The following is a 57,671-nucleotide window of genomic DNA, read 5'->3' as shown; positions in this document are numbered from 1 at the left end:
CAAGGCGAAACAGGTCGATCCCGGCGAACTGGGCCATAGGCTCCTCCGCATAGGGCACATCGTCGTGCTGGCCCTACGGTGCAGTGCGGCATATCATATCCGATCAGACGGTGACTGTCTACACGTCTGGTCGAGATCGTGGGTCGTGGATCGTGGGTGGAGGGTCGTCGATTGTGGGTGGAGGGTCGTCGATTGTGGGTGGAGGGTCGTCGATTGTGGGTGGAGGGTCGTATCAGTGAAAGCACGCGACTTTCAATTGTCATCCTGAGCGCAGCGAAGGATCTCACCCGCTGACCGTCAACGCTCACCCATCTGCTGATGCTCGACGTTTGCGTCAGCGGTCAGCAATGAGTCTGTCATCCTGAACGAGCGAGCTTGCGAGCGACGTGAAGGGTCTCCCAACCTTGACGGTCAGCGGGTGAGATCCTTCGCTGCGCTCAGGATGACATGGGGAGTTGCGTTTTTACTCCATCGCAGCGGCGCGCGTCAGCCAGTATGCTCCCACGACCCACGACCCACGACCCACGACCCACGACCCACGACCCAACAGAGGAGGATGCATGCGACCGAACTCTGCGAAGCGGAAACTTCAGGCCGGACTGCCGATCCTCGGCGCGAGCGTGAGCTGCTGCAGCCCGCTGGTGGCCGAGACGATGGGCCACATGGGATACGATTGGCTGCTGCTCGATTTGCAGCATGGCGAGAACAACCTCGGCAATATCGGCTCGCTGCTGACCGCCGTCAGCGCCACCCCGACGATCCCCTGGGTCCGCGTCGTTTCCAACGATGGCCCCTTGATCCAGCGGGTGCTCGACCTGGGGGCGTACGGCGTGGTCGTGCCGCTGATCAACAACGCCCGCGAGGCCGAGGCTGCCGTCCGGGCGATGCGCTACCCGCCCAGGGGCGACCGCTCGTGGGGACCGATTCGCGGCTCGCTGTACGGCGGCTCGGACTACTTTGCCGAGGCTGAGCGCGAGCTGATGCTGGTGGTGATGATCGAGACGGCTGAGGGCATCCAGAACGCCGCCGAGATCCTGGCCGTGGACGGCGTCGACGGCTGCCTGATCGGCACGAACGACTTTTCGCTGTCGTTCGGGCTGTCGCCGCGCCCGGTGCCGGACGCCGCGCCGATGGATCCGCGCGTCGAAGAGGCGGCCACGCAGGTGCTTCAGGCCGCGCAACGCCACGGGAAGGGGCCGGGCCTGTTCACGACCGATGCCGGCATGGCCGGCGAGCGGGTACGCCAGGGCTTCCGGATCATCTCGATGTTGGGTGACGTGGGAGGCATGCGCGCCGGCTGTGGCGCGAACCTTGCGCAGGTGCGGGCCGTCGCTGACACGATTGCCGCATCCTGATGCCCGATCGGAGGCAGGCAGGCAGTCAGCCTGCCTGATCCTCCGATGCCCCTTGCCGCGGCCGGCGAGTGCCTCGGCGACCGTCACGTGAGCACCCTCAGGTACGGCCTGTGACGTTCTCGAGTGGCTGTGTTGATGGCAGCCAGAGGATGAATGTGGCGCCTTGACCCTCTCCGGCGCTCTCAGCCCACAGCTTTCCGGCGTGACGATCGGCGATCTGGCGGCAGATGTACAGGCCGAGCCCAAGACCCGGAATGTTCTCGGTCGTGGCGTTCGGCGCACGCCCGAAAGGCTGAAAGATCCGTTCAGTCATCCCCTCGGGCAGCCCAATCCCGTGATCCTGCACGCGCAGCTCGGTGCCCGAGGGGTCTTGACGCACACTGACCAGAATCTGACCATGTCCCTGCGAGTATTTCACCGCATTGTCGAGCATGTTCACGAGGATCTGTTCGATGCGATCGGGATCCATCATGGCGGGGCGGATGGCCTCGCCGATGGCGATGGCAACCTGCTGGCGTCCCGGATGCGGAAGGCGGGCCGCGACTTCACGGGTCAGCGCCGCGAGATCGGTCATCCGAAGCCGCAGCAGCAGCGCACCCTGCTGAAGCCTCGTGACGTCCAGCAGGTCTTCAATCAGCGTCGTCAGGCGGTTGGTTCCAGCTTCGATGGAGGTGACGTATCGTTCGAGGCGCTCGGCGTCCAGGCGGCCCGACCGTGCAAGGCGACAGAGAAGCTGCGCCGTTCCCTTGATGCCTGCGACTGGATTCCGCAACTCATGTGAGGCGATAGAGAGAAACTCGTCTCGTGCTCGGATGGCCGCCTCGGCCGTCTGTCGTGCCTTGACCTGATCGGTCACGTCGTAGGCGTGGACGAAGATGCCAGTGATCGTCCGAGAGCGCCCGTACATCGGGGCGTAGACGAAATCGAGAAAGAGCGTCTCCAGCACACCATCGCCCTGCAAGTCGAGCTGGAGCGGCATTTGATCGGCGATGAACGGCTGGCCGGTGGTGTACACCTGGTGGAGCAGTTCGTAGATCCCCTGGTTCTGAAGCTCCGGAAAAACCTCGCGAACGGACTTGCCGATCACATCGTGTCGGCCCGTCAGATCGAGGTAGCATTGATTTGCCAGCGTAAAGACCTGGTCGGGGCCGCTCAAGAGCGCGATCGCAGATGGCGCGTGCTCGAAGAGATGCTCCAGTTGCTCGCGGGTCGCCTGCTCTTGCTGGCGTAGCTGGGCGCTGGCAAGTGCATTGCCGATCTGACCGGTCACCAGGCGCAGGAATTCTCGATACCCTTCGTCGAACGGCAGGCGCGGGCTCAAACCGGCGACCAGGACCCCGGCTACGCCGGCCTGACCTGGTGCTTCAATCGGCAGGAGCAGGGCACCCGGGGCTGGCTCGGGCCAGCGGCCACCCGGGACCGTCGCGAAACGCGCGGCGAGATCGTTTACCAGCTCAGTCTGCTGCGATGAGACCACGCTCTGGAAAGGCCAGGTCTCGCCTGGTGACCGAGGAGCACCGAGGTCAACGGTCTCTCGAACTGAGAGCTCGTCCGAGCATCCGACTCGGGCGACCAGCTGCAACGCATGGCCATCAGCGTCACGTTCGTACAGCAGCGCGAACGACACGTCGGCGTCATAGTTGGACAGCAGATCGGACGTCAACCGGTAAATCTCCGCTGACGTCTGCGGATGTACGGCGAATTGGTCGGCGAGGCTTTGGAGGAGACGCATCCGGCGCTCACTCACGACGCGATCGGTAGTCTCCTGGACGATCACCAGGGTCCCGCCAATGCTCCCATCGTCATCAAGGACCGGGCTGTAGCCGTAGGTCCAATAGACTTCCTCGACGCGATGGTTGCGTGAGATCGGCACGAAGTGATCGACGTTCCAGGTCGAATCGCCGCGTTCCATGACGGCCTCGATCTGGGGACCGATGGCGGGCCAGATCTCCGACCAAAACGTCCGCCCACTGGCCCCGAGCGCGTTGGGATGCCGATCGTCGCCGAGGCTTGGGCGGTATCCATCGTTGTAGAACTGCACAAGCTCCGGACCCCACCAGAGGAACATCGGGTGCTGCGAGCTGAGCATCAGGTTCAGGACGGTTCGGAGGCTGCGAGGCCAGAAGCGCGGCGGACCGACTGGCGTTCGGTCCCAGTCAAAGGCGCGCGTACGTTCCGCCATCTCGCCCCGAGAGGCAGGCAGATTGCCCCCGAGCGCCGCGTCGAAGTTCTGAGTTCCGCTACTCACGAGATGGCGTCCTTGGACTGAGTTCGGTGTCGAATAGCAAGACCCATGCCAGCACGGCCGACGGTCGCGACAGCGGTCGCCGAGCGCGCGGCTGACGCCCAGCAACGGCTGACGCCCAGCAACGGCTGACGGACCGGCACGTTTGAAGCCGAGCGCCGCGAGTCCTTCCTGACGCTGTCGGCGGATCTGGCGACGTGGCCATCGCGCGTCCGGCGGCCGAATCCTGCCACGACGAGCCGGCGGCCATCCACGCCGTCAAGCCCTGAGGGCTGACTGGTTGCCGACTGACAGCACGAAGGCCACCCCGGAGGGGTGGCCTTTCGTCAGTCTGGAGCGCCGATCCGAGACGTGCCCTACGGCTTGCTCGGAGCGGCCGGCTGGGCAGGCGCCGCTGGCTGCTGGGCCGGCGGGTTCACCTCGACCTTCGGCACGTTGATGTTGACGCTCGGATTCTCGCGCTGCTGGGCCGGCGGATTCACGTTGACGTTGGTGGTGCTCGACGACGGCCCAGAGAACATTCCGGAGAAGAGCAGCCACATCACGACGACGGCGACGACAATCGCCAGAATCACGGCCAGCATGCCCGCGCCAGCCGATGTGGCGCGGCCTTCCGGCTCAACCGGTGCGGGAGTGTTGACGTTGATCTGTGCCATCCCAGCGATCCCTAGACGAGACCAAGTACGCGCAACACGACGACGATCACGACGATGGCACCGATGATGTAGAGAATCGAGTACATCTGAGTCACCTCCGCCGCTCTCTAAAGCACGGTCTGTGCCACGACAATTCGGTATGCTGGTGAAAACGTCGTCGGCGCACCGGGGTGGCTGCTGGTGCGTGTGCCGGAGGCCGTCTCCATGCCGCTCCGTGACCGCATCCTGGCCGCCCGTGGCCGCGCGCCCGCGCACCTCGTCCTGAAGCGCGCCCGCGTCGTCAACGTGCTGACCAACGAGATCTACGACCACCCGGCGGACGTCGCGATCCACGAGGGCGACATCGTCGGTGTTGGACTTGGCGGCCAGCGCTACAACGGCCAGCGCGAGATCGACCTCGACGGCGCGTACCTGTTGCCGGGGCTGATCGACGGACACTTGCACGTCGAGAGCACCATGCTCTCGGCCGGCGAGTTCGCACGGGCCGTCGCGCCGTCCGGCACGACCAGTGTCGTCGTTGACCCGCACGAGATCGGCAACGTGCTGGGCGCACCGGGCATCCAGATGCTGCTGGCGGCCACCGACGACCTGCCGCTGAACTTCTTCGTCAACGTGCCGTCGTGCGTGCCGGCCTCAGAGATGGAGAACGGCGGCCACACCCTGACCGCTGAGGACATGGCCCCCTTACTCGACCATCCGCGCGTGGTGGGCATCGCGGAGCTGATGAACTTCCCCGGGGTGCTCGCCGGCGATCCGGCCGTGCTGGCCAAGGCCGAGCTGGGTCAGCGGCGCGGCGTGCCGATTGACGGGCACGCCCCGGGCGTCACCGGCAAGGATCTCTGCGCCTATCTGACGGCTGGTATCGAGAGCGATCACGAGACGACCCGCGCCGAAGAGGCCGAGGAGAAGCTGCGGCAAGGTCTCTGGCTGATGGTCCGGGAAGGCTCAACCGAGCACAACCTGCACGAGCTGTTGCCGGTCGTCAGGCGGCTGCGAGCGCGACGCGCGCTGTTCGTCACCGACGACCGCGCTCCGAACGATCTCCTGCACCAGGGCCATCTCGATCACGCCGTGCGGCTCGCTATCGCCGAGGGCATGGACCCGGTCGGGGCCATCGCGATGGCGACCATCAACGCCGCCGAGCGGTTCAGGTTGCCGCGCATCGGGGCGATTGTGCCGGGCTATCGGGCGGACCTGATCGTCGCGGACGACCTCCAGAACCTGCGCGCGAAGCTGGTGTTCAAGGACGGCGCGATTGTCGCACGCGATGGCCGACCGACGTTCACGCCGCCCCCGTTCGACTACTCCCAGGCCCTGGACACCGTCCACATCGGCCGGCTGGACGCCTCGAAGCTGGTCATCCCGGCCACGGGGAGCCACGCTCGGGTGATCGGCGTGGTGCCCCACCAGATCGTGACGCGCCACCTGGTCGAAGAGCCGGCCATCGTCAATGGTCATATTGTCTCCGATCCCGGCCGCGACATCCTCAAGATGGCCGTCGTCGAGCGGCACAGGGCGACGGGCGACGTCGGCGTCGGGCTGGTCAAGGGGTTCGGCCTGAAGGCTGGCGCGCTGGCGTCGAGTGTCGCGCACGACGCCCACAATATCGGCGTGGTCGGCGTGAGCGACGAGGACATGCTGGCAGCCGTTTACGCGGTGGTGGAGCAGCGCGGCGGGCTGGCCGCGGTCCGCGACGGCGAGGTGCTGGCCCGCTTGCCGCTGCCCATTGGCGGCCTGATGTCCGACCTCCCCTTCGAGGAGGTCGCGGCGCGGCTGGAGGCTGTCGAGGAGGCTGCGAGCAGCATCGGCTGCACGGTCTGGCGGCCGTTCATGGTGCTCTCGTTCCTGGCGCTCTCGGTGATCCCAGCCCTCAAACTGACCGACCGTGGCCTGGTGGACGTCGAGGCGTGGGAGCTGGTGCCCGTCGGGGTGTAGCCGCGTAGAGGGGGTACCATTCTGCGCCCGTCGTCTTCGCGGTGGGGCTCGACGGCGCCGGCGTGCTGATCTTCTCGCTGCCGACGTCGCTGCTGGACGAGGGCGCCATCATCCGAGGGACGCTCCCGTTGCTCAGTGCCCGCCGTCATCCCGACTGAAGCGAGGAACGAGCGGAATGGAAGGATCTTCCTGGAGTCTGGACCCGGTGCGCCGGAGAAGATCCCTCGACTTCGCTCCGGATGCTTGCCCTGAGCTTGCCGAATGGGTCGCTTTGCTCGGGATGACGGGGGTAGCATCGGCAGTGGCCCGACCTGGTCGTTCACGACTGACTGGCCACTAGACCAGCGCAGCTCCGGCCTCGGCCATCTCACGAATGGCAGCCTCACCGTCCGTTGGCTGGATGTTGACGGCCCGGCATCCATCCTGAATCAGCTTGACCTGGAAGCCGGCCTTCAGGCCGTCCAGGACGGTGGCGCGAACGCAGTAGTCCGTGGCCAGCCCGCCGACGTAGATGGTCTTGACGCCGTGTTGCTCCAGGATCGATGCCAGCAGCGTGCCGTCGCCGTCGCGCCCCTCGAAGCCCGAGTAGGCGTCCTCGTCATTCCGCATGCCCTTGCGGATGTGGACGGCGCCGGCCGGCAGCTTGAGGTCCGGGTGGTACGCGGCCCCTGGCGTATCCTGGACGCAGTGAACGGGCCACGCGCCGCCGTTCGTGGCGAAGTGCGAGGTGTCTGACGGGTGCCAGTCGCGGTCCGCCACGACCAGACAGCCGGCCTTCGCGAACGCCTCGGCGTAGGCGTTGATGACCGGCACGACCTTGTCACCGTCAGCCACCGGCAGCGAGCCGCCAGGACAGAAGTCGTTCTGCACGTCGATGATGACCAGGGCACTGTCGGGAGTAGGCGTCAACATCGTCGTCTCCACAGGCTGGATTCAACTACGCTACAGTCAAATATGGCGTATCTCGCAGCGTGTCGTCCAGGCAAACCAGAAGCCCGGGCCGCCGACGCTGGTCGGCTGGCCCGGGCTCCGAGGACTGATACTGTCCGACTCCCCCTCTCCCGCGCAACAGTCCATGGTCTGATGGTTGCATGGGAGTGGAGTGGCGAACTCACAGGAATGCGTGCAAGATGACAGGGGGAGCCGGACTCAAGACCCTGACCTGACCGCCCGTCGCTCGTGAGATGCTGTCTACAGCTCAACACGCCACGAACAGGGGCGGTCGGATCGATCTCTCGCTAACCCCTCGACGGCTCGCTGTCCGAGGCTGGACCCTGGTTGCTCGACTGGGCCGGAGGAGCTGGCGGCGGCGGCGAGGACGGCTCGCGGTAGGCGACGCCGCCATGCTCGGAACGATCCCGCTGCTCCTGCTGCGCCCGCTCCTCGGATGGGCGGCGCGCCCCAGCGTAGCGCACCGACGCCGCGGCCGTGCCGACCTGGGTCGGGGCCGGGCGCTGCTCCTGCACCTCGGGCGTGGGAGCCGGCAGCGCCGGCGTCGGCAGATCGACGATCCGGCCGCTGGTCCGGCCAACCTCGGCGTCGACCCGCGCAACGATCTCCTCGACCTCTTCGCCGAGCAGCTCTTCCTTCTCCAGCAGCGCTTCCACGATGGCGTGGACGTGCGGCTTGTTCTTCTCGACCAGCTGCCGGGCCGACTGGAACTGCTGCTGCATCACCCGCTCGGCCTGCTGCCGCTCGTGGGGGGTCGGCTGCTCGTTCCAGAGCGTGAACAACTGGCCACCCATGCCGCAGCGGACGTACTGGAGCGCCCGATAGCTCGCGCCCGGCAGATCGCCGCCCATGCCGTTCGTCTCGGTGCCGAGGAAGACGATCTCCGCCGCCTTGCTGGCGAGGTAGATCTGGATGTCGATCAGCAGCTCTTCCTTGGTCGTGATGTGGATCTCTTCCTTCGCCTTGTCGAAGGCCACACCCTCCGCCCCACGCAGCTCGCCGTACTGCATCAGCGTCAGCCGATCCAGCCGCTTGCGGGTGTAGAGCCGCAGCATCGCGATGGCGTGCCCGGCCTCGTGGTAGGCGACGCGCCGCTTGTCCTCGAAGGTCCGCCCGGAGATCCGCTGGCGCAGGCCGTACTCGCGGGTCTCCATCGCGTGGCGGACATCGGCGTAGGTGATCGCGTCGCGGTTGTCGAAGTGCGCATGCACCACCGCCTCGTTGACCACGAACTTGATCTCGACCGGGCTGTAGCCCTGGCCCTCGGGCGTGATCATCTCGGTGGCGATTCGCTCGACCGGCAGGCCCGGCACGCTCTTGACCTTGGCGAGGTAGTAGTCGAGCACTTCGAGGCGGCCCTCGTAGCTCGGCCGCTCGACCTGGATCTTCCAGTCGAACCGCCCTGGCCGCAGCAGGGCCGGATCCAGCGTGTTGACGAGGTTCGTCGCGCCCATCGTGAAGACCGGTGGCATCTCAGCCTTCGCCGTCCGCCACCCGAACTTGCGGAGCAGCTTGGCCCGCCAGCCCTGGTCTGTCGGCGGGGGGTCCATCTGCATCAGCAGCTCGTTCAGCAGGCCCGAGCCGCCTCCCATCCCCATGAAACCGCCCATCATCGCGCCCGGCCCCTGGCCCGCGCGTGCCATACCGATGGCGTCGATCTCGTCCATGAAGATGATGCACGCGCCGTACTTCTTGGCCATCTTGCGGGCCTTGCTGTACAGCATCATCACCTTGATGTTGCCGATGCCCATGAACATGCTCTGGAAGCTGGGCGAGGACGCGTAGGCGAACGGGATGCCGGCCTCGCTGGCGATGCACTGCGCCAGGTACGACTTGCCCGTGCCAGGAGGGCCTGCCAGCAGCATGCCCCGGTGAACCTGGCCGCCCATCTCCTTGAAGCCCTTGACGCCGCGCAGCAGCGTCACGACGCGCTCGGCCAGCTCGATGATCTCAGGGTTGCCCTTGTAGTCCTTGAAGCCGACGCCCGTCTCGCCCGGCATGATCCAGTAGATGCGCGTCCGTCCCAGGAACCAGAACATCGCGACGAACTGGATGATGATGAAGAAGACGGCGAAGAAGAGCTGGAACAGGATGGTGAAGACAAACCCGAGGATCGGACCCCAGGTGTCGAGGTTCGGGAGGAAGACGAAGTAGAGGAAGCCGCCAATGGCTGCCAGGACGACGACGATGCGGAAGATCGCCCCGAGCTTTCCGAGAAAGCCGTCGATCCGCCGATCGAGCTCGTCGTACTCCTTCTCTACGAAGGGCGAGGTGGTGCGAGCCGCCATCTGTCGGGGCCTCCTTACTGAACCTTGGCGATCTTGCCAGATCGATCCAAGGTGAACACGTACCACATCGGCTCAGGCTCGGACCGGGGCTGCGGTCCGCGCGTCAGGACGGTGTAGAAGTGCATGCTGGTGCCATCGGGAAACGCCTGTCCGCCGATATAGGTGACTTGTTCCAGCTTGATGCCCGCTTGCTTCGCCTGATCCATCTGGTTCTGCATCGCCTGGAGGTTGATGCCCCGGCTGCGATACATGCCCTGGGCTTCTTCGTTGTACGCGTTCCAGACCAGGTCGGCGTTGAAGGTCTCGGTGCCGCGCATGTAGCTCTCGGTCGAGGTCGGCTGGCCGGCGCCGGGCAGGCGCATCGCCGCTGGCATCGACAGGCTGAACGAAGGCAGCCCCGTCTGGAGCAGGAGCAGCGACGCGCCGGCGAGCAATGCCACCAGCAGGATGCCAAAGCGAACCTTGCTGACGACAAGGCCCCGAATCAGACGATGCAGCAGCCGCTGGACGATACGTCCCATCATACCGTGGCTCCGAGACACGCCAGACGTAGATGATGCAGGCGCCCGTGCGGCCTGCGTTCACGTCTATCGAGTGCGCTCACCGGTCTACGATATCGCTCAGTGAGCCAGACGTGCCAGAGATAACTGCTGATAGTGCGTTTATGAAGGCGTCAGCGGATCTCTTTTCGGGCTGGCCTCGGCCGGGTCAGGGTGGCGCGGCGCGGACGCGCGCGAGGGACGAAGCGACACCCACGTCGCCCCGTCCCTCGCTGGTGGTCCCTGACTTCGCTCGCCGTGCGTCCTGGTGGTGTGCGTCCTGGCGGTCGAACGTCGTTCGCCTCGGCCGACGAGCTTTCGGACCGTATCCCCAGGCGCCTGCTGGGCGTGCCCTACCGCGCACTCCCGGCCAGGACGCCGTCTCGTGCTGCCGCGTCCTTCTTCAACTCGGGCATGACGTGCTTCGCGAACAGCTCCATCGAGCGCATCACCTTCTTGTGCTCGATCTCGCCGATGCGCATCCAGCTCATCCAGTGGTTCGTGTAGGCCCGGCCGTTGTACGCCCGAAGCTGCTCCAGCACCGTCTCGGGCGAGCCGAAGCACGCGCCCCACTCCCAGAGGTTGTCGGAGGCGGCCCGCGCGACGGCCTCAGGGTTGTCCGGGTACTGCTCGTAGCCGGACTGCGGCTTCGGGCGGCCGGGGGCGCCTGGCAGGAACGTCGACAGGCTCTTGTAGAACCACTCCGCGTTTGACCGGCCCTCCCGCTGGGCCTCCTCGTCAGTCGGGGCAACGTAGATCTTCACGGTCAGCGGCATGTCGATGTCGGCCATCGTCTTGCCGGTCTGCTCGAGCGCCTCGGCGTAGAGCCGCGTGCCTTCCTCGACCGTGCTCAGGGACACGAAGTTGAGCGAGCGGATGATCGGCTGAGCGATCCGGCCCGCCGCCTGGTACGAGCCTGGCGTCACGACCGTCCAGTACATCGGCGGGTGCGGCTGCTGGACCGGCTTCGGGAAGACCGAGACATCCTTGAACTGCCAGTACTTGCCCTCGTGGGAGAAGTTATCCTTGGTCCAGGCCTTCTTGATGATGTCGACGCTCTCGGCAAACATCTCGCGCGAGTTCGTCTGATCGATCTGGAACGTCTGGAACTCGGGAACCTGCCAGCCGCGCCCGGCCCCGATCATCAATCGTCCATCGCTGAGGACGTCGAGCAGGGCCGTGTCTTCGGCGATGCGGAGCGGGTGCTGAAACGGCAGCACGATGGCCGCGATGCCCAGCTTGATCCGGCTGGTGCGCTGGCTGACCGCCGCGACCAGCGGGATCGGGTTGCCCAGCAGGCCGGGCGTCGCGAAGTGGTGTTCGGGCACCCAGACGGAGTCGAAGCCCAGCTCCTCGGCGTACTGGATCTCCTCCAGCACTTCGCGGAACACCCGCTCCTGCGAGAGTTTGCTGAACTCGCTGAAGAGGAACATCAGTCCAACTTGCATAGCCCCATGCCCTTTCACAACCACGCGGTCACGAATACCGAGACCCCGGTCTTTCCGAGGATCTACCGTCGCCGCCAGGTGACCGGTCGCTGAAGTCAGGAGCTGGAACGCCATACGCTCGGGAAGCGACCGCTGCGCCGGTCGGCCGCCTACCGATCCTATGCCGTTGCCTATTGGGACGACTTCTGGGTCTGCGCCGCGCTGCGGACCCTGTCCTCAGCATCGAGAATCAATACCGCGGGCGCGAAGAGAACAACGCCGCGACCGTCGTACCGCGCCCCACGGGCGGGAATGAACTCGCTGTCACCGGGAGATCGTCAGAGATCGATCACAACCTACAGCGTTTTAGTACAGCGCTTTATGTGTCCGATGTCCCGTCCCGGCCGGGACACTCGCACCCCGAATCGCTATTCCTGATAGAAATAACATGATATCTGGGTCGAATTCGGCTAACGGTCGGGCTGGAGCGTGCCAATCATCGCCTCGATCTGGGCGAACTCGGCCTCGACATTCGCGCGGTCGGGTACCATGCCGCGCACCGTGATCGTGGACGCGCCCGGCTGGAGTGCGCCGACCAGCGCCTTCTCGTCGATGAGCATGGCGCCATCGGTGTGCGGCTGGATCGTGTACTGCATGAACATCAGGATCGCACCGGTCGCCGTCACCTCGGACTGCAGCACGGCGAGGTCGGGCGTCGTCGTCTTCTGCGACAGGACGAGGTCATCCGCCATCTCGCGCGGCGTGCGGGTGTCGTGCAGGAGGCCGACCAGCAGCGCAGACGTCTCATTGCCGAGGATGACCACGTCGCCGCGCTCGGGGTCGCTCCGCTCCTCCACGATCCGCCAGCCGTCGGGTGGGGCGAGCTTCAGGCCGAACTGCGGGCTGCGCCAGACGTTCGTCGCGTCCTGAGCCTGTGCCGCCGCGGGCGTGACGGTGATCAGCACAACGGCCAGAAGCACCACCACCAGCCGCCAGGCGAACTGGCCGGCGGCTGAAGAACGCCGGCGCCGATGCACGTGGTCCCCGGCTCGAATCGCCGCCTGCCAGGCTCGACTTCGCCGACGCATCGCTGCTCTTCCCTCGTACACGACCGAAAGCCGCGGCACCCGACCCTACTTCACAGAATGTGATGCACGAACCGGACCAGGATGGGCAATCGTTCTGGTGTTCCCTACGATGATAGACGTCGTTCCGAGCGCCCAAGTTCCCACTCGTGCGCGCCTTTCTGGTGCGCGGCCCTCCGAGTGACGCTGCGCTCTTGACACTCTTTTCCGGGACGTGTGATAGTCGCCCGCCGGCCCGCGATTCTGAGGACTGGTGCGTCTGGTGGCTCAGGTAGTTGACCACACGGCAGATACCCTCGACCGGTGTGGGCCACACAGGAGGGACAGTCCCGATGCGTCGGCGTGAGTTCCTGGTTCGGTTTGGCTCGCTTGCGGTCGCGGCTCCACTGATCGCGGTGTACGGTTCGGCTCCCCAGGGTGTGCAGGCAGCGTCGGCGGCTGGTTCGGCCCGGCAGGCCGTCCCGCTTGCTCAGCAGGGGGCGGCCGGCGAGGTGCGTCTCCCGTCGATTGAGCCCCCCACGCTTGATCCCGGCCTCGCCGAGGATTCCGCCTCCATCGACATCATCGCCCAGCTGTTCGATGGGTTGGTGGCCTACGATGCCTACGGTGGCGTCTCGGGCGTGGGGGCCGAGTCGTGGCAGATCTCCGGCGATGGCCTCACCTACACGTTCAAGCTGCGGCAGGGGCCGACGTGGTCGGATGGGAAGGCGGTCACGGCCGCTGACTACGCCTGGGCCTGGAAGCGAAACGTCAGCCCCGTCACGGCCTCGCCGTACGCGAACGCGCTCTTCCCCGTGAAGAACGCCCAGGCCATCAACGATGGGAACCTGGATCCCGAGCAGCTTGGCGTGCAGGCCCTGGACGACCGCACCCTGGTGGTCACGCTGGAGAAGCCGGCCAGCTACTTCCTGCGTCTGGCCTCGACCTGGACACTGTTCCCGCTGCGCCAGGACACCATCGAGGCGAACGGCGACGCCTGGACCGAGCCAGCCACGATCGTCACCAACGGGCCGTTCACACTCAAGGAGTGGGTCCACGAGACGCGCATCGTGCTGGAGCGCAACGAGCGGTACGTCGGGCAGAAGCCGCGCATTCAGCGCGCCGTCTTCCGGGCGTTCCCGGAGGATGGCAGCGAGCAGATGCTGGCCGCCTACGAGGCCGGCGAGATCGATACGACGGGCGCGGGCGTGCCGGCCGAGCTGCCGACGACCCAGATCGACCGCATCCTGGCCGATCCGGTTCTCTCCAGCCAGGTGATTCCGATCGAGCAGTCCGCCACGGCGTTCCTGGCGATCAATCACCGCCAGCCACACTTTCAGGATGCGCGCGTGCGGCAGGCGCTCGGGCTGGCGCTCGACCGCCGCCTGATCCTCGATGCCGTCCTGAAGCGGGCCGGCGAGCCGGCCTACGGGCTGCATCCCGATGGCATCATCGGCCGGCAGCCCGATCTCTGGCCGCACGACGATGTGGCGAAGGCCCAGCAACTGCTGGCCGACGCCGGCTATCCGGGCGGTCGTGGGTTCCCGACGATCACCTTCACCTACAACACGAGCGCCGAGTGGCGGATCTTCGCCGAGTACCTCCAGGCGCGCTGGCTGGACACGCTCGGCATCACCGTCAAGCTCGAATCGATGGAGTGGGCGACGTTCTTGCGCTTCCGCCGGGGAGACGAGTGGACGCAGCGCGGCGACCTGTTCCGTGGCTCCTGGTTCTCGGACTACGAGGATCCGAACAACTGGTACAACCTGCTCTGGGACTCGGCCAGCGACCCGACCTCTTTCAACGGCGGCTGGAAGAACGCCCAGTTCGACGCCCTGGTGCGGCAGGCGACTGGCGAGCAGGACGATGCCCGTCGTGCCGCGCAGTACCAGCAGGCCGACGCGATCATGGCGCAGGAGTATCCGCACATCCCGTTGTTCCACTACGAGATTCGCTCGCTGGTGAAGCCGTACCTGAAGGGGTACGACCCGGCGCGCGTGCTCGGCCTGACGCCGCTCCGCACGATGTCCCTCGACGCCCGGTAGGCCTCGATTCTGGTTCTCGAAGTCTTGATCGTGACTGTGGAAACCCTGTCGTGACCCGCTACGTCGTACGGCGGGTCCTGATCCTGCTGCCGGTCTGGCTGACCGTGTACACGCTGACGTTCACCCTCTACCACCTGACGCCCGGCGGCCCGTGGGATCGTGAGAAGCCGGTCCCACCCCAGGCCATCGCGCAGTTGAACCAGAAGTACGGGCTGGACCGGCCGCTCTGGCAGCAGTACCTGGACTATCTGGGCGGCGTCGTGACGCGCTTTGATTTCGGCCCGTCGTACTCGCGGGTCGCGCGGGGCGTCGGCGACATCATCCGCGAGCTCTTCCCTGTCTCATTGCGGATCGGAGCGCTGGCGATGAGCCTCGCCGTGTTGCTCGGAATCCCCCTGGGCGTCATGGCCGCCGTGCGCTACCAGTCCGTCGCCGACCGGGCCGCCCTGGTGATCTCGGTGCTCGGCGTCTCGCTGCCGTCGTTCGTGGTCGGCCCGATCCTGATCTGGGTCTTCGCGCTGCAGCTTGCGTGGCTTCCGCCCGGAGGGATCGACGGCTGGCAGCACCACATCTTGCCGGCCATCACGCTGAGCCTGTTCCCGATGTCGCTGCTGGCGCGGGCCACGCGCGCCTCGCTGATCGAGGTGCTGTCGGCAGACTACGTGCGGACGGCCCGCTCCAAGGGGCTCCGCGAGGGGCTGGTGGTGCGGCGGCACGCGCTCCGCAACGCGCTGATCCCGGTCATCACGATTGGCGGCATCCTGCTGGCCGAGGTGCTGGTCGGCTCGTTCTACGTCGAGACCGTCTTTGCCGTGCCGGGCATCGGTCGGCAGTTCGTGACCAGCGTCACCAGCCGCGACTATCCGCTGCTGATGGGCGTGACGCTCTTGATGACGACGGTCGTCGCCCTGGTCAATCTCGCCGTTGACCTGAGCTATGCGCTGCTGGACCCGAGGATTCGGTATGGCTGACCTGGCCCTTGCGCCGGCGGCCGGCTCGGCGCGGGGCGCAGGGGGCGTTCGCACGGTCCGGCCGTCAAGCCCGTGGCTGCTGGCGTGGCGGCAGCTTCGAGCCAGCAGGTTCGCGCTGTTCGGCCTGGGGCTGCTGGCGCTGCTGCTGCTGAGCGCGCTGCTTGCCGACCTGATCGCCCCGTACGCGCCGAGCGCCCAGAACGTGGCCCTGGCGCGGCGCGGCCCGTCGGCGGCGCACTGGCTCGGCAACGACGAGCTTGGCCGCGACCTGCTCACCCGCCTGATCTACGGTGGCCGCATCTCGCTCTCGGTTGCCATCGTGGCCCAGGTACTGATCCTGATGATCGGCGTGCCGGTCGGGGCCGCTGCCGGCTACTTCGGCGGCTGGATCGATACGGCCCTCTCGCGGGCCATCGACGTGCTCTACAGCTTCCCGGACCTGTTGCTCATCATCATCGTGGTGACCTCGTTGCGGGCCGGGCTGAAGGCCGATGCCGGCGGCCTTTTCGGGCTGCTCGGCGGCCTGGACGCGATGATGGCCGGGATGCTCGGCATCTTTCTCTCGCTGGCGCTGGTCTCCTGGCTGACGGTCGCACGGCTGGTGCGCGGCCAGGTTATCTCGCTCAAGCAGCGCGAGTTCATCGAGTCGGCGCGGGCGTCGGGCGCTTCGACGGGCCGCATCATCGCGCGGCACCTGCTGCCGAACGTCCTGCCGGCGATTGTGGTCGCCACGACGCTCGGCATCCCGCGCGTGATCCTGGTGGAGGCAGCGCTGTCGTTCATCGGCATCGGGGTGCAGCCGCCCACGCCGAGCTGGGGCGCGATGATCCTGTCCGGCGCGAACGCGGCGCGGGGCGGCAACCCGCACCTGATCCTCGGGCCGGCTGGCGCGCTGGCGCTCACGGTGCTGGCCTGCAACATCGTGGGCGACGCGCTGCTGGACGCCTTCGACCCGTGGATGCGCCGGGCGGGCCAGGGCGGCCGGTAGGCGCCGCCCGCCGTCATCCCGACCGAAGCGAGGCACGAGCGAAGCGGAGGGAGCTTCCCTGGACGAGCACGAGTGCAGTGATCGGGAAGATCCCGCGACTGCGGGGTGTAGGCCTTCCGGAGGGTCAGGCCGGGATGAACGCTCGTGGGTAGATCGCCACTTCCGGGATGATCACGTCGCGCCCGCGCGTGGACAGGAACAGGATCACCTCGGCCACTTCCTCCGCGCCGATCAACAGGTTCGGATCTTCGTCCGGGACGCTCCGGCGGCGCAGCGGCGTGAGGATCGGCCCAGGCAGCACCGTGGTCACGGCGATGCCCGTCTCCTTCAAGTCCTTCGCCACGGCGTCGCCAAAGCCCACGACGCCGTGCTTGGCCGCCGAGTAGGATGGCCGGGTCGCACTGCCGCGCTTGCCGGCTCCGGATGAGACGTTGATGATCTTGCCGAACCCCTGCGCCTTCATCGGCCCGACGACGGCCCGGGTGCAGAAGAATGTCCCGTTCAGGTTCGAGCCGATGATCGTGTTCCAGTCTGCCGTCTTGACCTGATCGATGGGCGCACGCACGTTGGTGCCGGCGTTGTTGACGAGGATATCCACCCGCCCGAACGCTTCGAGGGTCTTGGCGATCAGCGCTTCGGCCTGTTCCTCGACGCTCACGTCCGTCGTGATGGCCAGCGCCTTGCCGCCAGCCGCCGTGATCTCCTGAACCACTGAGTCGAGGTCCGAGGTCGTGCGCGCCGCCACGACGACGGCCGCGCCTTCTTTCGCCAGCAGGATGGCCGTGGAGCGCCCGATACCGGTGCCGGCGCCCGTGATCACGGCCACGCGACCTTTAAGCTGCATTGCTTTCCTCCCAGGGTGAGGTCCGCTGGGAGGCTACCATGCCACCGGCTCGCCGTTCGACCGCGCCGCCCGCGCGCTGATGGCAGGCCCGACTCGACTATCCGGCGCGGTCTGTCTACACTCTACTGCCCGCGCGATCCGAACCGCCGTCGCCTGCCCGGCCGACGCGGCTTCGGCGCAACGGTGAAGGACCGCCGGCGCCACGGCGCCGGGCTGAGGATCTGGAGGCCAGGGGTGTCCATCACACGCGAGCAGTTCTTCACGCTGATGGCGTCGTTTGCCAGCAGCGTCACGGTGATCACCAGCAGGGGGCCGGATGATGTCGTGCGGGGCCTCACGGCCAGCGCGTTCAGCTCGGTGTCGCTGGAGCCACGGCTCTGCCTGATCAGTATCGACAACCGCTCGGAGTCCATCGGGGCGATCGCCGAGGCCGGCACGTTCGCCGTGAATATCCTGGCCAGTGACCAGGAGGAGATCTCGCGGCGGTTCGCCAGCAAGATCCCGGACAAGTTCGAGGGCGTCGCCTACCGCCTCGGCCCGGAGAGTGGCGCACCGCTTCTCGACGGCGTCCTGGCCTGGATCGAGTGCAAGGTGCACCAGGTGGTGGACGGCGGCGACCACACCATCTTCATCGGCGAGATCCTCGACGGCACCGCGAACGAGGGCGCGCCGCTCACCTATTTCCGGGGGCAGTACCGCCAGCTTGCCTAGCTCGCGGCGGCTGCTCTCGCCACACTGACACTGTTCTCGCCCTGGAGGGAGGGCTTCATGCCGACGTTGCCCGCGGATATGGCCTGCGCGATGTGGCGCGGGGTTGACGACATGCGTCTTGAACGGCAGCCGGTGCCGCTGCCGCGGGGGCGCGACGTGCTGATCCGGGTGGCGGCCTGTGGCATCTGCGCCACCGACCTGCACCTGCTGGACGGATCGATCCCGCTCTACAAGCCGCCGCGAATCCTCGGCCACGAGATGTCTGGGACGGTCGTGGCGGTCGGGCCAGACGTCACGTCAGTCGAGGTCGGCGCGTCTGTCGCCATCGACCCGAACATCCCATGCGGCGCCTGCTTCTACTGCCATGAAGCGCTGCCGTACATGTGTGCGAAGCGGACGTCGTTGATCGGCGGGTTTGCCGAGTACCTGCGCGTGCCCGAGATGACAGCCTTCACGCTGCCGGACGGCGTGCCGGTGGAGTACGGCGCGATTGCCGAGCCGCTCTCCTGCTGCCTGCGGGCCTCGGAGCGGGCCGGCCTGCGTGCGGGCGGCACGGTCGCCATCGTCGGCTCAGGGACCATCGGTCTGCTGCTGGTGCAACTGGCGAAGCGATCCGGCGCATCCCTGGTGGCCGTCTCCGAGCCGGACGCCGAGCGGCGGGCGCTGGCGTTGCAGCTTGGGGCCGATCTCGCCATCGACCCGATGGCCGAGGATCCCCGTGAGCGGCTGCTCGCGGCGACGCACGGGGTTGGCGTGGACGTGGCCTTTGAGGCGGTGGGCGCGGTCGTCACGGCGCAGACGGCGATCTCGCTGCCGAGGCGCAGCGGGACGGTCGTGCTGGTGGGCGTGCCGCCGGCAACCGCCGAGCTGACGCTCAAGTCGTACGAGCTCTTCGAGCGCGAGTTGACGATCCGTACGTCGTTCATCCGCGCCCAGGAGTTCCGTCGGGCCGTCGAGCTGCTGGCGATCCTGGATGTCGAGCCGCTGCTCGGGACGCGGTTCCCGCTGCCGCGGGTCCATGACGCTTTCTCGGCCGCCAGCAATCGGCGCGGGGTGAAGACCCTCGTCACGCCGTAGGAATGCAGTCGGGCCGTCGCCAACGTGTGCGCTGGCGACGGCCCGATCTGGTACGAGAATGCTGATGCTGCGCGCCGTTCGGCGCGATGCTGCCAGCAAGATGTTGGCGCGGAAGGCGCAGACGTACTCACCGAGATTGTCAAGACTATCCTGACAGGATCACGGCGAGAGGCGCGCGTCTTCGGCGTCAGGCACGCGCTGATGTGCTACGAACCCTCGACACCGGCCTTGCGCGGGCGGCGTCGCTTCTGGCCTCCTTCGCCATCGGCAAGCCAGGCGATGATCGTGCCATCGGTTGACTCACCATAAGAGATCGGCCGGCCAACTTCCTTGCCTGCACGAGCGAGATTCAGCTTCAACTTGCGAAGAGACTCACCGCGCTCGGGCGCAAGTTCGATGGCCTTATCGGCAGACAGGTTCAGGATAGCCTGCCGGAATGGCTCCCGCTCCTGATACCCCTTGGTCCGCTGCTTAACCCGCTGCTTTGCGGAAACATCAACTTCACGAAACTGCGGCATGTTGTAACACCTGAGGAAAGGCTCGCAGAAATCATACGTCGGAGCGTACGCCAGTGTGCAAGGCTGAAACGGTGGGAATTTGGCAGAAACATCACGGCATGATGCGTGCAATGTGTCAGGAGTCTGCGCCGATATTCCTGGAACATGCACATCCGGTGCCGTAGAGGGCCGGCGGTCCTGTCTGCATTTCATGAGGATTTCGCAAGCTGCGCGCAGAATTGCGTGGCTCTTGCCTGCGCTGTTGCGTGCGAGCCTCGCGGTGAAGATGGTTCCATCGTTCTCCACATAGTTTGCACAGTGGACGTCGACGTCCTGCGAGGGTGGGCTGCGCGGCTGCTGCCTGGATCCGCGCCACCCGCCGACAATCCACACGGCTTCGCGCGGCCGGTCGCCCGTTGTCGTGGGGCAGATCGGCGCGGTGGCCTGGGCCCTCGGCGTCAGATAGCATCATGCTGGCTGGTTGACTGCTGGCCCCGGGGAGGATGATCTCTCAATGTACACCTATGCACGCACCATTCCGACCACCGTGCAGACCGATGTGCTGGTCTGCGGTGGTGGCCTTGCCGGCATTGGCGCGGCGGTGGCGGCTGCACGCAGCGGCGCGCGAACGCTGCTCGTCGAGCGCATGGGATTCTCAGGCGGATTCTTTACAGCAGTGATCGGGTCGGCATTTGATGGCCTGATCGATACGCGATCCGGTCGCCCGGTTGTTGGCGGCGTGGTCTTTGAGATGCTTGACAGAATGGGCATCCTGAAGGGGCGTGATCCACGCACAAGCTGCTTCACCTACAACGGCGAGATCAGTCAGGTTGCTGAGCATCCGGACTGGATCACGCCCACCACGGAGCCAGAACGCTTCAAGAGGGCGGCAGACGAGATCCTGCTGGATGCCGGCGTCCAGGTGCTCTACCACACCCAGGTGGCGGACGCCGTCACGCGGGACGGACAGATCGAGGCGGTCATCGTCAGCAACAAGGCCGGGCTGGTGGCGATCCAGCCGAAGGTGGTCGTCGACTGCACTGGCGACGCCGACGTGGCGGCCTGGGCTGGCGCGCCTTACGAGGTGAACGACCCGATCCAGCCGATGAGCCTGCATTTTCGGGTCATCGACGTCCATGCGCCGGCCGACATGGCCCTGCGCGACCGTTGCACGGAGCTGTTCCAGCGCGCGCACGCCGAGGGCAAGCTCGGATCGTTCGGCGGGCCGTGGCCGGCCCGCTTCATGGCGCACGACCTGTACTTCAACGCGACACGCGTCCCGGGCAACATGACCGACCCGGCCGACTGGACGCGGGCGGAGATCCAGGGACGCAAGGACGCCTGGACGATGTTCCACTTGCTGAAGGAGAACCTGCCCGAGTTCCGGGACGCCTACATGATGGCGACCGGGCCGACTGCCGGCGCGCGGGAGTCGCGGCGGATCGTCGGGCTGGCGATGCTCACGGAGCAGGATGTCTGGGCCGGCCGGCGCCGGGACGATGCCGTCGTGCTTGGCGGCGGCAAGCTCGACCGGCACGGAAACGCGGCGGCGACGCAGCACACCGAGCATCTGGTGCCGCCCTACGATATCTCGTACGGGACGCTGGTGCCTCAGGGCGTCGGCAACCTGCTGGTGGCCGGCCGCTGCCACTCCGCGACGTCCGCCGCGCTGGCGTCCAGCCGCCTGACGGCCACGGCGATGGGCATGGGTCAGGCGGCCGGCATCGCGGCGGCGCTGGCCGTCGAATCGGGCAGACGTGTGCCGGAGGTGGACGTGCCAGCCCTCCAATCGCGAATCGTCGGTCAGGGAGGCATTCTCGAAGTGCCGGCCGTGCCAGCCGCCGTCTAGCCTCTGGTTCCCGTCACGGACTGCCGCCTGTGTGACGGGAATATCGTTCAACGTTGGACCGTTTTCTCCGGCACAGACGATGCATCGCCGAAGCGTGCATCTGCTGTAGCACGTTGCTGTACTCGTTCGATCGTGTGACAGAGGGAGACCGTCTCGCATGCCAAAGGCTGATCGTATCTCCGCCGGTGGCGTCAAGCTGCTCAAGGAGCCACAGCTCGCCCATTTCGTCACCTTGATGGCTGACGGATCGCCGCAGACCACCCCGGTCTGGATTGACGTCGAGGATGACGGCGCGACGATCTACGTCAACACCGCCGAGGGCCGGGTGAAGACGAAGAACGTCGCCAACGACAACCGCGTCGCGGTGAGCGTGGCAGACAGCGCCAACGCCTGGCGCTTCGTCGTGGTGCGGGGCACCATCGTCGAGCGGCGGCACGAGGGCGCGGACGACCAGATCGACCGGCTGGCGTTCAAGTATCTCGGCAAGGAGAAGTACCCGTTCCGCCGCGAGGGCGAGCAGCGGGTGACGCTGGTGATCAAGCCGCACCACGTGATCGAGATGGGCACGGAGTAGGCTCCGGCCAGTAGGCAGTCGGCCCCTCTCCCGCGCACAGGGAGAGGGGTCGGGGGTGAGGGCCTTCCTCGGGGTGAGGGCCTCTCCTCCTCCAGGGCGATTGCAGGTTGGGTGCGTCGTGCAGCGTCGTCGGGGCTTGAAAGCGCCGACTGCGCGTTTCATGGCGTTGCGGGAACACCAACGAACATGCGATCGCCCTGTTTCCTCCTCTCGCCCTCGCTGTGCGCCGCCGTGACCGCCCGGCTACCATGCCCTCGTCTCACAGGAGGGCATCACCGGTGAAGCTGTTGCTGACGACGCGCATGGGCGACCCATATTTCGGCTTGCTCGACGACCTGACCGACGTTTGCAAGGTCTGGGCTTCCACGCCCGACGAGATCGTGCGCGAGATCGCCGATGCGGACGTGGTCTACGGCTGGCCGACGCTCGAGCAGTTCCAGGCCGCGAAGCAGCTCAGGTGGATTCAGATTCCCAGCGCCGGCGTCGAGATGGTCTGCTCGATCCCCGAGATCGTCGAGAGCGACGTGATCGTCACCAATGCGCGCGGCGCGCACGCTCGCGCGATCGCCGAGCACACGTTTGCGATGCTGCTGGCGTTTACTCGCGGGTTGCATCGCTTCGAGCAGGATAAGGCCGCCCGCCGCTGGTCCCGTGAGGCCGCCATCCCGGACGTGCTGGAGATCGCCGGCTGGACGATCGGCATCGTCGGGTACGGGCAGATCGGGCAGCAGGTGGCGCGGCGGGCCATCGGCTTCGAGATGAACGTGCTGGCTGCCGATGTCAACCCGATGCCGGACGCTCCGCACAGCGTCGAGGTCTGGGGACTGGACCGCTTGCCCGATCTCTTCGAGCAGGCCGATGTGGTCGTGATCGCCGCGCCGTTCACCCCTGAGACCCGCCACATGATCGGGGCCGACCTGCTCAATCGGATGAAACCGACGGCCTACTTCCTGGTGGAGTCACGCGGGGGTATCCTGGACGAGCCGGCCCTGGTCGACGTGCTCAAGAAGGGCAAGATCGCGGGGGCCGGCCTGGACGTCTTCGAGACCGAGCCGCTGCCGGCCGACAGCGAGCTGTGGGATGTCCCGAACCTGATCGTGACGCCGCATCTCGCCGGAGCGTCCACCCAGAAGGACCGGCGGTGCGTGGAGATCCTCCACGAGAACATCCTGAGGATGCAGCGCGGCGAGCCGCTGGTCAACCTGGTGGACAAGCGCAAGGGATACTGATCTCGGGTCTCGGGTCTCGGGTCTCGGGTCTCGGGTCTCGGGTCTCGGGTCTCGGGTCTCGGGTCTCGGGTCTCGGGTCTCGGGTCTCGGGTCTCGGGTTTCGGGTTTCGGGTTTCGGGTTTCGGGTTTCGGGGGTACGGCATGGCGTCCACGCCGCGTGAACTGATCGTCTCCGCCGCCCGCGGCGACCAGCCGCTGGATCTGGTGGTTCGCAATGTCGATCTGGTGAACGTCTTCACTGCCGAGGTCTACCGCGCTGACCTCGGCATCAAGGGCGACCGCTACGCCGCCGTCGCCCGCTACGAGGATGGCCGCCCCCAGTTCGAGCTGCAGGGCTTCTGCGAGATCGACGGCACGGACAAGGTCGCCATGCCCGGCTTCGTGGACTCCCACGTCCACGTCGAGAGCATGATGGTCCCGCCGGACCAGTTCGCGAAGGCGGTATTGCGGAACGGCACCACCGCCGCCACGATCGACCCGCACGAGATCGCCAACGTGCTCGGCGTGGACGGCGTCCGCTACATGGTCGAGGCGAGCCAGGGCCTGCCCGTCCGCATCTGGACGACCGTCCCATCGTGCGTGCCGCCGGTCCCTGGGTTGGAGACCAGCGGCGCGGAGTTCGGGCCTGAAGAGGTCGATCTGCTGCTGCAACTGCCCGGCGTCGTCGGGATCGCCGAGGTGATGGACTATCCGGGCGTCATCAACCACCACGCGCGGATGGCCGGTATCGTCCAGGTCGGGCTGAATCGCGGCGTCGTCAACGAGGGCCATGCACCCCGAGTCAGCGGGCGCTGGCTCCAGGCCTATCTCGCGGCCGGCGTCAACTCGGATCACGAGTCGCGCTGGTGGGAGGAGATCCTCGAAAAGCTGCGGGCGGGGATGGTCATCCACATCCGCGACTCCAGTTTCGGGCACTACGTCGGCGAGGCCGCGCGCGCCTGGGAGCAGGTGCCGCACGCCATCAACCTGACGATGTGTACGGACGACATCGAGCCGGACGATGTGCTGAAGCGCGGCCACATGAACCGCGTCGTGCGGCTGGCTATCGAGGCCGGCATTCCCGCGCCGCTCGCCGTCCGCTACGCCACCCTGAATGGTGCGCTCCGGTACCGCTCCTACGATCTCGGGGCCATCGGCGCGGGCTACCTTGCCGACCTCGTCCTGGTCGATTCCCTGGAGACGATGCAGGTGCGCGAGGTCTACGTTGAAGGGCGGCACGTCGTCTCAGATGGCGAGGTGATCGTGCCCATCGCGAGTACAGTGGCCCCGCCGATGCAGAACACGATGCGCCTGCCCGAGCTGACCGAGACCAGCTTCCAGATCCGCGCCCCGATCCACCAGGGCGAGATCGAGATGACGACCGTCGAGTTTGGCGAGCGCGGCATGACCGTGGCTGGCCGGCTGCGCGCCAGCGTGCGCGATGGCGTGGTCGGGCCGTTGCCGCCAGACTACTGCTACATCTCGGTGACGGGCCGGCACGGGCAGGGTCGGCCGCCGTTCGTGGGCGTGCTCAAGGGGTTGGGATTGCGCTCCGGCGCGCACGGCACCACGGTTGCCCACGACAGCCACAATCTGGTCATCGCCGGGACCAGCGCCGCCGACATGCTGCTGGTGGCGCGGACGCTGGCGCAGCAGGGAGGCGGCTTCTGCCTCGCCAAGGATGGCGCCGTCCTGGCGACGGTGCCGCTGCCGCTGGCCGGCCTGATGACGCCCGAGCCGGTCGAGCTGGTCGGGCCGCGCGTGGACTTCTACAACCAGCAGGCAACTGCACTGGGCATCAACCCCGGCGCCCGCTCCCCGATCCTCTCGCTGGCCGGAATGGCGCTGGTGGTGATCCCCGAAGTCAAGATCAGCGATCTGGGCCTCGTCCACGTCACCAGCCAGCAACTGCTGCCGCTCTTCCCGGCCGCCTGACCTCTGCCAGCGTTCGCAGTCTGTCGCGCCGAGCGCCCGCGAGCCGGCATCATTGGCCGTGTGTGGCAGGGGACTCGATGAGCGCGACGCCGGCGCGCCCGCGCAAGACCCTCAGCGGCCGGTCGGAGATCGACGCCGCGACTCGGGCGTTTCGGCTGGCACTCGTGGCGCCGCTGTTGGTGGCGGCCTCCGTCGCCGTCCTCTACTTCCTGGCCCAGCCGCACTGGCTGGCCGATCCTGACGCCCAGGACTACGCCCAGCTTGGCCGCCGGCTGGCGACGGGGCACGGTCCCGCCACCTCCTACCTCCCCTGGAACGGCGTCGCCTACCTGACTGCGCGCGGCCAGTCGCTGGACGGCGCGGCCTCCTGGCCGAACATCGTCCGGTTTCCGCTGACGCCCCTGCTGATGGGCGGCAGCTTCCTCCTGTTCGGCCAGAACGACGAGGCCGTGCATCTGCCGGCGACGCTGGCCTTCGTGCTGACAGCCGGCGTGGGCGCGCTGCTGGCGGCGCGGGTCTACGGAGCCTGGGCCGGGCTGGTGGCCGGCCTGACGCTGGCGTGGCTCCCGCTCCTGGTGAACTACAGCCTGACCGGCCTGACCGAGCCGCTGCTCGGTGTGCTGATCCTGGGCGTGCTGGCGTGCGTCGTCGGGCGGCCCTCGGAGCGTCGGCTCGTGTTCGGCGGCGTGCTGCTCGGGCTGGCGGTCCTCAACCGCTACGATACGCTGCTGCTCGGCGCTGCTGTGGGGCTGCTCTGGCTGCTGCCCCGGCCGGACCGCTGGCGTGCGTTGCTGTGCTTCTTCGGGCCGGCCCTGGTGCTGGTGCTGCCGTGGGCCAGCTACTTGAGCGTGGTGGCCGGGTCGCCATCGTTCAATCTGCAGCCGGCTTCGATTGCCGCGCAGGCCAGCGGACGGGCGGACGGACTCGGCTGGTACTTGCCGGAGTACGTTGCGCCCGGCGAGCCGTGGACCCGCGATCCCGCCCGTATGGCACGGCTGGCCTGGGAGGAGCTGGCCGCCACGCCCAACCATCTCCGCAAGCTGGTCGGCTGGGCGTGGCTGCTGGCAGGTGGCATGGGCTGCCTGTTGGCCGCCGGGCGAGCCGCCTGGAACGCCTTCGGCAGGCGGGCGGCGGGCGCAGAGGCGGGCGAGACAGCGGCGCGGCCAGTCGGGCGGCCAGCCTGGCTCGACGACCGCCTCCTGCTGGCCGTGTTCCTGCTGGCGGCCATCCTGCTGCGCGGTCTGCTCGCCTCGCTGCTCGGCCTGAACCTGCAGCGCCACTACGTGCCGCTGGTCCCGCTGCTGGTGGTCCTGGTGGCCGGCGAGGGAGACGCCGCGTTGCGGGCCATCGCCGGCCGCCTTGCGCGGCAGGGACCTGCCGCCACCGGATTGCTGTTGGTGCCGGGGCGGGCGCTGCTGGCGGCTGTCCTGATCCTGCCGGGCCTCTGGACGATCCTGCCGTTTCTGGTCCCGCCGTCTTCGCCGCCGGGGCCGCCGACGCGGACCGGGGAGATCGAGACGCGCCCTGAGAACTTGCTGCGGCTGGCCGAGCTGGTTCCGAACGACGCGGTTGTCGCCTCGAACGTGCCGTGGAGCGTCGCCCTGTACGCCGACCGCCGGGCCGTCCCGCTGCCGCCATCCGTCGACGACACGGCCGAGCTTGAGGCGCGCTTTCGCCTGCCTATCGACGCCATCTACGTGGCCGGGCAGGTCAGCGTTGCCGACGCGCCGCGCTCCTGGCGCACCTGGGAGGACCGTCGGCGGAGTGGCTTGCCGCCGCCGGGCTACGTCCTGGCCGAGTCGTTCCAGAACGGCGGCCGGCTGTTTGTCCGCGAGCGCTGACACTGCCGTCGGCGAGCGCCTGCCGCACGCAGTCAGGTGTTGGCAGAGGCGGGCCGTAGCGTCGGGTCGACTGCACGGGACGCCCAGTCATCCTGAACGCAGTGAAGGATCTCACCCGCTGACCGTCATCCGTCGCGCCAGCGCGTGAGGTCCTTCACTGCGGTCAGGATGACAGGGGTAGATGCGCTCGGTGCGGTACATCCGGAGCCTGCCGCCTCCTGACGGCAGACATTGTCCGGCGCCAGGCGGCGTCGGCCGTCCAGCCGACGCCCACGCCGCCCACGACAAGCCCGAGCGTGGCGGTCGGCACGAAGTAGTGATCCAGCACGTAGCCCAGGCCGAGCGAGACGGCGGCGAAGAACCCGAGCGCCCAGAGCAGCAGCAGGCTCTCCGCGCCCGGTCGCCAGCGGACGCCCTTCCAGACGAGCCACAGCAGCCCAACAACTGCCAGCAGCGCTTCGAGCGGCCGGCGCAGGGTCGAATCGCCCCAGGTGTCCTCGAACAGGCTGAACTTGATCACCCGCTGCACACGCTGTCCGAGCTCGGGGACCGCCCGTGATGGGTCGATCTCGGCCTGCTGGGCCATCTCCTGCTGACGGTTCTGGAACAGCAGCAGCGTGCGGCCAACCGGGTCGCGGTAGAGGAACGGATTCGTGAGGACGAAGACGGCGTAGACCAGCGCGATGGTGGCGAGCGCCCAGGCCAGCGGTCGCCACCAGACAGGCTGTAGCGAGCCAGAGGCGGCCGGCGCTGCCGCATCAGGGTGTGGATCGCTGCCGGTGGCCAGCAGCCGTGCGCGCACCAGCGGCCCGAACGTCGCCCATGCGCCCCAGGCCACGACGCCGACGATGGCGACGATCGCGGTCAGCTTCGAGGCGAACGCCAGCCCAAGCAGACTGCCGACGGCCAGCGCAGACCGCCAGCCCAGCGCGCGGGCGCGGTCGGGCCGGCGGAGCATCAGGACGGCCGCCAGCAGCGTCGCGAGCAGGAACACGATGAACGGCGGCTCGCCCATCGCGCGCACAAGGTGCAGCTTGAGGTACGGACTGCCCATGAACAGCAGCGCTGCCGTCGCGCCGCCGACTGGCCCGGCCAGCGCCCGCACGACGCCGTACACCAGCAGCGCCGACAGGGCCGCCAGCCCACGCATCGGCAGGCGGACCTCGGTCAATGTGCCCTGGTCGGGCGCTTTGCCCGCTTCGACGTTGCTGAACCATTTGCGGCGGTGGTCGTAGTTTGGGTCCAGGTGCTCGAACGGCAGGCCGCGCGCCCAGAGCCAGCCGCCCATGATGTAGCGCGGGATCATCGGTTGGGTGCGCGTCCAGTAGCTGTCAGGCCAGGACTCGATAGAGACATCGTGGCGAACGAACAGCACGAGGAAGAAGCGGGCCGTGCCGACCCAGTTGGCCTCGTCGCCGGCCTGCTTCGACGGGAACGTTCCAAAGTTCCACAGCGCAGCCGCCGCCAGCGCGACGACGAGCACCGCCTCCGCGACCAGTGACCATTGACTTCGGGGCTGCCGGCCTGCGCTGATGCCCGCCTCCCAGATGACAGACGTGTGACGCGAGGATGAACGGCGGAAGACTGGCGGAAGAATACTGCCCCCGCGCCGTCCTCACCAAACGCGGCGCCCGCCATGCACGTGCATCTCGGTTCCTCGGTATCATGACGGTGCGGACGGACCGCTGCGCTCGCTGCCACGTTCTCGCCAGGAGGGCCTGTGGATATCCTGGTCGTCGACGACGATCGCGACATCGCCGACATCATCGGCTACAGCCTGCGGAAGGAAGGCCACCGCGCCATCCTGGCGCACTCCGGCGAGGAGGCGCTGGCGCTGGTGGAGCGGGCGCAGCCGGACCTCGTCGTCCTCGACGTGATGCTGCCCGGTCTCAGCGGCTTCGACGTCTGCCGGAAGCTGCGCGAGCGCGGCCCGATCCCGGTGATCCTGCTGACCGCCCGTGGCGAGGAGGCCGACCGTGTCTGGGGCCTCGACCTCGGCGCGGACGACTACATCGCCAAGCCGTTCAGCCACCGCGAGCTGATGGCCCGCATCCGGGCCGTCGCCCGGCGGAGCGCCGCCGCCCAGACGCCCAATCAGGGCAGCGTGGCCGTTGGCGAACTGGAGATCGACTTCGGCGGCCACGAAGTGACCATGCGCGGCGCGTCCGTTGACCTCACGCCGAAGGAGTACGAGATCCTGCACTGTCTGGCGCTCAACGCCGGCCGGGTGGTCCCCCACGAGCGCGTCCTGGCCTTTGCCTGGGGCAGCAGCGCCCTGGACAGCGACGTTGACCAGTTGAAGGTGCACGTCCGTCACCTGCGCGAAAAGCTGGAGCGCAACCCGAGCGCACCCGAGTACCTCACCACGTTGCGCGGTGTCGGGTACAAGCTGGCGGCTCCGCGCGAGGCGTTCGCGGACGGATCCGTCTCCTGACCGGCCTCGCCACGGCCCGGTCGGCCTTTACAGGTTCCTAACAAACTGCACTCGATGTGCCGTCCGACTCGGATGAGCAGCTAGTGGCTCGTCAGTCGTGAAACACAGGGTAGAGATGATCGAGTGTGATGCGGGCGTCCTCGGTCGTGAAGCGCCAGTCGATGGTCTTAGTGGTGGCGTTGCGCTCGGCGACCCAGGCTGCGACCTCCTGCTCAAGGGTCTCACGGTCTGGCAGACGGCGGTCGAGGCATTGACCGGCGAGAATGCCCAGTTCGATCTCACTGAGCCCAAGATGATCCGCGTCCTGAGCGGAACCGTGGCCTGGACGGCGGCAAGGCCGACGGTGGTGCGGTGAACGACCTCGGAATGCCGTGTGCGAGGGAACCGCACGCACGGTGTGCGCCGTGAGGCGCTTCGTTGCATCCCTGATGCAGTTAGGAGGAACTTGGAGGAGCGTTCCTGGGTCGCCTGGCTAACCTGGACGCGAAAGCGCGAGGGGACCAGAGCATGCCAGGGAAGCGGTGGTCGTCTGGAGGCGTCCAGGGTGACGTGCCGCGAGACCCGCGCGATATGGCCAAGGCTGGACTGCTTGAAGCCCAATGTCCAGCGGTGAGAGTGCGCACCCATCGGAACGACGCCTGAAACCGATGCCGCGTCGTGCCCCGGCATGAACCGTGAGGCCGGGGCAACCTCCAGGACGCGGAGCGCCGCCCAGCGAGGGCGGTCAAGGAGATGAGTGGGCGGCCTACGTCGCGCTCGAGACGTGCAACGGAGACGTACCGCGGGATCGCCTACGGGGCGCGAGCCCTACGGCGACGGAGTGCCAATAGTAGTCGCAGGCGTGACGACCTGTCAGGGAGGCCGGGAAAGCCGGGCCACAGGGTGAAGGGGCACAGGTGATCGGGAGGTCCAGCGATGGGAAGCCTGCGGAATGCAGAGTGCTGAAACGGTGCTGGACGTCATCCGCAAACGCGGTGAGCGACGACTGCCGATCGAACGGCTGTATCGGCAACTGTTCAAACCGCAGCTGTATCTGCTGGCCTACGGGCGCATCTACGCCAATCATGGTGCGATGACGCCCGGGGTCACCAACGAGACCGTGGACGGCATGTCCCTGGAGAAGATCGGGGCGACTATCGACGCGCTGCGCGCCGAGCGCTACCGATGGTCTCCGGTCAAGCGGGTGCAGATCCCGAAGAAGAACGGGAAGCTGCGCCCGCTGGGCCTGCCGACCTGGTCGGACAAACTGGTCGCCGAAGTGGTCCGCCTGCTGCTGGAGGCGTACTACGACGTCCAATCCTCCGACCGCTCCCATAGGTTCCGTCCCGGCCGGGGTTGCCACACCGCCCTGGAAGAGGTGGTGCGGGTCTGGAAGGGAACACGCTGGTTCATCAAGGGGGACATCTCCGACTGCTTCGGCAGTTTGGATCATCAGATCCTGGTGTCGATCCTGGCGGAGAAGATCCACGATGGCCGATTCCCGCGGCTGATCAGCCGGATGCTCAAGGCTGGCTACCTGGAGGACTGGCGCTGGCATGCCACGCTGAGCGGAGCGCCGCAAGGCGGGGTGGCCAGCCCAATCCTTTCCAACGTCTACCTTGACCGACTCGATACGTTCGTTGAGCAGTCCGTGCTGCCGGAGTACAACCACGGCCGCCTGAGGCGGCAGAATCCGGCGTACCAAGCCACCGAGTACGCGATCCAACGGGCCAAGCGGCGCGGCGACCGGGATGCGGTGCGGGCGTTGCGGCGTCAGCGTCGCACCCTGCCAAGCCAGGACCCGAATGATCTGGACTACCGACGGCTTCGGTACGTACGATATGCCGACGATTGGCTGCTGGGGTTCGCAGGGCCGAAGCACGAAGCCGAGACGATCAGGTCGACGATCCGGGACTTCCTGCGCGACGAGCTCAAGCTGGAGCTGTCGGCATCCAAGACGCTGATCACCCACGCCGCCAGCCGGGCGGCGCACTTCGTCGGCTACGAGATCAAGACCCAACACGCCGACGACAAGCTCGACCAGCGGGGTCAGCGCTCGGTCAACGGCGCGATCGGTCTGTTCGTGCCCAAGCCCGTGATCCGACAACGCTGCGCGCTCTATCTGAGCGAGGGCAAACCGGCCCAACGCGGCCTGCTGATCAACGACGAGGACGTCACCATCGTCGCGAAGTATCAGGCCGAGTACCGGGGCATCGTCCAGTACTACCTGCTCGCCCAGGACGTCTTCCGCCTGGGCCGGCTCCGCTGGGTCATGGAGACGTCCACGCTAAAGACCCTGGCCGGGAAGCACCGCAGCACGGCCACGAAGATGGCTCGAAAGTACAAGACGACGATCGAGACACCGGATGGGCCGCGCACGTGCTTCCAGGTCACTGTCGACCGCGATGGGGGCAGGAAGCCACTGGTCGCCCGCTTCGGTGGGATCCCGCTCAAGCGACAGCGCACGACCATTCTCACCGACCAGAAGCCGGTTCTCGCCAGCGCTCGGCGCAACGAGGTGATCCACCGACTCGTCGCCGAGGACTGCGAGATCTGCGACGCCCGGACGAACCTCGAGGCTCATCACATCCGCAAGCTCGCCGACCTCAACCGGCCTGGTCGACGTGAGAAACCCGCCTGGATGCATCTCATGGCCATGCGACGGCGCAAGACCCTCGTGGTCTGCCGTCCTTGCCACGAGGACATCCATGCCGGTCGAGCCACCGCGCCCGTTCGGACGTGATCACTGGAGAGCAGGATGCCGGGAAACTGACCTGCCCTGTTCGGGAAGGGGCCGACGGAAAAGGCCCGGGTGACCGTGACCTCGCCGGCGGCCTACTTCACCTGACGAGGGGGGCTGGAAACGGGGCATGGCCGTTGCAGGACTGCAAGCATCTGGAAGGGTCACACGCTGCAGCACCCCACTACCGCGCCAGTCCTTCACTCTACTCCCAGCGCGTGCATCATGCGGTCAGATCGGCAGATGTTGCTGTACACTCTTAGACAGTACGGCATCATCGCCGCATTGATCTAGCCGGAGGGATCACCACGGTATGACGCTAGCGCCTGATCTACCGGCTGGGACAGGACGGCCGGCCTCGATGTTGCGCCCGCGAAATCGTATCTCAACGACTGAAACTGTCATTAGACCGTCAGTCGTTCCTTTCAACGTCCAGCTTCGCGAGCTTTGGCAGTATCGCCAGCTCTTCATTGCGCTGATCTGGCGGAATATGCGCATCGAGTTCGATACGACCCGCCTCGGCTCGGCGTGGGCAACAGTGCGGCCATTGCTCTTTGCCATAGTCTTCTCGATGTTCCGCAACCTGTCTGGGGCGGAAACTCGCGTTGAACTACCCTATATCCTGCACGTGTACTCAGGGTTGCTGCTGTGGACCTACTTCACGGACGCGGCCACTAACTCAGCTAGTGCTGTGCGCATGGACGTTGCTCTTTTATCGAAGGTGTACTATCCGCGCCTGCTGACACCACTTGTTCCAGCCGTGTCAGGTCTGTTTACTATGCTGGTAGGGTTCGTGCCACTTATCGCCATAATGATCTGGACCGGTGTGCGACCAGGCTGGCAACTGGTATTGTTGCCAATTGCTGTCATTCCGTGCTTGATCCTCGCACTGGGTCTGGGCATGGTAGTGTCATCATTGTCCGTCGAGAATCGCGATTGGGAACGTGTGCTGGCGTTCGCGCTGACCATAGGTCTCTGGGTCTCGCCAGTGATCTACTCTCCAGAGTTGATCCCTCACGCGGTGCGAAATACCTTTCATCTGAACCCGATGACTGGATCGTTGTTGGCGTTCCGTGCCGTCCTGTTTGATGGGATCGCCTTCCCGCTTGGGGACTGGCTGTATGCACTCGCCAGTTCGTTTGTGATTCTTGGATTCGGGATCTGGGTATTCCGTCGGACGGAACTGGCATTGGTGGATCGTCTGTGACCATACTTGAGGCGTAACCGTTGACCCCAATAGAAATCGCACCAGTCGTGATCTCCGTGCGCGGTATATCCAAGCAGTATGTGCGTGGATCGTCTGGTAGGCAATCGCTGCACGGTACACTGGCAGCGTGGCTCCGGCTGTTGCGCCGCAAACGGATCGAGCAAGTTGGCAGTGGGCGGCAGAGCTTCTGGGCACTCAACAACGTTACCTTCGATGTGCGCTATGGTGAGCGTGTCGCCATCATCGGGCGAAACGGTGCCGGCAAGTCCACACTTCTGAAGGTGCTGTCGCGAATTGTGTATCCATCAGCTGGCGAGGTCCGCATTTGGGGCCGAGTCATCTCCTTACTGGAGGTCGGGACCGGTTTCAACGGGGATCTCACCGGTCGCGAAAATGTGTACCTGAACGCTTCAATTCACGGACTCACGCGTGCGGAGATCAGTGAGCGCTTTGGAGATATTGTCGATTTCTCCGGCGTGCATGATGTTCTGGACACTCCAGTCAAGCGTTACTCGAGCGGCATGCAGATGCGTTTGGCGTTTTCCGTGGCGGCCCATCTGGATCCAGATATTCTGCTACTTGACGAAGTGCTAACCGTTGGCGACCTTGAGTTCCAACAGAAGTGTCTGGAGCGGGTGGAGTCGCTGGTGTCTGAGGGGCGCACACTCCTCTTTGTCTCACACAGCATTGAGGCTGTGGAGAACTTTTGCACCCGCTGCATCTGGCTGGATCACGGCACGGTGCGGGGAGATGGCCCAACCGCGAAAGTCCTCAAAGAGTATCGCTACGGCTGACTGCGTAGTGGGCCACTTGGCTTGAACGTCGCTATTGGTCCGGGCGAGTAGGTCGATGATGGACTGGACGACGAGCGACAGCGCCAGAGCCACCGAGCGCGTGGTGATGCCGTTGTCGACTCCGCGCGCGTCGGAGTTGGCGCTTGCCGCCCCAGTAGTCGAAGGGCGTCGGATCGGCGTTCCAGCCGCGGATCGGCGTTCCAGCCGCGCGCGGTCTCTTCGAGCCAGCTCATGATGTCCTCTGGCGTGTCCCGCGTCTGTCCTTCGAGTGCACGACGCACGAAGATGCGTTGAATGGATTCGGCCATGTTCAACCAGGAGTCGCTCAGCGGCGTGTATACTGGGCATGACACCGTGCGCGACCAGCCAGAGGACGAGCACGCGGGTCTTGCGACCGTTCAGATTGTCGAATACCAGGAGCATCCGCAACGGTGGCAACCGTTCGGGTAGGGTGAACGTGACCGTGAGGCCGGCTTGCCACCGCGCCCACGCGGCGCGACGCTCCTCCTTGGACTGGGGTGGCGGCTCCGGTAGTGCCGCCAGTATGGTCGTCAACTCGGTCTCGAGCCAGGCGTGCAGGATCGTATTCGGCGCGCCCGCAAGACCTTTGACGCGCACCTGGCCCGAGGGCGGGTGGAACAGGGTCAGCAGTTTGGCGGTGCCGTGGCGGATGTGCTCGCGCAGATGGCGGGCCGGGCTGGTCGCCGGTCGCCACCGCGTCCCGGGCTGCTAGCTCTCGTCAGCCCAGGGGACGCTGACCGTGCGTATGCACGGAGACGTACGCGGTCACCCGAGTCTGCAGATCGTAACCGCCGCTCGCGATGCTTCCGCCCGTTGCCGAGTTAGAAGCTGAGCTCTCCACGTCGAGGACCCCGTCGATTACTGACCCAATCTGGGAGGTGGCGCAGAGAGGGCCAGGCAGGATCGGTACTACTCGCGCTATTATTGGGTCCATGTTCGTTCTCTGTGTTGGCCTGTACCGCTCCGGTTCGACATGGCAGTACCAGGTTGCCTCAGATTTGATTGAGCAGCACCGGCACGGGCAGCGACTAGGGTTCCTCAACTCGGTACCACCAGAGCTTAGCAATTGGGCAGTTCTCAAATGGCATGACCCGAATCAAGAATTTGCACGCCTGCTCGCTCGTGGCCAAGCGCTTGCACTCTATTGCTATCGGGATCTTCGCGATGTGACATTCTCGCTGATGCATAAGGCTTCATGTTCGTTTGAAGATTTAGTCGCCGGAAAACGTATCTTTGCCTGCTGTTGGGCTGACGCCTTCTGGTCCTCGCAGACAAACACGCTTGTTCAGCGATATGAAGCGATTATTGATGATCCGTATAAAGCAGTACGGGAGATTGCCGCGCACTTAGGCATTGCGGTTGAGGCTGACGAGGTGGATGCATTGGTCGCACGCTACTCATTCGCCGCGAATGCTCAGCGCGTTCAAGATCTCGCTAAGAACATCTCTGAGCCAGAACGAAACCTGGCGAGACAGGAGCACGCTCTGGTTCATGACCCGACTTCGCTGCTGCACTGGAATCACGTGCGCAAAGGGGAAATCGGCGGCTGGAGACATGAAGCCACCCCCATGCAACGGTTGATACTTGCTGAGCACGTGGGTGATTGGCTCATTCGGCGTGGCTATGAGACGGACATGATGTGGGCTGGTCACTGGACTCCTGATACCGCCACAACAGAAGAAACGCGGGCACTGCACGAGCAACTCCTGGAAAAGGAAGCCGCGATACGTTGGTTGAGTGAACAGGCCGCAGGGCTCCAGGCGCAGCTCCTGGAAAAGGAGGCAATGATCGGGGTATTGGGGCAGGCAGCGGCTGATCGGCTCGCTCTGCTGGACGAAAAAGAGAGAGTTATTCATCGGCTCGCGCGGCTCGTCTCACGGCAGGACGGGCGCATCCAGCCAGATTCAATCTGAGTCGTCGTCACCCCGTATCGGGAGTCGTTTGGAGTTTCTGCACTGATGCAAGACGAGCACGTAGAAGTCTACTACCAGCAAGACACTGAAATCCGTCTCCTGGCGACGTTGCTGGAATGTCTCGACGACAAGACGGTTGTCGACGTCGGCGCTGAACATGGCAGCTTCACAGAGGCACTGCTCCGGGCAGGTGCCAGCACAGTCTACGCCTTTGAGCCGTACCCGATGAGTGTTGACCTACTGAAGGGGAAGTTCCACGATGAGCCGACGGTGCACGTCTTCGGCTTGGCGCTCGGCGCATCCAACGGGCAGGTCACTCTGCACGTAGTCGAGGACAAGTCCGGACACATCCCCGACGCCTACCACTCTCTCGTCGCTTTCAAGGAAACTCCAACCCTCCGGCCTGTCGGTGAGATCCTGGTCGAGTGCTGCACGCTCGACTCACTTGTTGTCGCAGGCAGCCTGCCGGCTCAGGTCGGCATCTTGAAGATCGACACCGAGCGGAGTGATTTCGCCGTCCTGCAAGGAATGGGGAGGCTGAGCAGCCTCGTAGTGATGGTGGAATTCTGGGAAGATTTACCAGAAACCGTTGGACCGGCTGCCTATCGAGTCTCAGAGGTAGCCACGTTTATGGCCGAACGCGGCTATTCGAACTTTGCAGTTATCAAGCGTTACGATCAGTTCGAGACGTTTCAGATTAACAGTGCTGAAACCCGCTCCGGCGACTGGGGAAACGTTCTTTTCATTCATGATAGTGCGTTCTCCCAACTATCACCAGTACTCTTCGAGATGGCATCAGCAGTTCACACTCGACTGCTTGACAAAGCTTCCTCCTTCGCGAACGAGGCTCAGAAGCGGGGAGACTTACTGGAAGAGATGCACCATATTGCCGAGGACCGTCGAGCGGTCATCGAGAATCTGCAACGAACACTTGACGAAGCGGACGGACAGAGGGCGACCATTCTACTGGAGGTGCTGACCGAGCAAGAGAAGGCTGTGGAAGCGTATCTCCGTGCAAGCCGTGATGATGGTCTTTGGAAGCAGGCCGCCCCGCAGCTTGGCGTGCTCTACCAGCACGATCCAGCACCGTTTCATGTCCCAGAGCACTATCTTGACATCATTCCCCTTGCTAATCCGCCTCGTATCTCGATCACTACCCCGTGCCTCAACGCCGCTAGATTTCTCCCATTTACCCTCGATAGTGTCCTCGACCAGCAGTATGCCAATCTGGAGTATGTCGTCCAAGACGGGGCCTCAACCGATGATACGCTCATTCTCATCGAACAGTACCGCAACCGCCTCGCCCACGTCGCCTCGGAAAAAGACTCCGGCATGGCGCAGGCGATCAATCGCGGCTTTGCTCATACCAGTGGTGAGATCATGGCATACCTCAACGCTGACGACCTCCTCCTGCCCGGCGCACTTCACTACGTTGCTGCCTACTTTGCCCGCCATCCCGAAGTCGATGTCATTTACGGCCATCGTGTTTTGATCAACGAGCACAATGCCGAGGTCGGGCGCTGGATCCTGCCGGCCCACGACAACGCAGTCCTGTCATGGGCCGACTATGTCCCTCAGGAAACCCTTTTCTGGCGCCGCTCGATCTGGGAGAAGTCTGGAGGTAACATGGATGAATCATTCCGCTTCGCCCTTGACTGGGACCTCTTGATCCGCTTCCGCGATGCAGGAGCTCGGATGGTCCGCCTGCCCCGCTTCCTGGGAGCCTTCCGCGTTCACGCGGCGCAGAAGACCTCCCTAGAACTGGAGCATCAAGGGGCTCATGAGATGGAATACATCCGCGAGCGTGAAGCTGGCCGCCCAGTCTCCCACAGCGAGATATGGCACTACCTGGGCAACTACATGCGACACCACAAGCTGTACCATAAACTCTACCGCCTCGGCGTCCTGCTCTACTGAGTAGGATAGGCTCCCGGATAGGGTATCGTTGCGCGAGAAGCAGCATAGGCCCATCGCCGGATTCATGACTGCGCCCCCCAGACGGGCATAGTCGGGCATAGTGAGGAATATGGAGCGTCAGACGATACACGGCGGGAGAAGCCCCCTGGTGGTGCGGGGCCTGCAGGCTGAGTGGGAGCGCGAGTCCCGCGCCCGGTTGGCAGTCGCTGAAGAAGAAGCCGAGCTATCCAAGGCGCAGGATGAAAGGGATTTCCTGCAAAGGGAGCTCTCGCGCCTAGAGAACGAGAACCAGCAGTTGCTGAGTTCACTGAAGGCCGCCCAAAAGGTGCTGGCGGGAGTGCGGGACAGCCGTGGATTTCAGCTGTTTCGTCTGGTTGGTTGCTGGGACGGGCTGGAGCAGGGCATTAATGCTCGGTTGGCAGCAGCCGAAGAACAGCGGGAGGTAGCCCAAATACGGGCCGAGGCAGCTCGCTTACAGAACGAGAATCAGCACTTACAGAACGAGAATCAGCACTTACAGAATGAGAATCAGCACTTACAGAACGAGAATCAGCAGTTGCTGACTTTGCTGAAGACGGCCAAGCAAGTTCTGGTTGGGCTGCGCGCCAGTCGTGGTTACCGGCTGTTCCGTCTCATGGGCCGCTGGGCTTCATTGGAGAGGGGCATTGACCAATTGGCGAAACCTTGGTCGCTACCCCAGGACCGTACATCTTACTACCCGAGAGTACAAGCGTCTGCCAGAACCCGTCGGTGATCCACAGGACAATTGCGTGGCAATACCAATCCTGCCTGGCGGCGCTGCATTTCCCGACCGCCGGAACCTGTCAATGGGTTTGAGACACGGGGCGTGGGCATTACTGATGCCCCACCTGACGCTCGTTCGATGAGTCGGAGGCGGGCTTCGCCGGGTTGATCCAGGCGGCGTCGGCAGTTGAGGCGGGCGTGGCGCCTGGCGGACGAAGCGCTCCGGGTGAGCCGCTTAGGCGGCCGCCAGCACCTGGGAGCGAGCGTCGTGGGCGGCCTGGGCCTGGCCGCAGTGGACGGTTTCAGGTACCAGCAAGCCGATGCTCGAGTGACGGTGCCCGGCGTTGTACCAGCGGAAGAAGTTCTGGCAGATGGCCCTGGCCTCCTCGATCAAGGCGAAACGGTCCGGGAAGCTGGGCCGGTACTTCAAGGTCTTGAACTGCGCCTCGGAGTAGGGGTTGTCGTTGGAGACGTGGGGTCGGGAGTGGCACTCGGTGACGCCGAGGTCGGCGAGCAGGAAGGCGACCGGCTTGGAGGTCATCGAGGAGTTGCGGTCGGCATGCAGGGTCAACTTGTCCAGGATGATGGCTGAGCGTGGTGGTCTGGTCCGGCGTGCCGTGCGTCTCGGGGGTCGCCAGCTTGAGGGCGTCGCCATGCTTGCGGCGTCGGCCACGCCCGGCGTACGGCCCCGGCTCACGAATGAAGCAGCGATTGGTCCGGAGGCGCACCAGCAGACCGATGGCTAGCCCCGCACGCACGAAGCTCACCCGGTCATAGCTGCTGTCGTAGGCAGCGACCGGCCGTCGCCCCCCTGATGGTCGCCGCACCAGGGCCGCGCGCAGTTCTCGAATCGCGACCGCCGTCGGCCCAGGGCCTCGTACATCCCCTGACGAAACGCACGTAGGGGTGAGGATGCAGTGGTCGGTTGCATGCCCATAGCTTCTCACTCTTACGTCCGCTTCGGCAGCACGTACCCCCGCGGCCTCCGTTTGTCCAATCTCAAGTCAGGATGACATGGGGAGTTGCGTGCTTGCTATGAGCGTGCGGCGCATGTCAGGCAGCATGCTTCCACGATCCACGATCCACGATCCACGATCCACGATCCACGATCCACGATCCACGATCCACGATCCACGATCCACGATCCACGCCCCGCTATACTCGCCGCATGGAGATTCGCGGCATCGACTTCCACGTTCACCCGTGTGACCCCCGCATCGCGCGGGCCTGGGCCGGCGACCCTGCTGACTACGAGCGCTTCTTCCGGGGCGCGGTCCCCGTCGAGAGCGACGACGAGATGGCGGTGCGTTTCCGGGGACTCGGGTTGCTGGGCGTGCTGCTCGGCGCGGACGCCGAGACGACCACGGGCATCGAGGCGTACCCGAACGACGACCTTGCCGGCATCTGTCGCGCGAACCCCGATCTGTTCGTCGGGTTTGCAGGCATCGACCCGTGGAAGGGCCGCGCGGCGATCGACGAGCTGGAGCGGTCCGTCAAGACGCTCGGGCTGCGCGGCGCGAAGTTCCACCCGGGCCGTCAGCACTTCCTGCCGGCCGATCCGCGCTTCGACGAGCTCTGGCAGACTGCCAGCGACCTCGGCGCGATCTGCCTCTTCCACACCGGGATGATGGCGGCCGGAGCTGGCACCCCGGGCGGGCGCGGCGAGGTGCTGGAGTACACCCGGCCGATCCACCTCGACGCGCTGGCGGCTCGCTTCCCGAAGCTCATCATCGTGGCGGCCCATCCAAGCTGGCCGTGGCACGAGGAGATGCTGGCCGTCGCCCGGCACAAGGCGAACGTCTACCTGGATCTCTCAGGCTACCTGCCACGCTACATGCCCGAGAGCTTCCTCAGGATGGCCACCAGCCTGCTGCAAGATCAGGTGCTCTTCGGGTCAGACTATCCGTTCATCCTGCCTGACCGCTGGCTGGCCGACTTCGAGTCGGTCCGCCTGCGCGACGAGGTCCGCGAGAAGATCCTGCTCGGGAACGCGAAGCGGCTGCTCGGGCTGGAGCCTTGAGGCTTCCTGGCGGCAACGGTCCGCCATGTGCGGCCCGTCCGCCTGCCGATCTCACGGAGCACGGGCAGGGGACAATCCCCACGGCTACGTCGTCCCTGCTCGTGGGCCGCCCTGCTGGCTCTCCGCGTCCGACGCGCCCTCGCCCGGCGCCTGCTGCGGCAGCGGGTGCTTGAAGATCGCCACGGAGCGCGGCGCAACTCGATACTGGCGCGGATCGAGGCGGCGCGATCTCCGGATGGGCCGGTCCGGCGCGTTCGTGTCGAGGACCAGTTGCCACGCGTTGCCGTGGTTGATGTTCGGGAGCGTAAACGGCGCGCTGCGGTCGCTGTTGTTGAAGATCAGCAGCAGCGAATCGCCGACGATCTGCTGCCCCTCGTCGTCGGTCACATCGGAGGCGTAGCCAGAGAGGTACATCCCGACGCAACGGGTCGATCCGTCCAGCCACTGCGCCTCGGACATCTCCTTGCCATTCGTCCCGAGCCAGAGGACATCTTTGAGATCTCCCCCACGGATCGGGCGGCCACGGAAGAAGTTGCGTCGGCGCAGCACAGCGTGCTCGCGGCGCAGGCGGATGACACGTCTGGTCCAGTCGAGCATCTGCTGCTGCTCGTCGGTCAGCGTCCAGGGCTGCCAGGATGTCTCGTTGTCCTGGCAGTAGACGTTGTTGTTGCCCCCTTGCGAGCGCGCGATCTCATCGCCGTGCAGGATCATCGGGACGCCCGAGGACACGAGCAGCGTCGTCATGAAGTTTCGCATCTGGCGGGCGCGCAGCTCGCGGATGTTCGGGTCATCTGTCTCGCCCTCTGCGCCGCAGTTCCACGAGAGGTTGTGGCTCTCGCCATCGCGGTTGTCCTCGCCGTTGGCGTGGTTGTGCTTCTCGTTGTAGGACACGAGATCGCGCATGGTGAAGCCGTCGTGGGCCGTCACGAAGTTGATGCTGGCGTACGGTCGGCGGCCCGTTCGCTCGTAAAGGTCGCTGCTCCCGGTCAGCCGGTAGCCAAGCTCCGCGATCATGCCGGGGTCGCCGCGCCAGAAACGCCGGACGGAGTCGCGATATTTGCCGTTCCACTCGGTCCACAGCACGGGGAAGTTGCCGACCTGATAGCCGCCCTCACCCACGTCCCACGGCTCGGCAATCAGCTTGACCTGTGAGAGCACCGGATCCTGGTGGATGATGTCGAAGAAGGCCGAGAGGCGGTCGACCTCGTGAAGCTCGCGGGCGAGCGTCGAGGCGAGGTCAAAGCGGAAGCCGTCGACGTGCATCTCCAGCACCCAGTAGCGCAGGCTGTCCATAATGAGCTGAATGGTGCGCGGGTGCTGCATGTTCAGCGTGTTGCCGGTGCCGGTGTAGTCCATGTAGTACCGCTGGTCGCCATGCACCAGGCGGTAGTAGGCAGCGTTGTCGATGCCCCGAAAGGAGAGCGTCGGACCGAGATGGCTGCCCTCCGCCGTGTGGTTGTAGACCACGTCGAGGATGACCTCGATGCCGGCGTTGTGGAGGGTCTTGACCATCGTCTTGAACTCGTTGACCTGCGCGCCGGCTGTGCGTGCCCGGCCGTACCGGGTGTCCGGCGCAAAGTAGGCAATCGAGTTGTAGCCCCAGTAGTTCCGCAGCCCACGGTCGAGCAGGTGCTTGTCGTGGACAAAGTGATGGACCGGCATCAGCTCGACGGCGGTCACGCCAAGCTGCTGAAGGTAGCGGATCACCCGGTGATCGGCCAGGGCGGCGTAGGTGCCCTTCGTGTCCTCTGGCAGATCGGGGTGGAGCCTGGTCAGGCCGCGCACGTGGGCTTCGTAGATGACCGTTTCGTGCCAGGGGGTCTTCGGCGGCCGGTCGTCGCCCCAGGAGAAGGCCGGCTCGATGACGACGCCCTTCGGCATGCCAAACGCGCTGTCGGCGTCGTCGCGCTCGAGGTCGGCGTCCGGCCGGCCGTCGAGTGGGTAGGAGAACATCGCCTCTGACCAGTCCACCGGGCCGGTGATGGCCTTGGCATACGGGTCGATCAGCAGCTTGTGGGGGTTGAAACGGTGGCCGTTGCGCGGATCCCACGGCCCGTGCACGCGGTAGCCGTAGACCTGGCCTGGGCGGGCGTCTGGCAGGTAGACGTGCCAGACGAGGTCCGTCTGCTCGGGCATCCGGATGCGGGCTGTCTCGGGGGCCTCGTAGGCCTGGTTGAACAGGCACAGCTCGACGTGCTCGGCGTGCTCGCTGAAGATCGCGAAGTTGACGCCGCTGCCGTCCCACGTCGCCCCGAGTGGATACGGCTGCCCCGGGAACATCCGAACCGTCATGTCAGTCATCACCCCTCAGCACGCAGCCGCACGACGCTGGCGGCGGCGCAATCGGGCCGGCTGCATGCACAGTCCGTGCCGCGACCGCTGCTTGACAGAAAGTAACGGCCACCTGACACCGGCGGCAGGATCCGGCGCCCGCCGTGTGGCGGCAGGCGCGGACTCGCACCCGTGTGCCGCGCGCCGCGTGTACTGCGGCAGAGCATGGCAGCATCTATTCCTCAGACGTGTGCGAGCGGACTTTGCGAGGGTCGAGGTCCGCTCGCTCACGCTCGTGGTACAGGTGCTGCCGAGTCTGGTCAGTAGCCCAGCCTCTTGTCTACCACGTTCATCAGCGGCTCGCCGCGCTTGAAGCGGCCCAGGTTCTCCTCGAAGATCGACCAGACCAGATCCATTGTCAGGCGGGAGAGGGCCGAGATGTGCGGCGTGATGATGCAGTTCGGCGCCTTCCAGAGCGGGTCATCAGACGAAAGCGGCTCCTCGTGGGTCACGTCGAGGCCGGCGGCGGCCACGTGGCCCGACTTCAACGCCTCGATCAGGGCCGGCTCGTCCACGATGTTCCCGCGCGACATCACCATCACGTAGGCGCCCGGCCGCAAGAGCGCAATCTGCTTCGGCCCGATCAGGCCCCGGGTCTGCGGGGTGATCGGCGCGGAGATCGCCAGCACGTCGATCTGCGAGCACATCTCGTCCAGGCGTGAGAGCGGCCAGACCTCGGCCACGCCGTTGCCCGGCTCGCCGGGGAAGGCGTCCACGGCCAGCACGTTCATCTCGAAGCCCTCGGCCCGCCGCGCGATGGCCCGCCCGATGTTGCCAAAGCCGACGATGCCCATCGTCAGGCCCTTGATGGCGGTCATGCCGGGCATCCAGCCGCGCCCCCAATGGGACTGCTCTTGCAGCTTCGCGAAGGCGGGCAGGGCGCGTGTGAACGAGAGGAGCATCGCGTAGAGGTGCTCGGCGATGGTGGCGGCGTGAGCGCTTCGCATGTTGGTGACGACCACGTCGTCGCGCCCCTGGAGCGTCGGCACGTTCCAGAGCCACTCGACGCCAGCGCTGCCAGCCTGAATCCAGCGGATCTGCTCGGCGGCGGCGAACTCCATCGCCGTGACGTGCCCCAGCATGCCGTCGGCGTCGCCGATCTGGTCGAGCAGGTGATCGCGGTCGTGGACGGCCACCAACTCGACTTCCGGGTGGCGCGCCTGGATCTCGGCGATGCGCTGGCTGTCTTCTTGCTGGGACGCGATGAGAATCTTGGTCACGAGTGTCCTGTCCCCCTCACTCCGTCGTGCCGGACCGCCCTGTGTGGCCGCTCGTGTGCAGCAGCGCAGGGCGCGGCATGTCTCGGGTCCGAGCGATCATAGCCCGGGCCGGGCAGTGAGATCAGCCACCGGGGGACAAGCCCCGCTCATCCCCTGGCCGCTTGCGCCTACTGAAACCCGAGCGAGCCGTCCGTGTTGACGGGGAACGGACGGTGCCAGCGGGCCGACGGGTACTTCTCGAAGGCGTCGAGATTCAGCTCGACGCCGAAGCCCGGGGCGGTTGGCACGTCGATGTAGCCATCCGTCACCTTGAGCGGCTCCACCAGCAGCTCGCGCCGCTTGCCCACGTCGTCCGGGCTGTACTCCAGAATCAGGAAGTTCGGCGTGGAGACGGCGAAGTGGACGTTCACCGCCGTGGCGACCGGCCCCATCGGGTTGTGCGGCGCGACGGTGACGTACTCGGCCTCGGCCAGCGCCGCGATCTTCTTCAGCTCCAGCAGGCCGCCAGCCACGCACACATCCGGCTGGATGATGTCCGCGCCACGCTTCCGCAGCAGCTCGCGGAACTGGAACTTGGTGTAGAGCATCTCGCCGGTGGCGATCGGGATCGGGCTGCGCGCCTTCACGTCGGCCATGGCGTCGATGTTCTCCGGCCGCAACGCCTCCTCGAAGAAGAACGGGCGGTACGGTTTCAACGCTTCGGCCATCTCCAGGGCGCGGACCGGCTCGAAGATGCGGGCGTGAGCGTCCACGCCGATCTCGACGTCCTCGCCAACGGCCTTGCGGACCGCTTCCAGCCGCTTCGCCGACTCGCGGACCACCGTGCTGTACGGCATGCTGGTCCAGTTCGGCGGCTGCGGCCCGATCTTCAGCGCCGAGTAGCCGTACCGCTCGATGAGGCGGACGGCGTCGGCAGCCAGCGCTTCGGGTGTCGCGCCGTGCGGCGACTGGTAGACCCGGATGCGGCCGCGGAACTGCCCGCCGAGCAGCCGCCAGACCGGCACGTTGAGCGACTTGCCCAGGATGTCCCAGAGCGCGTGCTCGATGCCGCTGAGCGCCGAGTTGAGGATCGAGCCGCCGGGGAACCGCGAGCCAGCGTACATCAGGTGCCACAGCGCCTCGATGTCGCGCGGGTCTTTCCCGATGAGCCAGGTCTCGAAGTCGGCGACGACAGCGGCGGTGGCATCGTCGGGGCCGCACGAGTACGCCTCGCCGATGCCGTGGATGCCCTCGTCCGTCTGGACGCGCACGAACAGGTAATTGCGCCGGTCAAGCCCGGCGATGAACGTCTCGACACTGGTGATCTTCACGAACAGCCCTCGGTTCGAAGTGTGTCAGGCGGCAGACATCTCGCTCGTCCATGCTGCCTCCACCATACCTGCGTGCTACGCTGCTCGCATAGCAACTGCGCTCTTGTACAGCGTCTCCGGCGCGATGTCTGCGCCGTTCGGCCAGGTAACCGTGCCGCCTTCCACGAAGAAGCGTCGGAAGTATGCAAGATCCTTGAGCGGCTCAAACATCGGACCATCGAGCCACGGCTCAGAATCGACAGTTGCCTGCACGTCATCATTGAAGGTCAGATGGATGGCATACCCGCCCTTGTGCTCGGCATTGGTCACCATCGGTAGACTGCTCATCGCGTCTCCTCATTCAAGCGGAGCGATCCGCTCAAGTGGTTCGTCAGAAGGCATGCGTGACCAGTTCGATTCGAGTTCATCTTGGGGGTGTAGCAGGACGATTGCATGTTCATTGGTGTCCCCGAAGGATCATGGAACGGGCGGTCGGGGACTGAAGTCCCCGCCTACACTCGTGCCGTCGGGAACGGCAGGCACTGGTGCGACTGGAGCGTCGCGCAGCGACTGCAGGATCGTAGGCGGGGCTTTCAAGCCCCGACGCGGCGGCACGACACACCCAACATGCAATCGCCCTGGGGGGTGTAGCCCATTCCTCGATCAATCGAAGGGCGTTTTGCGAGCGGATGGCGCCGGCCAGAATCTTCCCATCGAACGTGAACGTCGCGAGCTGGCTCTGATACTCGGCGTGGAAGTGACCTGCTCCGTGCTCGCGGTAGTACAATCGAATCAAGATGCCGAAGAAGGTCGAGATGACTGGCACGCCCGAACCTACGAGATCAAGCCGTCGTCAGTCGCCAACGGTCCGAGGTCTTCCTCCTGACACCTGACGACTCGACGATCAGCCCTTGATGCCCGACATCACGATGCCGCGCACGAAGAAGCGCTGCGCCGCGAAGAACAGCGCGATGCATGGGGCCGACGCGATGACTGCCGCCGCCATCAGCAAGTGTTCCTTCGGTTCGCCGGGATCGGCGGGCGCGGTCTGGAACAGCCGCAGGCCGAGCGACACCGTGAAGTTCGTCTCGCTGTTCAAGAAGATCAGCGGCTGGATGAACTCGTTCCAGTGCTGGAGGAACGAGAAGATCGCGACGGTCGTGAGCGCGGGGGCGCACAACGGCACCAGGATCTGCCACAGGATGCGGAACGAGTTGGCGCCATCCATCTCAGCAGCCTCATCGAGATCGCGCGGGATGCTCATGAAGAACTGCCGCAAGAGGAAGATGTACAGCGGCGAGCCGCCAAACCAGCTTGGCACGATCAATGGCTTGAGCGTGTCGAGCCACCCGAGCCACTTGTAGAGCAGGAAGCTCGGGATGATCGTCACCTCCCAGGGGACGATCAGGGTGGCGATGACCAGCATGAACAGGGTGTTTCTGAACGGGAACTGGAATCGCGCGAACCCGTACGCCACCATGCACGCTGAGAGCACCTGCCCGGACACTGCCAGGACGGTCACGATCAGCGAGTTGGTGTAGAAGTCCAGGAACGGGACCTTGGTCCAGGCGCGTGCGTAGTTGTCGAAGCGCAACTGCGCGGGCACGAACACTGGCGGAAACGTCGCGATCTCGGCTGGCGTCTTCAACGACGACGCGACTGTCCAGTAGAACGGGCCAACGAAGAACAACGTCAGGACGATCGCAACGGCGTAGAACACGAGTCGCGAACGCGTCCGCGCCGCGGAGGTTGAGCCGGCGCGAACATCTACCGTGCGTGGGAGCGACGCCGTCTGATCAGCCATGGTCTTTTTCCTCAGATCGGTCGTCGCCCGCGTAGAAGACCCAACGCTTCTGCATCGTGAACTGCACCACGGTGAGCGCCAGGACGATCACCAGGAAGATCCAGGCCAACGCCGAGGCGTAGCCCATCAGGTTGAACTGGAACGCGCTGATGTAGAGGTGGTAGACGTAGAAGTACGTGGCGTAGGCGGGGCCGCCCTGGGTGCCGATGTAGGCCACCGAGAAGACCGACAGCGCGCCGATCACCGAGATCACGAGGTTGAAGAAGATCGTCGGCGAGATCATCGGAACGGTCACGTTCCAGAAGCGCTGCCAGGCGTTCGCCCCGTCGATGTGGGACGCCTCGTACAGCTCCTGGGGGACGCCCTGGAGCCCGGCCAGGAAGACGATCATGCGGCTGCCGCCAGCCGTGTTCCAGAGGGACAGGATCACCAGCGATGGGACCGCCCAGGTGGTGCTCTGAACCCACGGCGGGCCAGGAACACCGATCAGGCTGAGCAGATAGTTCACCACGCCGATGGACGGCTGGAGCAGCCAGAGCCAGATCAGGACCGAGGCGATGACCGGTGTGATCGAGGGCAAGAAGAAGATCGTCCGGAAGATCGCCGTGCCGGTGAAGCCCTGGTTGAGCAGCATCGCCGCCAGCAGCGAGCAGATGATGCCCAGCGGCACCACCATCAACGCGTAGCGGCCGGTGCGGCCGAGCGAGGCCCAGAACTGAGCATCCTGCGTGAACGCACGGGAGTAGTTCTCGAGCCCGATGAACGAGGGTGCGCTGAGGATGTTGTAGCTGGTGAAGCTGAGGTAGAACGACGTGATCAGCGGATACGCCGTGAAAATCAAGAAGCCGAGCAGAAACGGCGAAATGTACAGGTAGCCCTGAATCGCCTTGCGTCGTGCGAGCGGAGAAGACCCTCGCCGCGCTGGTGGCGCGGCGAGGGTGGCTGAGCTGGTACTCACAGCTGTTCGTCCAGTCTGTTGGCGGTCACGGCTACTTGTCGTAGGTCAGGCGATCGGCTGATCGATCACTGCCTGGCACGTCTTCGTGAGCTCGTCGAAGAACGCGTCGTCCGGCTTTCGCTCGCCCAACCAGAGCGGCATCAGCGTCTGGTGCAACGCCTGGGCATGCTCCTCCTCGCGGAGGTTAGCCGGGAAGCGCGGCGCCGTCGCCATCTTCACCAGATCGATGAAGATCGGGTGAAGATGGTTCGCCATGATGCGCGGGTCGTTGAACACGCTGATCTGGGCCCCGGTGGTCCCCGACGCCGTGCCACCAGTCCCGCCACCGAGCCGCACGCCGAACTCGGTGCTGGTCATGAACTTGGCCAGCTCCCAGGCCGCGTCGGGAGCCTTCGTGGTCGCCGAGATAATGATGTGGTCCACGATGGCCTGCGTGCCGACGATCCCGGCTGGCCCCGGAGGTGCGATGGCGTTCTTGACATCGAACTTGCCACCGGTCTTGGTGATGATGCTCTTGGTCGACGACGAGGCCATGACCTGAGAGACGCGCTGGGCGACCATCAGATCCTCGATGGCGCTCGCCGAGAAGTCGCGACCGGTCACCGCCACCTTGTCGGTGTGCATCAGGTCGTACATGAACCGAATGGCTTCCTTCGCCTTCGGATCGCTGAGGTTGGACTTCTTGCCGTCCTCGGAGTACAGGTCCGTACCCCACGAACGCAGGAACATCGTGACCGGCTGCGGCGTGTTGAGCGCGCCACCCGAGGTGATGTTCAACTGAAGGCCGAAGCGGCCGTCCTTGGTGGCCGCCTTCGCGGCCTTCTTCAGGTCGTCCCAGGTGGCGAACTGCTTCTCCGGCATGGTGACGCCGGCTTCCTGCATCTGCTGGACGTTGTAGTAGATGGCGGCCGGACCGGGGTGGATCTTGTACGGCACCGCCCAGATGCCGCCCTGGTACTTGCAGGCTTCGACGGCGCCCGGCCAGTACAGAGACATGTCGTACTTGTCCTTGGCGATCAAGTCGTCAAGCTGCAAGATGACCTTGTTCCGGGCGAATCGCGGGGTCACGCGCTGGATGCCCCACATCACGTCGCCGACCGTGCCGCCAGCCATCAGCGTCTGGATCTTGGTCGTGTACTCCTCGGTCGGGAACGACTCGACCTTCACCTCGATGCCGGTATCCTCGGTGAACTTCGGAAGCATCGCCTTCAGCGTGTCCTCTTCAGGACCGGTCCGGACGTGCAAACGGATGGTGCCGCCGATCTTCTTGGTCGCCGCCGGAGCCTGAGCAGCCGGCTTCGCCTCCGCGGGCTTCGCGGCCTCTGCCGGCTTGGCCGGGGCGGCCGTCGCAGCGGGCTGTGCGGCCGGTGCGGCCGGCTTGCTCTCTGCCGGCTTGGTTTCGGCGGGCTTCGTCTCGGCCGGCTTGCTGGCCGGCTGAGCGCCACCGCATGCCGCGAGGAGGGCTGTCGCGCTGAACATGCCGACCAGACTGGCGGCGCCGCGAAGCATCGCGCGGCGACTCATCGTCGAGGACATTGTACTTTTCTCCCTGCCGCTAACCGCGACGTCGGCGGCCCCACGAATTCTCTGGACGGAGGCTGCGTCCTCAAGAACGGCAGCAGCCGGCGTCCGATCGCGCGGTAGGAAGCGTAGCACAAGTTAATCGATATAACCACAGGGTTGCCCTGTGCCGTTCGTCGCATCGGCGCGCTGGCAACGGGCGTCGATCGGCCACGCGGCTGGCGGGCAGACTCCTGGCTCACCCGGTCCGAGCGGCGCGCCGAGCGGACTGCCGAGGGCGCGATGGCGTACCCTTCTTTGAAGACGCAGCGAGAGTGTCCCTCGCCGTTCAGGCAGCGCCGCAATGACGCGCCAGAGCGTTTGCCCACACCACCGGGAGGCATCGTACTGATGGCTGCCAGCCCGACACCAACGGCCCCGTTGACCCAGCGGCCGGCCTGGGCCGCCCTCAGGGCCCACGTTCAGCGCATCCACGACGTTCACCTGCGACGCCTGTTCGCCGACGATCCCGGCCGTGGTGAACGGATGACGGCCGAAGCGGCCGGTCTGTTCCTCGACTATTCGAAGAACCGGGTGACTGACGAGACGCTGGGGCTGCTGCTGCAACTGGCCGACGAGAGCGGCCTGCGTGAGCGCATCGACGCGATGTTCAGCGGCCAGAAGATCAACGCCACCGAGGGACGGGCCGTCCTGCACACGGCCCTGCGCGCCCCGCGCGGCAGCAGCATCGTCGTGGATGGCGAGAATGTCGTGCCGGCCGTCCACGCCGTGCTGGACCGCATGGCCGACTTCGCGGATCGGGTCCGGGGCGGCGCCTGGACCGGTTACACCGGCAAGAGCATCCGCGCCGTCGTCAACATCGGCATCGGTGGCTCCGATCTCGGGCCGGTCATGGCCTACGAGGCGCTGCGTCACTACGCCGAGCGCGACCTGACCTTCCGCTTCGTCTCGAACGTCGACCCGACCGACTTCGTCGAGGCCACCATCGACCTCGATCCGGCCGAGACGCTGTTCATCGTCTCCTCGAAGACGTTCACGACCCTGGAGACGATCACCAACGCGAAGGCAGCTCGCGCGTGGCTGCTGGCGACGCTCAAGGCCGACGCGGCCGTCGCGAAGCACTTCGTGGCCGTCTCCACCAACGCCGCCGAGGTCTCGAAGTTCGGCATCGACACGGCCAACATGTTCGAGTTCTGGGACTGGGTTGGCGGCCGCTACTCGATGGACTCGGCCATCGGCCTCTCGACGATGCTGGCGGTGGGGCCGGACGGCTTCCGTCGGATGCTGGCCGGCTTCCACACGATGGACGAGCATTATCGGACGGCTCCGTTCGCCCAGAACCTGCCGGTCCTGCTCGGCCTGCTGACCGTCTGGTACGTCGATTTCTTCGGCGCGGAGACGATCGCCGTGCTGCCCTACGACCAGTATCTCAAGCGGTTCCCGGCCTACCTCCAGCAATTGACGATGGAGAGCAACGGCAAGCGGGTCACGCTGGACGGGGTGGCGGTGGACTATCAGACCGGCCCGATCTTCTGGGGCGAGCCGGGCACGAACGGCCAGCACTCGTTCTACCAGTTGTTGCACCAGGGCACGAAGCTGATTCCGGCCGACTTCATCGCCTTCGCGCGGTCGCTCAACCCGCTGACCGCTGACGACGGCACGAAGCAGCACGATCTGCTGATCGCCAACTTCCTGGCCCAGACCGAGGCGTTGGCCTTCGGGAAGACCGCTGACGAGGCCCGGGCCGAGGGCATGGCCGAGTCGCTGGTCCCGCACCGGACGTTCCCCGGGAATCAGCCGACCAACTCGATCCTGGCCGAGCAGCTGACGCCGGAGATCCTCGGCGCGCTGATCGCCCTCTACGAGCACAGCGTGTATACGCAGGGCGTCATCTGGGGCATCAACTCGTTCGACCAGTGGGGGGTTGAGCTTGGGAAGGCGTTGGCGCTGAAGATTGTTGCCGAGCTTCAGGCAGCCGACGACGCCGGTCTGGTCCATGACAGCTCCACCAATGCGTTGATCCGGCGCTACCGGCGCCAGAGGTAGCCGCACGCTCAGGGGCTTGTCCGGCATCCCGAGTGGCGCGAGCTTGCACACCCGCCCGTCATCGTCGATCCGTCTACGGACTCCCAGCCTGACTCGGCGTACCGCTCAAGGGTCAGGCGGGCGGCTCATTCGTCCCGACGCCGAGCGGCTCGCACACGCTGCGCGCGGCCGGGGCCACGTCGGCGTAGGCCCGCCGGACGTACGCCCGGGCGTAGCGCAGCCGGTCCAGGTTCATCCCCAACTGCGACGCCTCGGCCTCGTAGAGCGCCAACAGCAGATCCTGCCGCCCGACCAGGTCGCCGCCGCGCGCCTGTGCCAGCTCGATGGCCCGCCGCAGCAGCCGCGCCAGGGGCGCATCGCCCAGGAGGCGCGCCGGCGGCAGCTGCCACGCGATCGGGTGCTCGACGGCGAGGCGCAGGTCGGCCACCGTCGCCCGACCAGCGTTGCCAAGCTGGATCGCGCGCCGCAGGAGCTGTGTCGCTTCGGGATCGACCATGCTCATCGTGAACCCACCCGCCTCTGCTCACAGCATAGATCAGGGTGAGGACCGGCGTCACCAGGGTTGTCGGCGCGTCTCGGTACCCGGCGGGCCGCTGAGGCCGCAAAGGTGGACCGGCTGGGGGCCGGACCGGCTACCCTCTCCCCGCGCCAACGTTGGCACAACTCGGTCAGAGCGACGGGGAGGAGCGAGGATGGCTCGTCAACCGAAGATCACCCGTGTCGAGGTGTTCCAGTACGCCTACGACGTGCAGGACATGGGCACCGACTACAATGGCTTCAACGGCGTCTGGGAAGCTGGAAGCACGGCCCACAACACCGGCTACGTCATCAAGATCGACACCGACGCCGGGGTCAGCGGCGAGTACGCCGGCGGCATGTCGTCCACCTACGCCCAGGTCGGGCGGGTGGCCGGCTACCTGATCGGCAAGAACGCCCTCGAGCGCGAGAAGATCTACAACGATCTGAAGCGGGCCATGCGGAAGGACGACCGCATGGGCATCGGGTCGATTGACATCGCGCTGTGGGACATCGCCGGCAAGCTCTACGACGCGCCGATCTCCGAGCTGCTGGGCGGGTTCCGCAAGACCCTGCCGGCCTACGCCTCCACCTACCACGGCGACGAGAACGGCGGCCTGACGACGCCCGAGCAGTTCGCCGAGTTCGCAGTGCAGTGCAAGGAGATGGGCTACCCGGCCTTCAAGATCCACGGCTGGGGCACCGGGCCGATCCAGCGAGAAGTCCAGACCGTCCTGGCGACCCGCAAGGCCGTGGGCGACGAGATGGATCTGATGATCGACCCGGCCTGCGAGTACAACACCTGGGGCGAGACCGTGAAGGTCGGGCTGGCCTGCGACGAGGCCCGCTTCTTCTGGCTGGAAGACCCGTACAAGGACGGCGGCATCTCGGCGTTCGGGCACCGCAAGCTGCGGCAGATCATCAAGACTCCGATCCTGATCGGCGAGCACATCCGGGGCCACGAGCTGCACGTCGACAACATCGTGGCGGACGGCACCGACTACGTCCGCGCCGACGCCGACTACGATGCTGGCATCACCGGCCTGATGAAGATCGCGCACTCGGCGGAGGGCTTCGGCCTGGACGTCGAGGTCCACGCCCCCGGGCCGCACCACCGGCACTGCATGGCGGCGATCCGCAACACCAACTACTACGAGCTCGGGCTGGTCCACCCGAAGCTGAAGCGGACCAAGCCGCCGATCTACGCCTGCGGCTACTCCGACGAGCTGGACGCCATCGACAAGAACGGCCACGTCTCGGTGCCGACCGGCCCGGGCCTTGGGGTGCAGCTCGACTGGGACTACATCAAGAAGCACCAGGTCGGGCACGCCGTCTACAGCTAGCGCCTGCTGCCTGGAGGATTTGCTGACCGAGGCGTCTCCCTGCGTGTCACAATAGACCGTCCACGCAGGGGTGACGCCAATCGACACGAAGCAGACGCCAGTCAGCGATGACGAGGCCACTGATCCCGAGTCGCCAATCCGCTACGGGTTGGCGGCTCGTTCAGCGTTGTTGCGGGGCGCAGACCAACTGGCCGGGCTGATCGCCCCGACCCTCGGGCCGGTGGCGCGGACCGTCGCCATCGCCCCGATCCTCGGCCAGGAGCCGCCGGAGATCCTCGATACCGCCGCCACTATCGCGCGGCGGACCATCGAGCTGGCCGATCCGTTCGAAAACGCCGGCGCGATGATGCTGCGCGATCTCGTGCTGCGTGTTGCCGACGAGGTTGGGGACGGCGGCGCGACGACGGCGGTGCTCACCCGTGCGCTCCTCCACGATGGCGCGCGCCTGCTGGCCGGCGGCGTCGAGCCAGTGGGGCTCTGCGCGGGCCTGCGCGATGGCCTGCGGACCGTGCTCGACGCGCTGGAGATGAGCGCCTGGAAGCTCGACCACCCGGACGAGATCGCGCGGGTGGCACGGCACACCCTGGACGACCCCGCGCTGGCCGAGATCGTCGGCGAGATCCTCGATACCGTCGGGCCGGACGGCATCGTCATGGTCGAGAACGCCCACGGCGCCGAGACCCTCCACCAGTACGTGGATGGCGTGCGCTGGGAGGGCGGGTACAGCTCGGCTCACCTGCTGCCGCCCGGCGAGACGACCGGCCGCCTCGTCGAGCCGCGCATCCTCCTCTGTGATTTCAACGTCGAGCGGCCCGAGCAGCTGCTGCCTGCGCTCGAGGCGTGCGTGGCAGCGGATGTGCCGCGGCTGGTCATCATCGCCCCGGACGTGCACCATGCCGTCGTGGCGATGCTGCTGGCGAACCGCGAGCGCGGCACGCTGGCCGGCGCGCTGGCGATCCAGGCGCCGAGCATCGGAGCGCAGCGCATCGGCATCCTCGACGATCTGGCGGCGGCGACGGGCGGGCGGTGCCTGCACCGCGAGCTGGGGGATCGCCTGGAGCGGGTGACGCTGGCCGATCTGGGGCAGGCGCGGCAGGTCTGGGCCACGCGGCAGGCGTTCGGCGTCATCGGGGGGCGGGGCGACCGCGCGGCGATCCGTAAGCGCGTCACCGACGTGCGCGGCGAGCTGACAGCCCACCGCGACGATCCGTACCTCAGGAGCAAGCTCCGAGAGCGCATCGCCAAGCTCACGGGAACTGGCGCGAGCATCCAGGTCGGCGGCCCGACGAAACGGGCGCAGGAGCTGTTGAAGCAGCGCGTCGAGGCGGCGGTGACCAGTTGTCGGGCAGCGCTGGAATCCGGGGTCGTGGCCGGCGGCGGCGGCGCGCTGCTGACGGCTGCCCGGGCGCTGGACGGGCAGCCGGGACGCGACGACTATGCGGCGGGCCTGCGGCTGCTGGCGCGGGCGCTGGCCGCGCCGGCCGAGGTCATCGCCCGGAACGCCGGCCTCGACGGCCGGGCCATCGTGGCGGGAGGCGGGCAGCGGCCTGAGCGGGCGGCCTACGACGTGCTGAGCGGGGCGTGGGTCGACGCGCGTGCGGCCGGGCTGGTCGATCCGCTCGGGGTGACGCGGACGGCCCTGGAAGCCGCCGTCAGCACGGCGGCGACCGCCCTGACCGCTGAGGTGGTCATTCGACGGAAAGACCCGCTGCGGCGGATACGGAGGGAGTGGCGTGGCCGCCTCTGACAGCGGGAGTGACCCGACGAACGCCCGTCCGTGGGAGCTGGTGACCGAGTGGTCCGGCGGAACCGTGCTGGCACTGGCGTCGGGCGTCGTGGGGGGCGGCCAGCGGATCTATGCCGCGACGCCGGCCGGCCTGCACGGCTCCGAGGACGGCGGCCAGACCTGGGCGTGGCTGTCGCTGGCCCCTGACACCATTGCCGACGCGCTGGCGTGCCTTCCGGCTGACGCTATGGGCACGTCGCTCCTGCTGGGGGCGGGAAGCGGCCTGCACCGTTCGACGGACGGCGGCCGGTCCTGGCGGCAGGTGCTGACGGGCAGCAAGGTGCAGGCTCTCGCCGTGACCGCCGATCCGTCGGCTGCCGACGTGACCGTGCTGGCCGGCACCGAGACAGACGGCCTCCTGCGCTCGGAGGACGGCGGCCTGAGCTGGATCGGCGCGAACGCCGGCCTGCTCGACCTGACCGTGTTGGCGGTCGCTCTCTCGCCCGCGTTCGGGCGGGATCGGACGGCGTTTGCCGGCACGATCAGCGGCCTGTTTCGCTCGCGGAACGGCGCGCGGGCGTGGCGGCTGGTCGAGTTGGGACCGGATGCACCAGCCGTGCAGGCCATCGGGGTCTCGCCAGCCTTCGAGGACGACGCGCTCGTGCTGGCCGGCACCGAGGCTGACGGGCTGTTCCGCTCCGACGATGGCGGCCAGACCTGGGACGCGGTAGACAGCTTTCCCGAGCCGTCCGTGACCAGCATCGCGTTTGGGACGGACGGACGGACGATCCTGGTCGGGACGGCGGCGGGCGTGGCGCGCTCGACGGACGGCGGCGCAACCTGGACGCTCGACGGCGCGGACCTCGGCCCGATCCTCGGCCTCGTGTCGACCACAGGTGGCGCAGCCGTGGCCGGTACGGTCGATCAGGGGGCGGTGCGTCTCGACTCGGGCGGTGGTCGCTGGACGCCTGCCAACGTCGGGCTGGCTGGCCGCGCGACGGTGGCCCTGGACGCCACGATGGCGTTCGGCGACGAGCCGCTGCTGGGCGTGGCGATGCTCGACGCTGGCGTCGTGGTCTCCCACGATGCCGGGCGAACCTGGAAGGGCGGCGCCGGCGGCCTGACGGCGCTGGCGGCCACGTCTCTGGCGTTCGTGCGGCGGGCCGGCGGACGTCCGGCCGTGCTGGCAACCTTCGAGGACGGGCTGTACTGGAGCGACCGGATCGAGGCCGGCTGGCAGCGCGTCGATCTGGCTGCCGTGGAGCTGCCGGCCGACGCCCGGCCGACCGCGCTGGCAGCCGTCGGCGACCTCAGCAGTGCGCCGACGACGCTGGTTGCGGCCGGCGTCGGCTGTCTGCTGCTCTCGGAGGACGCCGGCGAGCGCTGGAAGGCGCTCCCGCTGCCGTTCGCCGGGGCGGAGATCGTGTCGGTTGCGCCGTCGCCCGCGTTCGGTCAGGACGGCACGCTCTACGTCGGCGTCCGCGACTACCTGACCGAGGCCGACGGCTCGCGAGTCCTGGCCGGCGTCGATCTCTGGCGCTCGGCGAATCGGGGGCGGACCTGGGCGCGCTGGTGGCCGGGACCGCGGGCCGCCGTGATGCCCATCGCCGTGCCGGCGCCGGGCCACGGGCCGTACGCGGTGCTGGCCGGACGACCCGGGCACGTCGGCCGGCCGCTGTCGCAGAGCGCCGAGCGACGGCGCGGCGAGACGCGTCCGCTCTGGCAGGAGGCTCGCATCGGTGCGCCGTCGGAGACGGTCACGAGCCTCGCGCTGTCGCCGTCGGCGCGCCGCGACCGTCTGGTGCTGGCAGCCGCGACCGGCACGCCATACCTTTCGCGGGACGGCGGCGAGACGTTCGAGGCGTGGGACGCGGGCATCCGGACGCCGCTGGTGACGGGGTTGCGCGTGCTCGCGCTCCCGAGCGGGGAACTGGTGGCCTACGCGCTGGGCCTTGGCGGCACGCTCTGGCGTCGCCCGGTGGCCTGACAGAAGAGGCCCTCACCCCCCGGCCTCCGGAGGCCTGACTTCCCGACAGTTATTGCGAAGGCGGGTCCACCATCTGCGGAACCCGGAGGTTGAATGACCGAAGGGAGGCAGATGATGGACCCGCTAGGAGTATGGCAAGGATGGGGCCGCGAGGTGGCCCG

General features: G+C 66.3%; 45 protein-coding genes and 1 pseudogene (1 of these 46 running past the window's edge). 25 read left to right on the top strand and 21 right to left on the bottom strand.

The genetic code is table 11. The features are described from left to right. A protein-coding gene (locus IT306_13090; protein MCC7369357.1) for an SDR family oxidoreductase crosses the window boundary here: on the bottom strand, nt 1-37 show its 5' end (the start). 743 nt of this gene lie to the left of the window's left edge; 37 of the gene's 780 nt are visible here — the first part of the coding sequence; its start codon is at nt 35-37; the stop codon falls past the left edge of the window. Between the two features lie 523 nt (nt 38-560). Here IT306_13090 and IT306_13085 point away from each other — a divergent pair. After that, nucleotides 561-1,355, top strand: a complete 795-nt coding sequence (locus IT306_13085) for a 2,4-dihydroxyhept-2-ene-1,7-dioic acid aldolase (GenBank protein ID MCC7369356.1) — start codon at nt 561-563, stop codon at nt 1,353-1,355. Between the two features lie 97 nt (nt 1,356-1,452). Here the strand turns inward: IT306_13085 and IT306_13080 are convergent, their stop codons facing one another. Next, complete coding sequence (locus tag IT306_13080; GenBank protein ID MCC7369355.1) at nt 1,453-3,603, bottom strand: PAS domain-containing protein; 2,151 nt, start codon at nt 3,601-3,603, stop codon at nt 1,453-1,455. 353 nt (nt 3,604-3,956) lie between these two features. Then, nucleotides 3,957-4,256, bottom strand: a complete 300-nt coding sequence (locus IT306_13075) for a hypothetical protein (GenBank protein ID MCC7369354.1) — start codon at nt 4,254-4,256, stop codon at nt 3,957-3,959. 204 nt (nt 4,257-4,460) lie between these two features. Here IT306_13075 and ade point away from each other — a divergent pair, with 204 nt between their 5' ends. Then, on the top strand, nt 4,461-6,191 hold the full coding sequence (ade, locus tag IT306_13070) for an adenine deaminase (protein MCC7369353.1): 1,731 nt from the start codon (nt 4,461-4,463) through the stop codon (nt 6,189-6,191). A 336-nt stretch (nt 6,192-6,527) separates the two neighbouring features. Here the strand turns inward: ade and pncA are convergent, their stop codons facing one another. From pncA to IT306_13045, 5 genes are all read right to left on the bottom strand, one after another. After that, entirely contained in the window at nt 6,528-7,103 is a 576-nt protein-coding gene (pncA, locus tag IT306_13065) for a bifunctional nicotinamidase/pyrazinamidase (GenBank protein MCC7369352.1), read from the bottom strand. Nucleotides 7,104-7,429: 326 nt separating this feature from the next. Further along, a complete protein-coding gene (locus tag IT306_13060) occupies nt 7,430-9,430 on the bottom strand; it encodes an AAA family ATPase (GenBank protein MCC7369351.1) in 2,001 nt (666 codons plus the stop codon). 14 nt (nt 9,431-9,444) lie between these two features. Beyond that, a complete protein-coding gene (locus IT306_13055) occupies nt 9,445-9,954 on the bottom strand; it encodes a hypothetical protein (GenBank protein MCC7369350.1) in 510 nt (169 codons plus the stop codon). Between the two features lie 368 nt (nt 9,955-10,322). Continuing rightward, nucleotides 10,323-11,417, bottom strand: a complete 1,095-nt coding sequence (locus IT306_13050; protein MCC7369349.1) for an LLM class flavin-dependent oxidoreductase — start codon at nt 11,415-11,417, stop codon at nt 10,323-10,325. 449 nt (nt 11,418-11,866) lie between these two features. After that, nucleotides 11,867-12,433 (bottom strand): hypothetical protein, encoded by a 567-nt coding sequence (locus tag IT306_13045; protein ID MCC7369348.1) that lies wholly within the window; start codon nt 12,431-12,433, stop codon nt 11,867-11,869. Nucleotides 12,434-12,813: 380 nt separating this feature from the next. On the opposite strand from IT306_13045, the gene IT306_13040 reads away from it, so the two are divergent. The 3 genes from IT306_13040 to IT306_13030 are packed head-to-tail and all read left to right on the top strand — an operon-like array spanning nt 12,814 to nt 16,464. Then, nucleotides 12,814-14,505, top strand: coding sequence for a peptide ABC transporter substrate-binding protein (locus IT306_13040; GenBank protein ID MCC7369347.1), 1,692 nt, complete (start codon nt 12,814-12,816; stop codon nt 14,503-14,505). Nucleotides 14,506-14,555: 50 nt separating this feature from the next. Continuing rightward, a complete protein-coding gene (locus IT306_13035; protein ID MCC7369346.1) occupies nt 14,556-15,476 on the top strand; it encodes an ABC transporter permease in 921 nt (306 codons plus the stop codon). Beyond that, on the top strand, nt 15,469-16,464 hold the full coding sequence (locus IT306_13030; protein ID MCC7369345.1) for an ABC transporter permease: 996 nt from the start codon (nt 15,469-15,471) through the stop codon (nt 16,462-16,464). Before IT306_13035 ends, IT306_13030 begins: the two co-directional genes overlap by 8 nt. Before the next feature lie 124 nt (nt 16,465-16,588). Here IT306_13030 and IT306_13025 read toward each other — a convergent pair whose 3' ends face one another. Further along, nucleotides 16,589-17,308 (bottom strand): SDR family NAD(P)-dependent oxidoreductase, encoded by a 720-nt coding sequence (locus IT306_13025; GenBank protein MCC7369344.1) that lies wholly within the window; start codon nt 17,306-17,308, stop codon nt 16,589-16,591. Between the two features lie 267 nt (nt 17,309-17,575). On the opposite strand from IT306_13025, the gene IT306_13020 reads away from it, so the two are divergent. Then, nucleotides 17,576-18,019: a flavin reductase family protein gene (locus IT306_13020; GenBank protein MCC7369343.1), complete on the top strand. Its 444-nt coding sequence runs from the start codon at nt 17,576-17,578 to the stop codon at nt 18,017-18,019. A 57-nt stretch (nt 18,020-18,076) separates the two neighbouring features. Next, complete coding sequence (locus IT306_13015; GenBank protein MCC7369342.1) at nt 18,077-19,096, top strand: alcohol dehydrogenase catalytic domain-containing protein; 1,020 nt, start codon at nt 18,077-18,079, stop codon at nt 19,094-19,096. Between the two features lie 206 nt (nt 19,097-19,302). Here the strand turns inward: IT306_13015 and IT306_13010 are convergent, their stop codons facing one another. Next, a complete protein-coding gene (locus IT306_13010) occupies nt 19,303-19,614 on the bottom strand; it encodes a hypothetical protein (GenBank protein ID MCC7369341.1) in 312 nt (103 codons plus the stop codon). Between the two features lie 493 nt (nt 19,615-20,107). Here IT306_13010 and IT306_13005 point away from each other — a divergent pair, with 493 nt between their 5' ends. From IT306_13005 to IT306_12985, 5 genes are all read left to right on the top strand, one after another. Next, complete coding sequence (locus IT306_13005) at nt 20,108-21,442, top strand: FAD-dependent oxidoreductase (GenBank protein MCC7369340.1); 1,335 nt, start codon at nt 20,108-20,110, stop codon at nt 21,440-21,442. A 157-nt stretch (nt 21,443-21,599) separates the two neighbouring features. Further along, entirely contained in the window at nt 21,600-22,016 is a 417-nt protein-coding gene (locus IT306_13000; GenBank protein MCC7369339.1) for a PPOX class F420-dependent oxidoreductase, read from the top strand. A gap of 278 nt (nt 22,017-22,294) precedes the next feature. Beyond that, nucleotides 22,295-23,245, top strand: a complete 951-nt coding sequence (locus IT306_12995; GenBank protein ID MCC7369338.1) for a D-2-hydroxyacid dehydrogenase — start codon at nt 22,295-22,297, stop codon at nt 23,243-23,245. A gap of 141 nt (nt 23,246-23,386) precedes the next feature. Further along, on the top strand, nt 23,387-25,159 hold the full coding sequence (locus tag IT306_12990; protein ID MCC7369337.1) for an adenine deaminase: 1,773 nt from the start codon (nt 23,387-23,389) through the stop codon (nt 25,157-25,159). A 77-nt stretch (nt 25,160-25,236) separates the two neighbouring features. Then, nucleotides 25,237-27,000 (top strand): glycosyltransferase family 39 protein, encoded by a 1,764-nt coding sequence (locus IT306_12985; protein ID MCC7369336.1) that lies wholly within the window; start codon nt 25,237-25,239, stop codon nt 26,998-27,000. Nucleotides 27,001-27,163: 163 nt separating this feature from the next. Here the strand turns inward: IT306_12985 and IT306_12980 are convergent, their stop codons facing one another. Then, the gene (locus tag IT306_12980; protein ID MCC7369335.1) at nt 27,164-28,483 is read right to left on the bottom strand and encodes a glycosyltransferase family 39 protein; all 1,320 of its coding nucleotides are present in this window, start codon (nt 28,481-28,483) and stop codon (nt 27,164-27,166) included. A gap of 237 nt (nt 28,484-28,720) precedes the next feature. On the opposite strand from IT306_12980, the gene IT306_12975 reads away from it, so the two are divergent. The 8 genes from IT306_12975 (at nt 28,721) to IT306_12940 (ending at nt 38,759) form a co-directional block, all read left to right on the top strand. Beyond that, on the top strand, nt 28,721-29,434 hold the full coding sequence (locus tag IT306_12975; protein ID MCC7369334.1) for a response regulator transcription factor: 714 nt from the start codon (nt 28,721-28,723) through the stop codon (nt 29,432-29,434). 115 nt (nt 29,435-29,549) lie between these two features. Next, on the top strand, nt 29,550-29,789 hold the full coding sequence (locus tag IT306_12970) for a hypothetical protein (protein MCC7369333.1): 240 nt from the start codon (nt 29,550-29,552) through the stop codon (nt 29,787-29,789). A gap of 576 nt (nt 29,790-30,365) precedes the next feature. Beyond that, nucleotides 30,366-32,156, top strand: a complete 1,791-nt coding sequence (locus IT306_12965; GenBank protein ID MCC7369332.1) for a maturase — start codon at nt 30,366-30,368, stop codon at nt 32,154-32,156. A 358-nt stretch (nt 32,157-32,514) separates the two neighbouring features. Beyond that, nucleotides 32,515-33,360 carry an ABC transporter permease gene (locus IT306_12960; protein ID MCC7369331.1) on the top strand — a complete coding sequence of 282 codons (846 nt, stop codon included), beginning with the start codon at nt 32,515-32,517 and terminating at the stop codon, nt 33,358-33,360. A gap of 20 nt (nt 33,361-33,380) precedes the next feature. Further along, nucleotides 33,381-34,154, top strand: coding sequence for an ABC transporter ATP-binding protein (locus IT306_12955; GenBank protein ID MCC7369330.1), 774 nt, complete (start codon nt 33,381-33,383; stop codon nt 34,152-34,154). Between the two features lie 953 nt (nt 34,155-35,107). After that, nucleotides 35,108-36,088, top strand: a complete 981-nt coding sequence (locus tag IT306_12950) for a sulfotransferase domain-containing protein (protein MCC7369329.1) — start codon at nt 35,108-35,110, stop codon at nt 36,086-36,088. 45 nt (nt 36,089-36,133) lie between these two features. Then, on the top strand, nt 36,134-38,005 hold the full coding sequence (locus tag IT306_12945; GenBank protein ID MCC7369328.1) for an FkbM family methyltransferase: 1,872 nt from the start codon (nt 36,134-36,136) through the stop codon (nt 38,003-38,005). Nucleotides 38,006-38,153: 148 nt separating this feature from the next. After that, nucleotides 38,154-38,759, top strand: coding sequence for a hypothetical protein (locus tag IT306_12940; protein ID MCC7369327.1), 606 nt, complete (start codon nt 38,154-38,156; stop codon nt 38,757-38,759). Between the two features lie 228 nt (nt 38,760-38,987). On the opposite strand, the pseudogene IT306_12935 reads toward IT306_12940, so the two are convergent. Further along, nucleotides 38,988-39,326 (bottom strand): annotated as a pseudogene (locus tag IT306_12935) (transposase). Nucleotides 39,327-39,917: 591 nt separating this feature from the next. On the opposite strand from IT306_12935, the gene IT306_12930 reads away from it, so the two are divergent. Next, a complete protein-coding gene (locus IT306_12930; protein ID MCC7369326.1) occupies nt 39,918-40,769 on the top strand; it encodes an amidohydrolase in 852 nt (283 codons plus the stop codon). An 84-nt stretch (nt 40,770-40,853) separates the two neighbouring features. Here IT306_12930 and glgX read toward each other — a convergent pair whose 3' ends face one another. The 8 genes from glgX to IT306_12890 all read right to left on the bottom strand — a co-directional run bounded on the left by glgX (nt 40,854) and on the right by IT306_12890 (nt 49,880). Further along, nucleotides 40,854-43,070 (bottom strand): glycogen debranching protein GlgX, encoded by a 2,217-nt coding sequence (gene glgX, locus IT306_12925; GenBank protein MCC7369325.1) that lies wholly within the window; start codon nt 43,068-43,070, stop codon nt 40,854-40,856. 290 nt (nt 43,071-43,360) lie between these two features. After that, the gene (locus IT306_12920; protein ID MCC7369324.1) at nt 43,361-44,320 is read right to left on the bottom strand and encodes a D-2-hydroxyacid dehydrogenase; all 960 of its coding nucleotides are present in this window, start codon (nt 44,318-44,320) and stop codon (nt 43,361-43,363) included. Nucleotides 44,321-44,487: 167 nt separating this feature from the next. Further along, complete coding sequence (gene dgoD, locus IT306_12915; GenBank protein ID MCC7369323.1) at nt 44,488-45,630, bottom strand: galactonate dehydratase; 1,143 nt, start codon at nt 45,628-45,630, stop codon at nt 44,488-44,490. A gap of 75 nt (nt 45,631-45,705) precedes the next feature. Next, nucleotides 45,706-45,957 carry a DUF2442 domain-containing protein gene (locus tag IT306_12910; protein MCC7369322.1) on the bottom strand — a complete coding sequence of 84 codons (252 nt, stop codon included), beginning with the start codon at nt 45,955-45,957 and terminating at the stop codon, nt 45,706-45,708. 109 nt (nt 45,958-46,066) lie between these two features. Next, nucleotides 46,067-46,435: a DUF4160 domain-containing protein gene (locus tag IT306_12905; protein ID MCC7369321.1), complete on the bottom strand. Its 369-nt coding sequence runs from the start codon at nt 46,433-46,435 to the stop codon at nt 46,067-46,069. Nucleotides 46,436-46,513: 78 nt separating this feature from the next. Next, nucleotides 46,514-47,413 carry a carbohydrate ABC transporter permease gene (locus IT306_12900; GenBank protein MCC7369320.1) on the bottom strand — a complete coding sequence of 300 codons (900 nt, stop codon included), beginning with the start codon at nt 47,411-47,413 and terminating at the stop codon, nt 46,514-46,516. Continuing rightward, nucleotides 47,406-48,371 (bottom strand): sugar ABC transporter permease, encoded by a 966-nt coding sequence (locus IT306_12895; protein ID MCC7369319.1) that lies wholly within the window; start codon nt 48,369-48,371, stop codon nt 47,406-47,408. Before IT306_12895 ends, IT306_12900 begins: the two co-directional genes overlap by 8 nt. Nucleotides 48,372-48,416: 45 nt before the next feature. After that, nucleotides 48,417-49,880, bottom strand: a complete 1,464-nt coding sequence (locus IT306_12890) for a sugar ABC transporter substrate-binding protein (GenBank protein MCC7369318.1) — start codon at nt 49,878-49,880, stop codon at nt 48,417-48,419. Nucleotides 49,881-50,282: 402 nt separating this feature from the next. On the opposite strand from IT306_12890, the gene pgi reads away from it, so the two are divergent. Further along, on the top strand, nt 50,283-51,938 hold the full coding sequence (gene pgi / locus IT306_12885; GenBank protein ID MCC7369317.1) for a glucose-6-phosphate isomerase: 1,656 nt from the start codon (nt 50,283-50,285) through the stop codon (nt 51,936-51,938). Between the two features lie 112 nt (nt 51,939-52,050). On the opposite strand, the gene IT306_12880 is transcribed toward pgi, so the two are convergent. Then, nucleotides 52,051-52,440, bottom strand: a complete 390-nt coding sequence (locus IT306_12880) for a hypothetical protein (GenBank protein ID MCC7369316.1) — start codon at nt 52,438-52,440, stop codon at nt 52,051-52,053. Between the two features lie 190 nt (nt 52,441-52,630). Here IT306_12880 and IT306_12875 point away from each other — a divergent pair, with 190 nt between their 5' ends. The 3 genes from IT306_12875 to IT306_12865 all read left to right on the top strand — a co-directional run bounded on the left by IT306_12875 (nt 52,631) and on the right by IT306_12865 (nt 57,510). Further along, a complete protein-coding gene (locus IT306_12875) occupies nt 52,631-53,797 on the top strand; it encodes a mandelate racemase (protein ID MCC7369315.1) in 1,167 nt (388 codons plus the stop codon). Nucleotides 53,798-53,867: 70 nt separating this feature from the next. Then, on the top strand, nt 53,868-55,544 hold the full coding sequence (gene groEL, locus IT306_12870; protein ID MCC7369314.1) for a chaperonin GroEL: 1,677 nt from the start codon (nt 53,868-53,870) through the stop codon (nt 55,542-55,544). After that, the gene (locus IT306_12865) at nt 55,531-57,510 is read left to right on the top strand and encodes a hypothetical protein (protein MCC7369313.1); all 1,980 of its coding nucleotides are present in this window, start codon (nt 55,531-55,533) and stop codon (nt 57,508-57,510) included. The genes groEL and IT306_12865 overlap by 14 nt, the downstream gene beginning before the upstream one ends. Nucleotides 57,511-57,671 lie beyond the last annotated feature (161 nt).

It is taken from the genome of Chloroflexota bacterium (assembly GCA_020850535.1).
GTDB lineage: Bacteria > Chloroflexota > UBA6077 > UBA6077 > JACCZL01 > JADZEM01.
The sequence above is the reverse complement of the archived record's forward strand: the minus strand, read 5'-3'. Positions and strand labels throughout refer to the sequence as shown.

Bases quoted from the DNA above. Each gene is read 5' to 3' on its own strand.
- IT306_13010 (MCC7369341.1), bottom strand. From the start codon at position 19,614: ATGCCGCAGTTTCGTGAAGTTGATGTTTCCGCAAAGCAGCGGGTTAAG.
- IT306_12950 (MCC7369329.1), top strand. From the start codon at position 35,108: ATGTTCGTTCTCTGTGTTGGCCTGTACCGCTCCGGTTCGACATGGCAG.
- ade (MCC7369353.1), top strand. From the start codon at position 4,461: ATGCCGCTCCGTGACCGCATCCTGGCCGCCCGTGGCCGCGCGCCCGCG.
- glgX (MCC7369325.1), bottom strand. From the start codon at position 43,070: ATGACTGACATGACGGTTCGGATGTTCCCGGGGCAGCCGTATCCACTC.
- IT306_12960 (MCC7369331.1), top strand. From the start codon at position 32,515: ATGTTGCGCCCGCGAAATCGTATCTCAACGACTGAAACTGTCATTAGA.
- IT306_13075 (MCC7369354.1), bottom strand. From the start codon at position 4,256: ATGGCACAGATCAACGTCAACACTCCCGCACCGGTTGAGCCGGAAGGC.
- pncA (MCC7369352.1), bottom strand. From the start codon at position 7,103: ATGTTGACGCCTACTCCCGACAGTGCCCTGGTCATCATCGACGTGCAG.
- pgi (MCC7369317.1), top strand. From the start codon at position 50,283: ATGGCTGCCAGCCCGACACCAACGGCCCCGTTGACCCAGCGGCCGGCC.
- IT306_12965 (MCC7369332.1), top strand. From the start codon at position 30,366: ATGCAGAGTGCTGAAACGGTGCTGGACGTCATCCGCAAACGCGGTGAG.
- IT306_12910 (MCC7369322.1), bottom strand. From the start codon at position 45,957: ATGAGCAGTCTACCGATGGTGACCAATGCCGAGCACAAGGGCGGGTAT.
- IT306_12890 (MCC7369318.1), bottom strand. From the start codon at position 49,880: ATGCTTCGCGGCGCCGCCAGTCTGGTCGGCATGTTCAGCGCGACAGCC.
- IT306_13055 (MCC7369350.1), bottom strand. From the start codon at position 9,954: ATGATGGGACGTATCGTCCAGCGGCTGCTGCATCGTCTGATTCGGGGC.
- IT306_12990 (MCC7369337.1), top strand. From the start codon at position 23,387: ATGGCGTCCACGCCGCGTGAACTGATCGTCTCCGCCGCCCGCGGCGAC.
- IT306_13005 (MCC7369340.1), top strand. From the start codon at position 20,108: ATGTACACCTATGCACGCACCATTCCGACCACCGTGCAGACCGATGTG.
- IT306_13015 (MCC7369342.1), top strand. From the start codon at position 18,077: ATGCCGACGTTGCCCGCGGATATGGCCTGCGCGATGTGGCGCGGGGTT.
- IT306_12985 (MCC7369336.1), top strand. From the start codon at position 25,237: ATGAGCGCGACGCCGGCGCGCCCGCGCAAGACCCTCAGCGGCCGGTCG.
- IT306_13060 (MCC7369351.1), bottom strand. From the start codon at position 9,430: ATGGCGGCTCGCACCACCTCGCCCTTCGTAGAGAAGGAGTACGACGAG.
- IT306_12970 (MCC7369333.1), top strand. From the start codon at position 29,550: ATGATCGAGTGTGATGCGGGCGTCCTCGGTCGTGAAGCGCCAGTCGAT.
- IT306_13025 (MCC7369344.1), bottom strand. From the start codon at position 17,308: ATGCAGCTTAAAGGTCGCGTGGCCGTGATCACGGGCGCCGGCACCGGT.
- IT306_12945 (MCC7369328.1), top strand. From the start codon at position 36,134: ATGCAAGACGAGCACGTAGAAGTCTACTACCAGCAAGACACTGAAATC.
- IT306_13000 (MCC7369339.1), top strand. From the start codon at position 21,600: ATGCCAAAGGCTGATCGTATCTCCGCCGGTGGCGTCAAGCTGCTCAAG.
- IT306_13040 (MCC7369347.1), top strand. From the start codon at position 12,814: ATGCGTCGGCGTGAGTTCCTGGTTCGGTTTGGCTCGCTTGCGGTCGCG.
- IT306_13085 (MCC7369356.1), top strand. From the start codon at position 561: ATGCGACCGAACTCTGCGAAGCGGAAACTTCAGGCCGGACTGCCGATC.
- IT306_13030 (MCC7369345.1), top strand. From the start codon at position 15,469: ATGGCTGACCTGGCCCTTGCGCCGGCGGCCGGCTCGGCGCGGGGCGCA.
- IT306_12880 (MCC7369316.1), bottom strand. From the start codon at position 52,440: ATGAGCATGGTCGATCCCGAAGCGACACAGCTCCTGCGGCGCGCGATC.
- IT306_12930 (MCC7369326.1), top strand. From the start codon at position 39,918: ATGGAGATTCGCGGCATCGACTTCCACGTTCACCCGTGTGACCCCCGC.
- IT306_12875 (MCC7369315.1), top strand. From the start codon at position 52,631: ATGGCTCGTCAACCGAAGATCACCCGTGTCGAGGTGTTCCAGTACGCC.
- IT306_12900 (MCC7369320.1), bottom strand. From the start codon at position 47,413: ATGGCTGATCAGACGGCGTCGCTCCCACGCACGGTAGATGTTCGCGCC.
- IT306_13020 (MCC7369343.1), top strand. From the start codon at position 17,576: ATGGCGTCGTTTGCCAGCAGCGTCACGGTGATCACCAGCAGGGGGCCG.
- IT306_13050 (MCC7369349.1), bottom strand. From the start codon at position 11,417: ATGCAAGTTGGACTGATGTTCCTCTTCAGCGAGTTCAGCAAACTCTCG.